Genomic DNA, 49166 nt, shown 5'->3' with positions numbered 1-49166 from the left:
TTCCCCACCGGCCTGCTGCCCATGATCATCCTCATGCAAGGGGTCCTGTTCGCCTACGCCTCCATCGAACTCGTCGGCACCGCCGCCGGCGAAACCGAAAACCCCGAAAAAATCATGCCCAAAGCCATCAACTCCGTGGTCTTCCGCATCGCCGTGTTCTACGTCGGCTCCGTGATCCTCCTCGCCCTCCTGCTCCCCTACACCACCTACCAAAAAGGCGTCAGCCCCTTCGTGACGTTCTTCGGCTCCATCGGCGTCCAAGGCGTAGACGTCATCATGAACCTCGTCGTCCTCACCGCCGCCCTGTCCTCCCTGAACGCCGGACTCTACTCCACCGGCCGGATCCTGCGCTCCATGTCCGTCAACGGCTCCGCCCCCCGCTTCGCCTCCCGCATGAACAAAGCAGGCGTCCCCTACGGCGGCATCGCCATCACCGCCACCGTCTCCCTCCTCGGCGTCCCCCTGAACTACCTCGTCCCCGCCGACGCCTTCGAAATCGTCCTCAACATCGCCTCCGTCGGCATCATCATGACCTGGGCCACCATCGTCCTATGCCAAATCCAACTCAAACGCTGGGCCGACAAAGGCTGGGTCCAACGCCCCACCTTCCGCATGTTCGGCGCCCCCTACACCGGCTACCTCTCCCTCCTCTTCCTCATCGGCGTCCTCATCATGGTCTTCATCGACTCACCCCTGACCATGCTCGTCACCGCCATCGCCTCCATCCTCATGGTCATCGGCTGGTACGCCTGCCGCACCCGCATCCGCCACATCGCCGAAACCCGCGACGGCTACACCGGCACCTCCCCCGTCATCGCCAACCGGACACCCATCACCTGACCCGGACCTTCCGCCACCCTTCGAACCAAAGAAAGAACATGACTCCAGAGCCGCAGCCCTCCCTGACCGCATCCCGTTCCCAGCCCGCCGCCGTCGTCGAAGACCGGCAGGACCTCCGCCCACACGTGCCGGAGAACGCGCAGCCAACCCTGAAGTCCGCCGGGCACGTCATTGTCGATTCCCTGGTGGCGCATGGCGTGGAGCGCACCTACGTTGTTCCCGGCGAGAGCTTCCTTGATGTGCTCGATGGCCTGCACGGGTCCGCCATCGAAACCATCGTCTGCCGCCATGAGGGCGGCGCCGCCTACATGGCCGAGGCCGACGGCAAGATGAACCAGCGTCCGGGGGTGGCGATGGTGACCCGCGGGCCGGGCGCGGCCAACGCCCATGTGGGACTGCACACCGCCTGGCAGGATTCCACCCCCATGCTGCTCTTCGTGGGGCTCATCCCGTTCGCCCACCGGGACCGCGAGGCGTTCCAGGAGTTCGACATCAAGTCCTGGTTCGATACCGGAGCCAAAAGGGTCATGGTCCTTGACCACCCGGAGCGGGCCTCCGAAATCGTGGCCGAAGCGATGTTCGCGGCCATGAGCGGACGGCCCGGCCCCGTGGTGGTCGGCCTGCCGGAGGACGTGATCCGGCGGCAGGTCAGCCCGGCCCTGCATCCGGCGATTCCCGTGGCAGCCGGCGGCATGGGCAGCACGGATTCCGCAGCCCTTGAAGCCGCCCTGGCCAGGTCCAGCAAGCCGCTGTTCGTCACTGGCGGCAACGACTGGACCCAGGAAGCCGCCCTCCAGCTCACCGGGTGGCTGGAACGGCACCACATCCCGGCTGCTGCCGAGTGGCGGACCCAGGGAACAGTTTCCTTCGATTCGCCGTCCTACGTCGGCCCTATCGGGTACGGCCGCCCCCGGCCCACCTACGACCTGTTGGAGGAAACCGACCTGCTGGTCTTTGTGGGCACGGTCCCAGGCGATGTCATTACGGATGGCTTCGTCTGCCGGCAGGACTGGACCAAGGAGAACTTCCTGGTCACGGTGGACCCGTCGCTGCGCGGACGGTCCGGCCCGGTGTCCCGGCAAATCCTGGCCAAACCGGAGGCCTTCGTGCGCGACCTCCAGGGCGTCGCGCTGCCGGTCAAGGACGAGTGGCGTGACTGGACGGCCCGGATGAGGGCGGAACAGGAACGCTTTGCCGCGCTGCCGCCCGCTGCCCCGGGGGCCGGGCAGGCCAGGATGGACACCCTGATGGCCAACCTGGTGCCCCGGCTTTCCGAGGACGCCGTGGTGACCTTCGGGGCCGGCGAACACACCAACTGGGCGCACCGGTACTTCCCCACCCGCCGCTATGCGTCCATGCTCAGTGCCCGCAACGGCTCCATGGGGTACTCCATCCCGTCCGCCATTGCCGCATCGCTGGCCGAGCCGCACCGGCGCGTCGTGACCATCGCGGGGGACGGCGAATTCCTCATGAACGGCCAGGAATTGGCGACCGCCGCCCAGTATGGCGCCACACCCTTGGTGGTGGTCATGGACAACCAGGAGTACGGCACCATCCGCACGCACCAGGAACGGCATTACCCGCAGCGGGTCTCCGGCACCCAACTCAAGAACCCGGACTTCGGGTTGATGGCCACGGCGTTCGGTGGCTTTGGCATCACGGTCAGGGATGACCGCGACGTGCCGGCGGCCCTGGACGCCGCCTTGGCGGCCATCGACCGGGACCGCACGTTCGCGCTGGTCCACCTCGTGGTGGACCAGCGCGTCAAGGCGTACTAGGCCGCACTGCGGGGTGCTGCCCGGGTGGGCGGACGACGACGGGCCGCACCCGGCGTCGTCCGCTTGGCTTTAAAGTGCCTGCCGGCAGCGGTGCTGCCCGCTACAGTGCCGACCAGCCGCCGTCGGAAGCGAGCACGGCGCCGTTGACGTTCGTGCCGTCGTCGCTGAGCAGGAAGGTGATGGACGCGGCGAGCTGCGCGGCGGTGGCGGGTGTCGGGATGTTCGCCTGCATCAGCGGACCCAGCCGCCCCGCCGCCAGCTCCGAGCCCCAGTTCGCCTCGATATTGGTGATGGTGGCGCCCGGCGCCACGGTGTTGAAGCGCAGCCCCAACGGGCCGTACATGACGGCAGAGTTCCTGGTAAGGCCCACCACTGCATGCTTGGAGGCCGTGTAGGCCGCACCCGCGGCGGAACCCCGCAGCCCGGCCTCCGAGGAGACATTGACCACGGAGCCGGTGCCCGCCTGCAGCATCAGCGGCACCACCGCACGGGTGAGTCGCATCAGCGCGGTGACGTTGATCCGGAAGACCCGCTCCCAGACTTGGTCGTCCACCTCGTGGATGGGGGCGAAGTTGTCCATGATGCCGGCAACGTTGGCCAGCGCATCCACCCTGCCGCCGGCGGCCGCCACCACTGCCGCCACGGCCTCTTCGGTGGAGATGTCACCGGCAACGGCAACCAAATCCAGGCCGGGGTTCCCGGCCACAAGGTCATCCAGCCGTTCCTTGCTGATGTCCGCCGCGATCACGCGGCCGCCTTCCTTGGCGACGCGCAGCGCGGTTGCCAGCCCGATGCCCGAGCCTGCACCGGTGACAATGACGGTCCTGCCGGCGAACCGGCCCGCGGTTGTGGTTTCCTGCCATGCAGCTTCGTTGCCCATGATGTTCCTTCCAACAGAGATGTGGTGCACTGGCGTCCCAAGCACTGATGGCCGGCATCGAAAACGATGCCGGCCATCAGCCAGGTTTCCGGGGCTACAGCCGGTCGGTCCGGTCTTCGCCGCCCTTGTGGCCGGTCCCGCGGAGGTTCTCCTGGACCTTGCCGAACAAATCCTTGATGGTGGATTCGGCGTTGGTGATGACGTCCACGGGAACGAAGACCTCGTGGGCAGCCGGCAGGTCGTACTCATCCTTCAGGTGCGTGCCGTTCCCCACCCCTGTCAGGGAGATGTAAACCATGGCTTCCGTCCGCGCGATTCCTGCGAGCTTGCCGAAGACCACCGTGAATTCATTCGGCTGGAAGCTGATTGTCTGCCCGATGTGGCTGCGGCCCAGTTCACCGGCTGTGACTGCCTTTTCCGACTGGCTTCCGGTGTAGTCCATGAACTTCTCCTTCGATCGCCGACGCTTACGCAGGCAGTCTAACCCCGCCCTTCCCCGTGGCACACGGGCCTTCCGGACCCCTGCACCAGCCTGCTGGAGGCCTGCACAAAGAAGGAGCGTGGAGCGTGGTCACTCCTCCATTGAGTTGGGCGGCAGCGTCCCTGTTTGATGGCTTCATTGGGCGGCAGCTGCCGCCGCAACCACGCCGTGCAAAGGAATGCCCGTGACTTCAATGACGAGCCGCGTAAAAAGCCCTGTCCGCTGGGACCCGGTCGAGACCGGCGACCTGGTGGAACTCCGCAGGAACGGCCGGGTGGCCTTCAGCGGCGTGGTGGATGACAGGACGGACGACGGCGGCATCGTGTGGGTGACCGCGCCCGCGGGGGGCCGCCGGCTGTTCCACCTCGCAGACGGCCTGGACCTGGCGGTGGTGCCGGCATGACGGAGTGCCCCGAGGACTGCCCGTACTGCACGGGACCCGAGACGGACTGAGGATGGCCGCTCCCGGCCGGGGTGCGCCGCCGCATGCCATCCCGCGGAAGCCTTCCAGTGGCCGGATCATCACGATCCGGGCATCAAATTGCCGCCAAGGCAGGTGGCATCGTTGACGCGGGCAACCGGTACGGCGAAGGTGGTGCCATGAGGTCTCAGATAATTTCCCAGGCGATTGCCCTGACGACGGCGGCCGCAACGGCAACGCTGTTGCTCACCGCGTGCGCTCCAAGCCAGCCGCAGTCCCAAACGACGACGACGCCCGCCACCGGGCAGGCCAGCCAGTCGCCCACGTCGTCGGCATCCTCGGCCCCGCCGTCGTCCTCCGCACCTGCCACGACGCCGGACTCCCCCGCCCCCGGCACCACCGCCGCCGGAGCGCCTGCCCTGTGCAAGGCGGCCGGACTCACGGCCGCCACCGATGCCTCCGGCGGCGGCGCGGCGGGCAGCGTCTACATGAAGCTCAACCTCACCAACAAGGGAACCGAACCCTGCATCCTCAAGGGATTCGCCGGCGTCTCCCTGGTTGCGGACGCCGCAGGCGCCCCGATCGGAGCCCCGGCCGCGCGCGACGACTCCACGGGAGTGGTTGACGTCCTGCTGGCCCCCGGCCAGACCGGCACCGCGGTACTGCGCTACACGCAGGCCGGCAACTACATGGACTGCTCGCCGGTGGATGCCGCCGGCTACCGGGTCTACCCGCCCGAGGACACCGACTCCCTGTTCCTCCCGCAGCCCACCAAGGCCTGCGGCAACGCGCAAATCACCTTGCTCTCCATCGGGGCGTTCCAACCGGCCTGACCGCGCACGGCCCGGCGGACCTGGCCGCGACCCGGCACCCACGCCGGGTCGCGGCGGCCGTCGAAACCCAGTGTCGGTGCCTTGGGGCATGATGGAGGCATGAACCAGGAACAGCGTCCTGCCGGCAGCGCTCCCGGCTCCGCTGCGCCCATGGCCCAATTCAGCCGCGCCACCAGGGACTGGTTCCTTGGCGCCTTTTCCGAACCAACACCGGCCCAGGCCGGGGCCTGGACTGCCATCTCGTCAGGTTCGCACGCACTGGTGGTGGCGCCCACCGGGTCCGGCAAGACCCTCGCCGCCTTCCTGTGGGCCCTGGACCGCCTCCTCGGCACGGCCCCGCCGCCCCCCGATCCCGCAGCGGAAACCCCGGCCAAAGGCAAGCGGTCCCGGGCACCCAAACGCAAAACCCGCGTCCTCTACATTTCGCCCCTCAAGGCGTTGGGCGTCGACGTCGAACGCAACCTCCGCTCGCCGCTGATCGGCATCACGCAAACAGCCAAGCGGCTGGGGCTCCCGGCACCGCTGATCACCGTGGGCGTCCGGTCCGGGGACACCCCCACAGCGGACCGCCGGGCCCTGCTCAGCAACCCGCCGGACATCCTCATCACCACCCCCGAGTCGCTGTTCCTCATGCTCACCTCCAGGGCCCGCGAAACCCTCACCGAGGTGGACACCATCATCATCGACGAGGTCCATGCCGTGGCCGGAACCAAGCGCGGCGCCCACCTTGCGGTGTCCCTGGAGCGGCTCGATGCGCTGCTGCCCAAACCTGCGCAACGCATCGGGCTTTCCGCAACCGTGGAGCCGCGGGAACTCGTGGCACAGTTCCTGGCCGGTTCCGCCCCCGTGGAAATCGTCGCGCCGCCGGCCAGCAAGAACTGGGACCTTACGGTGTCGGTGCCGGTGGAGGATATGTCGGACCTGCAGGGCGCTGCGGGCGCGTTCGACTCCGGGCCCGCTTCCGGCCTCCAGCCGCAGGCATCCATTTGGCCCCATGTGGAGGAAAAGATCGTTGACCTGGTGCTGGCCAACCAGTCCACCATCGTCTTCGCGAACTCCCGGCGCCTCGCCGAACGCCTCACCGCCCGGCTCAACGAAATCTACGCCGAACGCCAGCTGGTGGCCGTGGGCGGCGGCTGGGACGACGCCGCCCCGGAAGGGCTCGACGCCGGGCCGGGCAGCCCGGGGGGACCGTCGTCGGGCCTTCCCGCGTCAACGGCCACACCCGCGCACATGATGGCGCAAGCGGGCAGTTCCGCCGGCGCAGATCCGGTACTGGCGCGGGCGCACCACGGTTCCGTTTCCAAGGACCAGCGGGCATTGATCGAGGACGACCTCAAATCCGGGCGGCTGCGGTGCGTGGTGGCCACGTCATCGCTGGAACTTGGCATCGATATGGGTGCCGTGGACCTGGTGGTCCAGGTCGAATCGCCCCCGTCGGTGGCCAGCGGCCTGCAGCGGGTGGGCCGTGCAGGCCACCAGGTGGGCGAGGTCTCCCAAGGCGTCCTGTTCCCCAAGCACCGGGCGGACCTGGTCCACACGGCCATCACCGTGGAACGGATGCTGGATGGCAAGATCGAGCGGCTGGCCATCCCGGCCAACCCGCTGGACATCCTGGCCCAGCAGACGGTGGCGGCAACGGCCCTTGGGAGCATCGACGTGGAGGAATGGTTCAGCACCGTGCGCCGTTCCGCTCCCTTCGCGTCCCTCCCCCGCTCCGCGTTCGAGGCCACCCTCGACCTGCTGGCGGGACGGTACCCGTCCGACGAATTCGCCGAACTCCGCCCCAGGATCATCTGGGACCGGAATGCCGGCACCATCGAGGGCCGTCCCGGCGCCCAACGGCTGGCCGTCACGTCCGGCGGCACCATCCCGGACCGCGGACTGTTCGGCGTCTACATCATCGGCACGGAGGCGGAAGGCTCGGCGTCCCCGGCCGAGGACGGAAAACCGGCGCGTGCGCCCAAGGGTGGGCGGCGTGTGGGCGAACTCGACGAGGAAATGGTCTACGAGTCGCGGGTGGGCGATGTCTTTGCCCTCGGCGCCACCAGCTGGAAGATCGAGGACATCACCCACGACCGCGTCCTGGTCTCCCCCGCGTTCGGCCAGCCCGGCAAGCTGCCGTTCTGGAAGGGCGACTCCCTGGGCCGCCCGGTGGACCTTGGCCGCGCCCTGGGCGCGTTCGTCCGCGAACTGTCCGCGTCCGATCCCGGCCCGGCCACCGAACGGTGCAAAGCCAGCGGCCTGGACGACTTCGCTGCCAACAACCTCATCCAGTACCTCAGCGAGCAGAAGCAGGCCACCGAGGTGGTCCCCAGCGACACCACGCTCGTGGTGGAGCGGTTCCACGACGAACTGGGCGACTGGCGCGTGATCCTGCACAGCCCGTTCGGCATGCCCGTCCACGCGCCGTGGGCCCTCGCGGTGGGCCAGCGGCTTCACCAGCGGTACGGGCTGGACGGCTCGGCCATGGCGGCCGACGACGGCATCGTCCTGCGGGTGCCCATGATGGAAGACGAGCCCCCGGGCGCCGAACTGTTCCTCCTCGACCCGGAGGAACTGGAGCAGATCGTCACCGCCGAGGTGGGCGGCAGCGCCCTCTTCGCCTCGCGTTTCCGCGAGTGTGCGGCCCGCGCGCTGCTGCTGCCCCGGCAGACCCCCGGCAAGCGCCAGCCGCTCTGGCAGCAGCGCCAGCGGTCGGCCCAGCTGCTGGACGTGGCCAGGAAGTACCCCACGTTCCCCATCGTGCTCGAAACGGTCCGGGAATGCCTGCAGGACGTCTACGATCTGCCGGCCTTGAAGGACATCGCCGCCTCCGTGGAAAGGCGCGAGCTGCGGATTGTGGAGACCACCACCCAGCAGCCCTCGCCATTCGCCAAGTCCCTGCTCTTCGGTTACGTCGCCCAGTTCCTCTACGAAGGCGACTCCCCGCTCGCGGAACGCCGAGCCGCGGCCCTGGCCCTGGACTCCACGCTGCTCAACGAACTGCTGGGCCGGGTGGAACTGCGCGAACTCCTGGACGCCAAGGTCATTGAGGCCACCGAACGCGAACTGCAGCGGCTGACCCCGGACCGGCGTGCGCGGGGCATGGAGGGAGTGGCCGACCTCCTGCGGCTGCTGGGCCCGCTCGCGCCGGAAGAGGCAGCCGCGCGGTTGCAGGGCACGGCGCCGCCGGTTGAGGCTGCCGAGACCTCTCCGGCCGTGGAACCTGCCGAAACCTCTCCTGCGGTTGAGGCCGCCGATACCGGGCAGTCCGACACCCCCGCCGCCGTCGCCGACGCGGCCGCCCACCTTGCCGCGCTCCAGCGGGCCAATCGCGCCATCAAGGTCAACATCGGCGGGTTTGAGCGGTTCGCCGCCGTCGAGGATGCCGCCCGCCTCCGCGATGCCATCGGCGTGCCGCTGCCCATGGGTGTGCCATTGGCCTTCATCGAACCCGTTGCCGATCCGCTGGGCGATCTCGTGTCCCGGTATGCCCGGACACACGGTCCCTTCACGGCAGCCGAAGCCGCCACCCGGCTGGGCCTGGGCGTTGCCGTGGTGGGCACGGCACTGAAACGGCTGGCAGCGGACGGACGCGTCGTGGAAGGAGAGTTCCGGCCCCACGCCACCCCGCCCGAGGCCCCACCGCTGGAGCCGGGCGGGCAGGAATCGGGGCCGGGGGATCAAAGCCGTCCGGCCGACCAGCCGGCACCATCGGGCAGCTCCTCACCTGTCGGCCAGCAGGCGGTCGCCAGCGAATGGTGCGACGCCGAGGTGCTGCGCAAGCTCCGCCGCCGCTCCCTGGCCGCGCTGCGCGCCGAAGTGGAACCGGTGGACGCCGCAGCCTATGGGCGCTTCCTGCCGGCCTGGCAGCATGTCAGAACCCCCGGCGGCGGGCGCGGCCAACCCTCCCTGCGCGGCCTGGACGGCATCATCACCGCCATCGACCAGCTCTCCGGGGTCCCCGTTCCCGCCTCGGCCTGGGAGCCGCTGGTCCTGGCAAGCCGGGTATCCAACTACCAGCCCGCCATGCTGGATGAACTCATGGCGGCAGGTGAGGTCTTGTGGTCGGGCGCCGGATCCTTGCCGGGAAACGACGGCTGGATCAGCCTCCACCTCGCTGACTCCGCGGAGTTGACGCTCAATCCTGCCCCTGACTTCGAGCCCGGAGATGCCGGCCGGCGCCTCCTGGGCCACCTGCGGAACAACGGTGGCGGGTACTTCTTCCGGCAGCTCACCGAAGTGGCCGGCGGCATGGACGCCGTCCTCAGCGACCAGGAGGTGGTCACCGCGCTGTGGGGACTCGCATGGGCCGGCAGGATTACCGGCGACACATTCGCCCCGGTCCGGTCCCTGATCGCCGGCGGGCATACAGCGCACCGGCAAGTGGCCCGTGCCCCGCGCGCCCGGGCACCGCGGTTGAGCCGGCTGGGCCGCTCCCACGGCACCGGCCTGTTGGGCTCCCCCGGGCTGGCCGGCGGCCGGTACGGAGCGCAGGGAGCTTCAACGCCTGCTACGGCAGCCGGCCGCTGGTCCGCCCTTCCCGAGCCCGAACTCGATGCCACCATCCACGCCCGCGCCACTGCTGAACTCCTGCTGGACCGGTATGGCGTGGTCACCAGGGGCTCGGTCATGGCCGAACAAATCCTCGGCGGCTTCGGGCTCATGTACAAGGTACTGGCGCGGCTGGAGGAAGCGGGCCGGTGCCGGCGCGGCTACTTCATCGAACACCTCGGCGCGGCCCAGTTCGCCGTTCCCGCCACCGTGGACCGGCTCCGTTCCTACTCGGAGGACACGCAACTGGCCAAGGCGGAACCGGTGGCCCTGGCCCTTGCCGCCACCGATCCCGCCAACCCGTTCGGCGCGGCCCTCCCCTGGCCCGCACTGAGGGACGACGCCGGTACCGGCCACCGCCCCGGCCGGAAGGCGGGTGCCCTGGTAGTGCTGGTGGATGGCGCGCTGGTGCTGTACGTGGAACGCGGTGGCAAGACTCTTTTGGCGTTCAGCGATGACGCCGCCGTCCTGGCGGCTGCCGGGGCTGCCCTGGTCGGGGTGGTCACCCGGGGAGCCGTGGACAAACTGATCATGGAGAAGGTGAACGGGCAGGGAATCCTGGACACCCCCGTTGCCGCAGCCCTCAGCGCCGCCGGCGCCTACTCCACGCCAAAGGGATTGAGGATCCGTGCCTGAGGGGGATTCCGTCTGGCGGGCCGCCCGTCAACTGCACCAGGCCCTGGCGGGGCAGGCGCTGCTTGCCTCGGATTTCCGTGTGCCGCGGTTTGCCACGCTGAACCTTGCAGGGTGGACCGTCGAGGAAGTGGTCCCGCGCGGCAAGCACCTGCTGATGCGGGTGGTGGGCCCGGAGGACAAACGGCTGACCATCCACTCGCACCTGAAAATGGAAGGGGCCTGGCAGGTCTACCCGCCGGGCGGACGGTGGCGGAAGCCCGGATTCACCGCCCGGTGCGTACTGCGGACGGCCGCTGCGGACGCCGTCGGCTTCTCCCTGGGAATCCTGGAAGTGGTGGCCACGGCCAATGAGGACTCCGTCGTGGGATTCCTGGGTCCGGACCTCCTGGGCCCGGACTGGGACCTGGATGAAGCCGAACGCCGTGTCCGGTCCCGCCCGGAGGTACCGATCGGCGTGGCATTGCTGGACCAACGGAATCTCGCGGGCATCGGCAACATCTACCGCTGCGAGGCGTGCTTCCTGTCGGGAGTGCATCCCGCCACGCCCGTGGCCGACGTCGTGGACGTCCGGACCATGATGACCGACGCCAAACAATTGCTGGAGGCCAACCTCGGCCCCGGCCGCCGCGTTACTGTCCTCAATGCCCGCGGCCTCCCTGTAGGCAGGATGGCCGGCAGGCCCGGCTATTGGGTGTACGGCGGGGAACGACGACCGTGCCTCAAGTGTGGGACTCCCATCCAGCGAGGCCTCCTGGGCAAGCCCAACGGCGAGGAGGAACGGGACATTTACTTCTGCCCCACGTGCCAGCCGGTGCCGGACTGACAGCAGCAGGCCTGGCGGGGACTCAGCAGTTGGCGGGAGCCGGCTTGCTTGCCGCTTTCGGCGTCGCCGCAGGGACCATGAAGCGCGGCAGCAGGACATGGACCAAGGGGCCGATGGCCAAGGCATAAACCACGGTGCCCACGCCCACGGAGCCGCCGAGCAGCCACCCGATGGCCAGCACGGTCACTTCAATGAGGGTGCGGGACAGCCGGACCGACCAGCCGGTCCGGCGGGCCAGGCCGGTCATCAGCCCATCCCGTGCGCCCGGCCCGAAGCGTGCCCCGATGTAGCAGGCGGAAGCGATGCCGTTCAGCACGATGGCCCCGCCGAGGAGGCCGATCTGGCCGGCCAGGAGGGAAACCGGCGGGATCACTGCCAGTCCGATGTCCGCGAACACTCCCACCAGTACCGCATTGCACAGGGTGCCGAACCCTGGCCACTGCCGCAACGGAATCCACAGGAGCAGCACCAGGAAACTCACCGCGATAACCACCACCCCGATGCTCAAACCGGTCCGGTTGGCAACGCCCTGGTGGAACACATCCCAGGGGTCCAGGCCCAGGCCGGCACGGATGAACATGGCCAGCGAGATGCCGTACATGGCCAGGCCGGTGAAGAGTTGGAGGAGTCTGCGGGTCATCATGAGAACAACCATTCCACGCAACTGGCATTGGAATACATAGCCAGTTTGAGATACTGGCTCTATGGCTGTCCTCACTCCCCAGGCTTTGTCCCGCCTCCTCGGCCCGTGGAACAGCGGCACCGGGCCGGCCTACCGCGAGCTGGCGGACGTGGTACGGCTCCTGATCCTGGACGGCCGGATTGCCCTGGATACCGCCCTGCCCAGCGAGCGCTCGCTCGGCTCCGTCCTCGGGGTCAGCCGGACAACCGTTACGGCGGCGTATGCCACCCTCCGGGACCAGGGCTTCCTGAGCACCGGCCAAGGCAGCCGGGGCAAGACCCGCATCCCGGAACTGACCCCGTTCGGGCCGGCACTTTTCGGCCCGCAACCCCAATCCGCTTCCCCGCTGGCGGCGCCGGGCCTGACCGCCCCTGAAGGGCTGATCGATCTGGCCTATTCAGCATTGCCCGCCAGCGGCGAAGTGGTGCACCGGGCCTTTGCCGCGGCGCTGACGGAGCTGCCTGCCCTGCTGCCGGGTTTTGGCTATGACGCCTTGGGGCTGCTGCCGTTGCGCCAGGCAGTTGCGGACCGGTACACGGCTGCCGGTGTACCCACCCAGCCGGGGCAGGTCATGGTCACGTCCGGAGCGCAGCACGCCTTGACCATCATCATCCGGACCCTGGCCGACCGGCAGGACAGGATCCTGGTGGAGCACCCCAGCTATCCCCACGCACTGGATGCCATCCGTTCCGCCCGCTGCCGCCCCGTCCCGGTGGCTTTCGCCGAGTCCGGCTGGGACCTGCCGGCCCTCGAATCGGCCCTGGTCCAGCAGCGGCCCAAGCTCGCCTACCTGGTGCCGGACTTCCACAACCCCACTGGGATGATCATGCCCGACGAACAACGGCGCCTGCTGGCCCGCGCGGCGGCCGCATCCGGAACAGTGCTGGTGGCGGATGAAACGCTGCGCGACCTCAACCTCGACGGCATCGCCACCACTCCGCTGGCCGGCTTCGGCAGCGGAATCGTATCGATCGGCTCGTTGAGCAAGTCGCATTGGGGCGGCCTGCGCACCGGGTGGATCCGCGCCTCCGAACCGATGATCCAGCGCTTCGCCGCCGCGCGCACCACGCTGGACCTGGGCGGCCCCGTCATGGAGCAGCTGGCTGCAGCCCACCTGGTGCGGGCACTTGAGGAGCCGCTGCCCGCACTGTTGCACACGCTGCGGGGCAACCGCTCAACCCTGCTCGGCCTGCTCGCGGAACACCTGCCCACCTGGCAGACGACTCCTCCCGCCGGGGGCCTCTCCGTCTGGTGCAGGCTTCCCGCCCCCATCAGCACGGCCCTCACGGTCTTGGCGCCGGAATTCGGCATCAGGCTCGCGGCCGGCCCCAGGTTCGGGATCGGCGGCGCCTTTGAACGCAACCTGCGCCTGCCCTTCACGCTCGCACCGGACAAACTGGAGGCGGCGGTGCTGGGACTCCGCGCCGCCCAGGACCGGCTGGACGCCGCTCCCCAGCTGCGCCGGTCACTGATCCATGCCCCCGCCGTCGCCATCGCCTGATCCGGCCACCGGCTGACCCGGGCCACCGAAATCGCCGGAGATGTGCGTAACCGCCGGAGCGGAACGGCGATCCCGCACCGCTCCGGCGATTTCGCGCGCCAAACGGGAGGCGTGGCTACGCATACACGTGCTCCAGGAACCCGGCCCATGCCTTGGCCGTGGTCTCGGAGTCGCCGGCGCCGCCGAAATCGTGAACCGTCATGCCCACCGGGGCGCCGAAGGCGTTGCGGCCGAAGAACCGGTACAAGGCGTTTTGGGTACGCAGGCCCAGGAAGTGCTCGTTCGAGAAGTCCACCTCGCCCGCCAGCCGCCCCACGCCGTCGAGCTCCACGTCAAAACTGTCCCCCTGCCCGGCGGTTCCCAGGCCCAGCGCTTCCCGCAGCTTGGCGAACCCGTCCGGTGCCTGCGAAGCCGGGGGAGCCTGAATGTCGGTGAACACCACGGGACGGCCGTCGAAGTACTGCAGGTATTGGCCCAGCGTGTGCAGGTAGAACTCGGTGTGGCGGCTGGCGCCGTCGTACTGTTCATCCCAGTTGTCGGCGAAAATGCCGCTGTGGACGTAGTGCAGGCGTGCTCGGCCGCCGTCCAGCGGCTCCAGGACGTGTTCCAGTTGGTTGAACCAGCCGTCCGGGCCCTCCATCCTGGATACCAGGTGGCTGGGGTACTCTTCCACGGTCCTGACGGCGGGCCACTGGTCCGTGGGGAACATCCAGGCCGGGGTTCCGGCGGTGACGGCTTCCCACACCCGCTCGGGCGTGCCGGGAAGCTCAGAGTCGTGGACGATTTCAAAGGAGCGCTTGTTGTTCATTAGTCCTGTTCCTTGCCTGGAGTGGATTCGGTGGTCGCCTTGGGGGCATTGGTTTCTTTGAGGACCGGGTGCAGGGCCACGACCAGCCGGTGCCGCCGCCCGTGTGGGGACCCGTCGTCGTGGTACTTGTCAACCAGCCGGGTGACCTCCACGCCGAGCTCCTCCGCGAAGGCTGCCCGGTCGGCGGCGGTGCGGAAAGTAATCTCGCCGTCGATGGCGAACGTTGCCAGCTTCTGCCGGGCAGCGGCCGCACCGGCTATCAGTTTTCCCACTTCCCGGACCATCCGGCCGGCGAGCGCCAGCAGCCAGAATGCGGAGAAACGGTCTGAGAAACGGTGCGGATCCGGCGAGATCGAGGCCAGCGCGGACGGCGAGATCAGATAGGAAGCTGCGGTGGCTTGGAGCACGCGCTCGGTGACGTTCCCTTTGCGGCGCTCCTCCACCAGCTCCACCAAGCCATGCCGCTCCAGCGCCTTGAGGTGGTAGTTGACCTTTTGCCTGGGCAGGCCCACCCGAACCGCCAGCTGCGTTGCGGAACCGGGCCGGGCCAGCTCCCGCAGGATGCTGGTGCGGATGGGGTCCAGCGACGCTTCGGCCGCGGCCGGGTCCTCGATGACTGCAATTTCCTGCATGCCACCATTCTCATTACCGACAACTTTTATTGTCAAGAACTTTTTTGTCGTCGGTGGTCCGCGGGATCCTGGCCCCGCTGGCCGCCCAAGGGCACCGGTAGAATAGGGCGGTGATGCAATCCCCCCTCCCCGTGCGCGACGGCGTCAACGCCACCCGCCTCCGCCTCCCGGACAAGGGCCCCTGGGACACCGCGATGGACTACATGATGCACCGCTGGGGGCACATCGATCCGCAGGGCATCGAGGACCGGTTCGACGCCGGCGAGATCGTGGGCGAGGGCGGCATCCCCCTGGACCGCAGCACCCCGCTCCAGGACCACACGTTCATCTGGTACTACCGCACGCTGCCGCCTGAGACCCGGCTGCCCGTCGAGCTGTCCGTCCTGCACCAGGACGAGCACCTGCTGGTGGTGGACAAGCCGCACTTCCTCCCCACCACCCCGGGCGGGACCTACATCCAGGAGTCCGCCCTGGTCCGGCTGCGGAACCAGCTGGACCTGCCGGACCTGATTCCCATGCACCGGCTGGACCGCATGACGGCCGGGGTCCTGCTCTTCTCCACCAACCCGCAGACCCGCGGCAAGTACCAGGTGCTGTTCGAGAAGCGGCAGGTGCAGAAGGAGTACGAGTGCGTCGCCGCCGCGGAGCCCGCTCCGGGACATCCCGCCGTCGAATTTCCCGTGGTGGTCCGCAACCGGATGACCAAGTCCCGAAGCTACCTGCTGGCGGAAGTCATTGACGGCGAGCCGAACGCGGAAACCAGGATAGAGCAGCTGGAAACGTTCGACGACGGTGGCCCGGAGGGTGCCGCGGGTACCGGTGGCAGCGGCACCGGCAGGCGCCGCCTTGCCAGGTACCGGCTGGAACCACACACCGGCAAGACCCACCAGCTGCGGGTGCACATGGCCTCGCTGGGACTTGGGATCGTCAACGACGCCTTCTACCCTGACCTGCTGGACAAAGCCCCGGACGACTACGCGAAACCGCTGCAGCTGCTGGCCCGCGGCATCCGCTTCGTCGACCCGATCTCAGGCCGGCCAGTAGAGTACCGCAGCGCCCTGGACCTTAGCGAAGCTGTCCGAACACGTCCCTGAACACCTCTTCAACCCCGGACGTGTGGAGCACGAACTCCACCACCTCCAGGTCGCTGGCCGGGTGCAGCGCCTGGAATCCGGCCAGGGCGTCCAGGGCCGCCTGTGCGACGGCATCCGCCGCCCAGCCGTAAGCGCCCGCACCCACCGCCGGGAACGCCAGTCCGCGGGCGCCCAGGGAGTCCGCCAGCCGCAGGCTTTCGCTGAAGCAGGACACCAGGAGGGCCCTGTTGGTCTGCCCGGCATGCCGGTTCGGGCCGACGGTGTGGATAACCCAGCGGGCCGGCAGCCGGAATCCGGCCGTTGCCACGGCGGCGCCGGTCTGCAGTCCGTGCGGGAGGTCCGTTGCCCGCAACTGACGGCACGCAGCCAACAGTTCCGGACCGGCTGCCCGGTGCAGCGCCCCGTCCACTCCCCCGCCGCCGAGCAGCGACGAATTCGCGGCATTGACCACCGCATCCACCCGCCGCTGCGTTATGTCGCCCTGCAAAACCGTGATCCGCATGCCGCCAGTTTCCCACTCCACCGTGCGTTCCGGGCACGCACGGCCTCGGCGGTATCCCTCCCCGGGTGGGTGCCCGTCACGGGCACCGCCGGGCCGGCAAAAGTGCGGTACCTTGTGGCAATGGACTTCGGCAGCGCTGACAGCTGGGGAGCGGCCCTCTATTTCTGGGTCATCCCGCTGGTGGTTGGCGACGCCATTTTCCCGCCCATCCCCTCGGAGATGGTGGTGATTACCGGCGGCGCATTGTCCGCGGACGGCCGGGCCAACGTCTTCCTCGTCCTGGTGCTCGCCGCCCTGGCGTCCTGGATTGGCGACATGGTGGTGTTCCACCTGTTCCGCCGCCGGCTCAGCCACGTACTGGATCGCTGGAAATGGGGGCGCCGGGTGCACGCCGGCATCCATGCAGCCCTGGCCAAGGCCGGGCGGTCGTCCACCTATGGCACCATCATCGGCGCACGGTTCATCCCCGGCGGCCGGCTGGCCACCTCGGCAGCGTCAGGGGTCGCAAATGTCTCGGTGCGCGGCTTCGGACTCTGCGCCGGGCTGGGGGCGGTCCTCTGGGCCTGCTGGCTCGTCGGGCTGGGGTACTTTACGGGGTCAACCACCAGGCTGCCGTTCTGGGCCAGTTCCCTGATCGGGGTGGCCGTGGGCCTGGTGATCGGCGCCGTCGTGGGGCTGATCGTCACCCGCCGGCGCGGCGACAGGTCCCCCGTGGAGGACGAGCCCATTCCGGACGCAGGCTAGACGGGCAGCCACTTGCCGCGGCTGCGCCGCAGCACTCTGAGCGCACCTGTCAGCGCAACGCGTTCGACGGCGTCGCGCATCATGCTTGCCGACTCCAGCGCCTGCTGGTTCTCACCGGAGTACTCGGTGGCTTCCACAAGGAATCGAAGGTTGAGTTGCGGCACCCCGCCGGCAATCTGCAACTGGTGCGCCTCCACGTGGTGGCGGGTGCCCAGCGCCTCCACGGCGGCGTCCATGACGGACTCCGGCGGATTCCCCGGCCGCAGCCCGGTGATCTTGAGGCGGGTCTGGAAGGAAGGCATGCCCTCCACCCTATCCAAACCCCCGCTCACATCCTGTCCCCAAAACCCCAACCCCCGCTCACATCCTGCCGCCAAAAACCCAACCCCCGCTCACTCTCTTCAAGAGAGTGAGCGGGGGTTTGGGTTGGAATGGTAAAAAGTGAGCGGGGGTTTGGGTTGGAACCGCAAAACGTGAGCGCGCGTTGGGATGCCAACGGCAATAAGTGAGCCCGCGTCGGAAGAAAAGCCGCCGGAAGTGAGCGGGGGTTCCTAGCCGGTGTTGCGCAGGCCTGCGGCAACTCCATTCACGGTGATAAGCATGGCCCGCTGGAGGCGCTCGTCGATCTCGGCCTCGCTGATTTCCGCCTCGGTCCGGATACGGCGCATCAGTTCGACCTGAAGGTAGCTGATGGGATCCAGGTACTGGTCGCGGATCTCCAGGGAACGCTTCAGCGTGGGCTGGGCGTCCAGGAGGATGTCCTCGCCGGTGAGCTTGCGGACCTCGACCACTGTGAGTTCGTATTCCTCCCGGATGGTGCGGAACAGGTGGTGCAGTTCTTCCGGGACCAGGGTGGCCACGTAGTAGCCGGCGATGTCCATGTCCGTCTTGGCCAGGGTCATCTCCACGTTGGACAGCACGGACCGGAAGAAGTTCCAGTGGTCCATCATCTCCACCAGCTGGGCGGAGTGACCGGCTTCCCGGGCAGCCTTCAACCCCGACCCCACGCCGAACCAGCCCGGCACGATCTGCCGCGACTGCGTCCAGCCGAACACCCATGGAATGGCGCGCAGGCCGCCGAGGCCCGCGCCCGAATCCGGACGCTTGGACGGCCGGGAGCCGATGTTGAGCGACCCGAGCTGTTCCACCGGCGTGGACGCCATGAAGTAGGCAGGCAGGTCCGGGTGGTCGATCAGCTTGCGGTAGCGGTCGAAGGCGGCATCCGAGATGGATTCCATGACGTGTCCGTATCGCTCCCGCTGGTCCTCGGAGGTCCGGGGGGTGCGGTGCAGGGCCGAACCCTGCAGCACCGCAGCGAGTGAGAGTTCCAGGTTCTCCCGGGCCAGTTCGGGCAGGGAGTACTTGTCCGAGATGACCTCACCCTGTTCCGTGAACTTGATTTCGCCTTCCAGGACACCGTTGGGCTGGGCCAGGATGGCGTCATACGTGGGTCCGCCGCCACGGCCCACGGAACCGCCGCGGCCGTGGAACAGGCGGACGCGGACGCCGTGCTTGGCCGCGATATCGCGCAGCTTGCGCTGGGTCTTGTGGATCTCCCACTGGCTGGTCATGACGCCGGATTCCTTGTTCGAGTCCGAGTAGCCCAGCATCACTTCCTGGACATCCCCGCGCAGCCGCACCAGTTCCCGGTAGGAGGGATCGGACAGCAGCTGGTCGACAATCTCGGCCGAGGCCCGCAGCTCCTCCACCGTTTCCAGCAGCGGGGCGAAGCCAAGCTTGGCGTAAGGCTTGTCGCCGAACAGGTTCACCAGGCCGGCTTCGCGGGCCAGGACGGCAGCGGCGAGGACGTCGTCTGCGCCGCGGGTCATGGAGATGATGTAGGTTTCGATGACGTCCGGCCCGTACATGCGCAGGGCCCGCCGGATCTCCCGGAAGACGTCGTAGGTGCCGTCGGCGGCGCCGTCGAGCTTGATCGGGTGGCCGGAGAGCGGGCGGCGGGACGCCAGTTCGGAGCCCAGAACCTCGAAGCGTTCCTCGCGGCTCAGCTCCGCGTAGCGCAGCCCGGGGCCACCAATCCGGTCCATCAACTGCCCGACGGCGTCGTGGTGGTGGTCGGCGTGTTCGCGGATGTCCAGCGTGGCCAGGTGCAGCCCGAACGAGGCGATGGCGCGGCGCACCCGTGCCAGCGAACCGTCTGCGGCCAGGGCTGCCGAGTGGTTGCGGAGCGAGAGTTCGAGCAGCTGCAGGTCGGCCATGAGTTCATCGGTGGCGTTGTAGTCGCGCCCGTGCTCGTGGTTCGAATTGACTCCCACCCGCTTGCCCGTGTTGATGAGCTTGGCCTTGATGCAGGTGAGCTTCAGCCGGTAGGGCTCCTGCGCATTCAGTTCCAGGACCCGCTTGTCCAGGCCCGGCAGGTTCTTCAGGTCCGTTTCGATTGATTCGAGCAGCGCGCGGTCGGCACCGGCAAGGGCCGTGGAGTTGGAGAGCACGGAGATCAGCTCATCGATCATGCCGATGCTGATGCGGATGGCGCTCTGGTTTTGGATCTGGAGGATTTCCCGGGTCACGGCCGCGGTGACGTTCGGGTTGCCGTCGCGGTCACCGCCGATCCAGGAACCGAACCGGATGGGTGCGTCCTTGGCGGCCAGGCTGACACCGTGCTCACCCAGGAGGTCGGCGAGTTCGGACAACATCTGCGGCATGGCGTCGGTGAGGATGCCGCCCAGGTAGTAGATGGCGTTCCGGGCCTCATCCACGGGCGTGGGCCGGACCTGGCGCAGTTCGTCGGTCTGCCACATCTGGTCGATGATCTCGGCCAACTGCCGGTCCTGCCTCCGCCGCGCCGTTGACCCCTCGGCCGTGGAGTGGGACAGGACGTCGGAGATCTTGCGGATCTTGTCCAGGACCGAGCGGCGGGACGCTTCGGTGGGGTGTGCGGTGAAGATTGGGCGGACGTCCAGGCCGTTGACCACTTCCTGGAGGACGTCCGGGCCCGCCTGCTCGGCGATGTCCGCCACGGTCTTGGCCAGCCAGCCGTCCTTTTCCGCCCGGTTTCGCAGGCCGCGGACCCGATGGACCTGCTCGGCGGCGTTGGCCAGGTGGAAGTAGAACGCGAAGGCGCGCACCAGGTCGGTTGCCTGCTCAATCGGCAGGGAGCCGAGCAGTTCGCGGACCTGGGCGACGACGTCGTGCGCGCTCCAGGGGCCGGTGGCGTCCGCGCCGCCGCGCGCCGCTTCCTTGGATTCCTTGGTCAGCAGCCGGACCTGTTCCACGAGGTCCAGGAGTTCGGGGCCATGCTGGCGGACCAGGGATTCGCCGAGGAGGGTGGAAACACGGCGGACGTCTGCCCTCAGTTCGGAGGCCAGGTCTGTTTCGGGATGTGCTGCAGTGTGAGCCATGGAAGCTATCTTTCGAGGGTTTCGGACTTGGCTCGTACACTGCGCTGGATACTGTGAGCCACGTTACTAGCTAAAGATGCTACCCCCGGTCCGGCGCCACAGTGGAATCTGTCTCAAAAGATGTCGCCACCGGCGGAATGAACAGGAAATACCCGTGGTTGTAGCGTGGGCACACGCAACCGGAAGGAACCATGTCCACCACCGCCGCAGCCAAGTTCGAGCGTTGGCAGCGCTTCCGCACCAACCGGGACAAGGCGCTGGCAGCCCCGCACGGCTGGCTCACCCTGACCTCTTTCCAGTGGCTCGAGGACTCACCTGCCGGCGTCGACCTCGCCCCGGGCCTCTGGTCCGTGGACGGCACGACGGCGGTACTCACCGCGGTCCCGGCGGACGGGCTCACGCTGGTGGAGACGGGCGGAAAGGTGGACGGCACCGTGTCCGCTGTCCTCGCGGACGAAGAGTCGCTGATGTGGGTCCGGTTCGGCGGCCCGGACGGCAACCAGGTGGTGGTGGAACTGGCGATGCGCGGCGGGAAATACGCGATCCGCACCCGGGATTCGGCCTCGCCGGTGTTCACCGAGTTCGACGGCGTCCCCACCTACCCGTACAACCCGGACTGGGAAGTCACCGGCCGGTTCGTGCCCTACCCTGAGCCGGTGGACGTACCGATCGGAACCGCCAACCCGCTGGTGGACGGTGTGCACCGCAGCGTGGGTGAGGTGGTCTTTGGCCTCCCCGGCAGCAGCCACGAGTTCCGGCTGCAGGCCGAGGAGGAGAAACTGGGCGCGCTGACCGTCACCTTCCACGACGAAACGAACGGCGACACCACGGACGACTGGCGGAAGCTTTCGCTGCCCCGGCCCCGCCCGGACGGCTCCGTGGTCCTGGACTTCAACCGTGCCATCAACTACCCCAGCGCCTTCACCCCCTACGGCACCTGCCCCATGCCCGTGAAGAACAACAGCCTGGACATCCGCGTGGAGGCAGGAGAGATGCAGCCGTACCCGGGCGCGTGACCGGTTTCGACAGGTTCAACCCCCGAACGCTGACACCCCTGTGATGGCCCGGCCCACGATCAGGGTGTTGACCTCGAACGAGCCCTCGTAGGTGTAGATGGCCTCGGCGTCGGCGAAGATCTTGGCCATCCGGTAGTCGGTGACAATGCCGTTGCCGCCAAGGATGGACCGGCCCAGCGCCACGGTTTCGCGCATCCGGGCGCTGAGGTACGACTTGGCCAGGGCCACCTGCGGCATGCCAGCGGCGCCCTGGTCCTGGAGCCTGGCGATCCCAGCCATCATTCCCATGCTGGCTACGGTGTTGCCCAGCATGGTCACCAGCTGTTGCTGGATCAGCTGGAAGTGCGCCAGCGGCCGGCCGAACTGCTGACGCTCCACGGCGTACTGCCGGGCGACGTCGAACGCCGCCAGCTGCTGGCCCACCGTCTGCCAGGCCACCATGATCCGCGAACTGCGCAGCAGCTCCTTGGTGTCCTCGAAGCTGCTGATGCCGCTGAAGCGGTCCGCCTCCGGCACCCGCACGTCGCTGAAGACGATGTCCGCGTTCTGGACGGTCCGCAGCGCGATCTTGTTCTCGATCCTGCTCCGGCTGACGCCAGGCAGGCCGGCGTCCACGATGAAGCCCCGGACGGAACCGTCGGCTTCGTCGCGCGCCCAGACCAGCATGTAGTCGCAGAACGTCCCGTTGCCGATCCAACGTTTGGCGCCGTTGAGCACCCACGTGTCGCCGGCGTCGTCCGCTTCTCCGGTGCCGGAGGAAATCCGCCGGGCACGTGTCTCCATGCCGCCGGCGACGTCGGAGCCGTGCAGGGGTTCGGTGAGGGCGAAGGCGCCGGTGATCCGCAGGTTCGAGGCGTCGGCCAGCAGCCGCCGTTTCTGGTCCGGCGAGCCGAAGGCGTGCAGGGATTCGACGAAGAGGTCGTGGTGGACCAGGAAGAACGTGGCCAGGGAGGTGTCCACGCGGGTCATCTCCGCGATGACCAGCCCGGCGAACAGGTTGCTGTAGCCCCGGTGCGCCGGCGTGCTCAGTTCCAGGGCGGCCAGCTTGGGCAGGATGTGGGCAGGGAACTCGGCTTTGTTCCACCAGTCGCCGGCGTAGGGTGCCACGTCGGCGGCAAGGAAGTCCCGCAGCTCCGCCAGCTTGTTGCGCTCGGCCTGTCCCAGCATGGATTCGACGGCGAAGAAGTCCGCCGCCGGCAGGTCCGGAATGTCCGGGGAACTCATCGCGGCCCCATCCGGATGGCGCCGTCCAAGCGGATGGTCTCCCCGTTCAGCATGGCGTTATCGGCGATGTGCGCCACCAGGTTGGCGTACTCCGCCGGCTTCCCCAGCCGGGACGGGTGCGGTACCTGGGCGCCCAGCGAGTCCTGGGCCTCCTGCGGCAGGCCTGCCATCATGGGCGTTTCGAAGATGCCCGGGGCGATGGTGACCACCCGGATCAGCGAGCGTGCCAGTTCCCGGGCGATGGGTAGCGTCATGGCGGCCACGGCCCCCTTGGAGGCTGAGTAGGCGGGCTGGCCGATCTGCCCGTCGAAAGCGGCCACGGATGCCGTGTTGATGATGACGCCGCGCTCCGGGCCGCCCAACCGGGTGGCGACGGGTTCGGTGGCCGCCATGGCCTCGGCCGCCAGCCGCAGCACGTTGAAGGTGCCGACCAGGTTGACCTGGACAACGCGGCTGAACGCTTCCAGCGGCAGGACGCCAGCACGGCCCAGCACCTTGCCGGGAGTGGCAATTCCTGCGCAGTTCACCACGATCCGCAGCGGGCCCAGCCCGGCGGCTGTTGCGACGGCGGCCCGCACCTCGGCTTCGCTGGTCACGTCCGCCGCGGCGAAGACGGCGGACTGCCCGGCTTGGGTGCGGCCGTTGAGGTCGTCCGCCACCGCCTGGCCGCCCGAGGAGGCGAGGTCCAGGAGCACCACCGAGGCGCCGTCGTCGAACAACCTGCGTGCGGTGGCCGCTCCCAGCCCGGAGGCCCCGCCTGTGACCAGGGCGACGCTGCCTTTGATGTCCATACATCCTCCTTGATGCGCGTGCCTCCGGCCGCGGCGCGGCCTCGGGCAACAGTTAATGAATGTTAACTGAAATACGGCGCCGCCGCACTCACCCCCGCGGAGCCGAGGACCCGGCACCGCCGCTAGGGTGGACGGCATGACCTTCAGCAGCACCGACTTGGCCACCTGGCAGGACCGTGCGGACCACGCGGCCCGCTCCGTGACCGGGCTGTTCGGCCGGAACCTCTTGCTCCTTCCCGGAACGCACCTCGCTGCCGTGGTGTGGCAGGGCAGGCACCCGGCCGGGAAGGACGCCCCCGAGGCGGGGCAAGAACCCGGCCGGCCGCGGGAGCGGTGGCTCGCCGCACTCCGCGGCGCAAGGCCTGCCGCGGGTCTGCTGTCCCCATGGCACTACTGGTGGCAGGCGCATTACGTGGACTGCCTGGTGGACACCGGCCTGCGAGAGCTGGCCGGCGGAGCCACGCCGGCTGCTCGGTTCAACGGGCCGGACCGTCCCAGCGCAGGGCATCTAGCCTCACGGCTGGTCACCGGTATGAGGCTCCGCAATGCCCTGACGCTCGTGAACAGCTACTACGACGACATGGCATGGCTGGCCCTGGCGAGCCTGCGGCTGGACAAGCTCGCAGAAGAAGCGCAGCGGCCCGGACGCCGGCGCAACGCCCGGGTGCGTTCCGCACTGGCCCTGCAGTTCGACTCCGCCTGCACCGACGATTTGGGCGGGGGGACGTTCTGGAGCAAGAAGCGCGATTTCAAGAACACCCCGGCCACGGCACCTGTGGCGTTGTTCTATGCCCGCACCGGCCGGCGCGGCATGGCACAGACGCTGCTGGACTGGCTGGACGCCACCCTCTTCGACCAGGATCAGGGACTCTACCTCGACGGTGCACGGCTGGGTCCTGCCGGGGTCGTGCTGGTGGAACGGTCGCTGTACACCTACAACCAAGGCCCGGTCCTGGGCGCCCTCCTGGAACTGGGCGGCGACGCCAACCTGGCCCGGGCCGCCGCACTGGTGGACTCCGTCCAGCGGCTGCTGACCGTTCCGGCAGGTGGCGGCAACGCCAACGCCGGCACGGTGCTGCGCTGCGAAGGAACGGGCGACGGCGGTCTCTTCACCGGGATCCTCTGCAGGTACCTCGCGCTTGCCGCGGCGGACCGGCGGCTACCCGGGCCTGCCCGCGCTGCGGCCGCTGCGTTGGTGCTGGACACCGCCGAGGCGTTCTGGGCCGGACGGCGGCCGGTGGGCGCCGGTGAAGCAAAGGCGCCCCTGGCCGGCAGGAGCATCTTCTCCGTTCACGCCTGCCAACCCGCGGACCGGACCTATCCGCCGGGAGTGCCGGTGGAGCTCGCCACCCAGCTGCAGGCCTGGATGACGCTGGAGGCAGCGGCCACGGTCATGTCCGCCGGCCGGGCCACTGAACAGCCCGGTCCGGCCGTATGACAGGCACAGCCGGCGAAACCGGCAGGGCCTGCGCTCAGCGGATACCGGACAGCGGCGTGACTGTTCCGGCTTTCAGCGTCAGGGGCACGTCAGCGGCCAACCGGACCTCTTTCGGGCCTGCCGGCGGGAACATGAGGGACGTCAGGGACTGTCCGTCCACGAAAACCTCCACGGAGGACCGGTCCACGTAGGCGGTCAGCTGCACGGTCCCGCCGGCGGTGCGCGCCTCCACCGAACGGGCCTGGCGGTACTCGCCACTGCCCTCGGAGGGTCCCTTCCCTTGGCCGCCGGCCGCGGCGTCCCCGTCCCGGGTGATGAAGGCCCGGCCGGCCGCGAAGTCGTAGCCGATGGTGGCGTAGGTGGTGCCACCGCTTTGCAGGAGCAGGGTGGCTTTCCCGGTGCCGTCGGCGGGTTTTTCCAGCTCGACGTCGGCCTTGAACGCTCCGGTGTCCGGGATGGGCAGGGTACGGGCATCCCGGATCGGGCCGGCGGGCACCTGGACAGGCGTCCCTTCCAAGGACTGGAGCGCAGGGGTGGGCGCCTGCACCAGGGCGGGGCGGCCGGCGCCGGACGCGAGCCGGATGTCGCGGACCACCGAAGCCGCCCCGAACCAACCGTCAGTGGGCAACTCCCGGGCATAGGCCCAGTTGTTCATCCAGCCGATGGCGTGCCGGGATGCCTTCCGCTGGCCATCGCTTTGGCGCGGATCATCCCAGGTGACGGCCGCGTAGAAGTCCGCCCCGCCGTCGAGCCACTGGTGGCCGCCGTCCGCCGTGAAGGCTTTGCCGTCGAACCCGCCGGTCCAGTAGGCCAGGCCGGTGGTGCGGCCTTCTTTGGAACCGTTGGCGCTCGCGGCCAGGACCCAGGTGCGTTTGGCGGGGTCGCCGTCGATGTCCATTTGGAAGAAGTCCGGGCACTCCAGGATTCCCAGCCCGTCCTGCTCGAACCCGGACACATAGGTCCACCGCTTAAGGTCGGGGGAGGTATAGAACCCGATCTTGTGGCCCTCAGCGAGGAGCATGAGCCACTGGTTGTTGGCGTCGTCGCGGACAATGCGCGGGTCCCGCCAGTGCTCCGCGCCGGGGTTTTCCATCACCGGGTTCTGTCCATAGCTTTGGAAGCTGTAGCCCTGGTCCGTGGAGTAGAAAAGGGACTGGCGCTGCACGCCGTCGAGCTGCTGGGTGAGCACCGCGATGACCGCCCCCTTGCCAAAGCCCGCGGTGCCTTCCGTGTCCACCACGGCGGAGCCGGTCTCGATGTCCCCCAGTCCGTTGCGGAACTTGGGGATGGCCACGCCCCGGTTCTCCCAGTGCACCAGATCGGTGCTGGTGGCGTGGAACCACTCGGTCCCGTTCCCCTCCGGATAGTCGGCGTTGTAGAGGTAGTAGTAATGCCAGAGACCATCCAGGAAGAAGGGCCGCTGGGGATCATTCATCCACCGCTGGTCCGGGGTGAGATGGTAGGCAGGCCGGTAGCCGGCTTGGCCAGCCGGTGGCGCCTGCGGCCCCGGGGGAGCCGTTGATGCTGGGGGCGCCGTGGGTGCCGCACCATCGTGCTGTCCGTCGACCGTCCGTGCGTTTCCGGTAATCACCATGGCCGCCGCCACCAGGAGCACGGCCACGGCTGCGGCCGTCCACAGAAGGGGGCGGCGCCGAAGGGCGGCATACGCCGGTCCAAAAATTTTGGGGAGCATGGGGTAATCGATCCGTCGCTGAACGCACAAGTGCCGTCCCCCGGGTCGGGGAACGGCACCAGCGCAAGTGAACCGTCAATTTTACCCGGCGGGCCGCCCGGAGCCGAATCCGGCGCGTCATGCGGCCGCAGCTAGTCACGGCCTGCGGGGCGCTTCTTCTGCGGATACGGCGTCTCGCCCCGTGCCAGCATCTCCACGAACGCGGCGATCCGGCGTTCCCGGGTGGCTGCCTGCTTGGCCGTGTTGGTCCGGAACACCAGGGCGAACAGGTTGGTCTTGGTCAGGACATCGAACATCTCCTGCGCGGCCGGGTTCGCGGCGATCGCTGCCGCAAGGTCCGGGGGGACCTCCACGTCGGCCTGGCCGCCGTAGGCTGCTTCCCAGCGGCCGTCCGCCTTGGCCGCGGCAACTGCCGCCCTGCCGGCGTCGGTCATTTTTCCCTCCGCTTCCAGCCGGGCGACATGTCCCACGTTCCGGGCGGACCAGATACTCCTGGGCCGCCGGGGTGTCATCCGCTGGAACGAGCTTTCATCATCGCGGCGCCGGAGCTGCCCGTCGATCCAGCCAAAGCACAGGGCCTCATCCAGGGCCGCCGGATAGTCGAGGCCGGTCACCGTGCCGCCCTTCTTATGCAGCACCAGCCAGACGCCGGGGCTGGTGCTGTGGTTCGCTTCCAGCCACGCGCGCCAGGCAGCGGCGTCGGGCACCAGCAGTTCCTCGAGGTCATCGGCCATGGCCCCATTCTGCCGGGAAAATGACCTGCCACAAGCCCCTGCGCACCGGCCGGCCACGTGGCATCATGGCCATACAGCCGCACGCCACCCAGCACCAAGGACAACGCCATGCTCCGAGTCCGCCCCGTCCACTTCACCTCGCGCACCGACACCTGGAAGCAGTTCCTTACCGTACTGGGGATGGCACAAACAGAGGACGACGGCGGCTGGCAGGTCTTCGATTCCGCGTCCGGCCGCCTGGCGCTCCATGGGGCGGAGGCCGGGTCCGGGCAGGACGGCCGCACCGTTTTTGCGGTGGAAGTGGGCGATGTCGCCGAATTCGCCCGCCGCACCAACGACTCGGCACAGGAAGAGGCAACCGCGCCCGCGGAACTGCTCACCGCCGACCACGGGGAAGCCTGCCGCATCAGCGCGCCGGACGGCTTCAGTTTCCTGGCCGACAAGGCCGTCCACGGCGCCCAGTGCGCCGACGCCGACCCCGCCCTGGCCGTGGTCGCCGTCTGGTACACCGCAGATCCGGAAGCTGCCGTCCGCACCATGCTGCATATCGGGGCGCGGCCGCGGCCCGTGCCCGACGACGACGAAACCGCCGACTTCACGGCCAAGAACGGCGGCGTCCTGCTGGTTCGGGCGGCGTCCGGGCCGTCCCGCTCCGGCCTGGGCTTCGAGTACGGCGGCCCCCTGGAACCGTTGCGGGAGCGCCTCGCGGCCGCCGGGATCGCCGCCGGCATCACCGAGGAGGCCTTCGGAAGCACCCTCCACGTTGCCAATCCGGACGCGGGCAGCCCCAGCGCGCCCGCCACCGTCTGGATCTCGGAGCGCCGCCCCATGGGGTAGAACTTAACCATGAACGTGCGCACACCTGACCCGAATCCCGGCTGGCTCTCCGAAGAAGACCTCTTTGAGGCGCGCGGGCGGCTGCCCATGGTCTACGTGGAGGCAGTTCCGGTCAGGCTGGACCCGCTGGGCTACGTCAACGAGGTGGGAACACTGCTGCAGGCCGATGCCGACGGGACCATGGTTCGTTCCCTGGTGTCCGGCCGGGTCATCTACCGCGAGACCATCCGCGCCGCCCTGCTGCGGCACATGGAAAAGGACCTGGGCCCCCTCGCCTTCCCCCAGCTTCCCCTCAGCCCGGTGCCGTTCACGGTGGCCGAATACTTTCCGGCACCGTCCCAGACAGGGTTCACCGACGAGCGGCAACACGCCGTGTCGCTGGCGTACATCATCCCGGTCACGGGCGAGTGCGAACCCCGCCAGGACGCCCTGGAACTGACGTGGATGACCCCGGAAGAAGTGCTCAGCCCGGGCGTCCAGATGGAGTTTTCCGGCGGCCGCGGCGGCCTCATCCGGCAGGCCCTGGCCTTCGCAGGCGTGGGCTTCTGACCACCCCGCCGGGACGTGGGGGTCCCCGGTTTTAGGTGCCCGGCTTTGTAGACTGTAGGGCGGACCGCAAGAGAACTTAAGGACTCCCATGACCGAAACACCAGCCGCCAGGCACCACCGTGAACAGCAGGCTGGATCTCTGACCACCGGCACCCACATCCTCCTTCCGGACGGCCAACGCACCGCCGAAATCGACCAGGTGGAGCTTGAGCGGGACGACTACGGCTCCCCGGCCCTGGTTCTGGCGAGCCTTTCCGGCGGCGGAACGCTGAGGGTTGCCGTGGGCGCCACGGTCACCGTTGTGGATGGAGCGCACGACGACGTCACGCAGCTTCCGCTGCCGGCGGACCTTCCAGAGGCCGCACCTTTGCCCGAGGCGGGAGCCGCGCCGGCCCAGCCGGCGGCCGGGACGGGCCCCATTGCGGTGGCGCCCGCCGTCGTCCTTCCCCCGCTGCCGCCCGCGCCGCCCGCGGCAACCGGGCCAAGCGAGGAGGAGCTCGCGCTCATCCCGGCGCCGGCCGGCACCCCTGAGTCCGTGGTGGAAGCCGCCGCCGAGGCCCACCCGGATGCGGAGGGTGTCCTGCTCCTGGCCGACCGGCTGTCCAAAGGGGTCAACTTCAAGTCCGGCAGCTGCCTGAAGGACCTCAGCGACCTCGCGCACGAACTGTTCGTCACGCTCAAGGACGCAGACGCCGCGCTGTCCGTCGCGGACCTCCTCACTGTGCTGCCCTACGACGGCAACCCGGGCCGGTGGACCTCCGTGGAAGCATCCCTGGCACTGGCCAGCTACATTTGCCGGCAGGACGGCCAGGATAAACGCGCCGAGGTCTACGAGAGACTGATCCGTACCCCGGAAAACCAGGAAACGGATCCGTTCAAGGCGCGCATGGCGGCCAAGGTTCGGCAGCGTTCACTCAACGAGCCCAACCTGTACGACAAGGAAATCTTCCGCTCGATCGACAACTCCAACCACGACGCAGAACGCGAATGGCGGCTCCTGCGGCTGGAGTCCCTGCTGTTCCTGCGTGCCCACGGCGGTTCGGAAACCATCGGCATGACCGAACTTGAACGGCGCATCAGCAACGAGCTGGAGGCAGTCCGAGCCTGAGCCCGGCGGCGACCCTCCGGCGGTAAAAATTCCCCCTACCCGGGGCGTAGCCGGAGTTGTACATTCGGGGCTATGACGAACAATCTCAGCGTAGTGATCAACGCCGACGCGCCGCAGGTCTGGACCATGCTGCGTGAACCGTCCAAGGTGGCCCAGTGGCACGGCTGGCAGGCCGAGGACCTGGAGTCCGAGATCAAGCAGATCTATTTCTCCGGCGACGAACAGGAATCCGCGGACCATACCAGCCTGACGGTGCACGGCGGGGACACTTTCGAACTCCACCCGGTGCCGGAAGGTACCAGGGTCAGCGTCACGCGCGGGGCGCTGGACCACGATTCCGAGTGGGCGGCCTGGGACGAGGACATCACCCAGGGGTGGCTGACGTTCCTGCAGCAGCTCCGCTTCGCCCTGGAACGCCATCCGCACGGCAAGCGGCACACCCTGTTCCTGCATCTGACGGACGGGAAGGGTTCGGCCATCGAAAAACTCGGGCTGAAGGACCTCCCGGCCCCGGGCGAGCCGTACCAGGTCACCTTGGATACCGGGGAGGAAATCAGCGGCAAGGTCTGGTACCGGACCAGCCACCAAGTGGGCCTCACCGTGCACAGTTACGCCGAGCACGGCGAAGGGCTGCTGGTGGTTGCGGACCACCCTGCCATCAAGGACGTCCGTGCGGAGGGCGACGGTTCGCTGGTGGTGGTTTCCACCTATGACCTTGGCGCCGGAGCCTTCGACGCCGTGCGTTCCGCCTGGGATTCTTGGCGGGAGGCCAACTACCCCGGGACGGACCCAGCCAGCTGACGCTCCGCCGCCGGCCTGCCCGGGGCCGGTTGCCGGCGTCGTAAGGTTTGCTGGCAGACTGGTGTGGTGCCTGCCAACCCTGCCTTCGCCCTGCCTGAAACCCAATCGCAGTTCTCTTTCACCGTAGGCACGCGGCTGGCGGACTCCTGCCCGCCGTCAGCGGCCCAAGAAAGGGAAAACGGCGGCGAGTTCCTGGGCCGCACCGGCACCATCACCACCCCGCACGGTGAGATCCAGACGCCGGCGTTCATCGCCGTCGGCACCAAAGCAACGGTCAAGGCGGTACTGCCGGAATCGATGGCGGACCTGGGCGCGCAGGCCCTGCTGGCCAATGCCTACCACCTGTACCTTCAGCCCGGCCCGGACATCCTGGACGAGGCCGGCGGCCTGGGCGCCTTCATGAACTGGTCCGGTCCCACGTTCACGGACTCCGGCGGTTTCCAGGTGATGAGCCTGGGGTCCGGGTTCAAGAAGGTCATCGACATGAAGACTGTTGCTGCCGCGGGCGCACCCGGCCCGGATGACGCCGTGGCCCCCGGCAAGGAGCGCCTGGCGCACATCGATGACGACGGTGTCTGGTTCAAATCCCACCTCAATGGCGACCGCCACCGCTTCTCCCCGGAAATTTCCATGCAGGTCCAGCACCAGATCGGCGCGGACATCATGTTCGCGTTCGACGAGCTCACCACCTTGCAGAATTCCCGCCGCTACCAGGAAGAGTCCCTGGAGCGCACCCGGCTGTGGGCGGTGCGGTGCATTGAGGAGCACTTCCGCCTGACGGAGGACCGCGCGGGCAAGCCGTACCAAGCCCTGTTCGGCGTGATCCAGGGGGCACAGTACGAGGACCTCCGCCGGAAGGCGTGCCGGGACCTTGGTGCCATGCCGTTCGACGGTTTCGGTATTGGCGGGGCCTTGGAGAAGGAGAACCTGGGCACGATCGTCCGCTGGTGCAACGAGGAACTGCCGAAGGACAAGCCGCGCCACCTGCTGGGGATTTCCGAGCCGGACGACATCTTTACGGCCATCGAAAACGGCGCCGATACTTTCGACTGCGTCTCCCCCACCCGCGTGGCCCGGAACTCGGCCTTCTACACGCCCTACGGCCGGTTCAACCTTTCCGGTGCCAAATACAAGCGCGATTTCGGGCCCCTGCAGGAAGGCTGCGACTGCTACACGTGTGCCAACTACTCCCGGGCATACATCCACCACCTGTTCAAGGCCAAGGAAATGGTGTCCGCCACCCTCATCTCCATCCACAACGAGCGGTTCGTGGTGAAGATGGTGGACGACGCCCGGCTGGCCATCGAGTCCGGCACGTTCTTCGACTTCAAGGCGGAAACCCTGGGCCGGTACTACTCCTGAGCGTTGCTCCCGGCAGCCTCCGCTATCCTGACCAGATGCTCATTGAGATCCAGGCCGCAGCAGGCCCTGCCGAAGCCCTTGTCGCCCGTCCGTCCAGCGGAACCGGCCCGTTCCCCGGCGTGATCCTTTACATGGACGCCTTTGGCCTGCGCCCCCGCATCGAGGAGATGGCGCAGCGCATCGCGGACTGGGGCTACGTGGTGCTGGCCCCCAACGTCTTCTACCGGGACGGAACCGTGGAGCAGCTGGCCCCGGCCGTTGACATGTCCACCCAGGAAGGCCGGGAAGCGGCCGGCAAGGCGGCGTTCCCGCGGGTCGGGCACCTGACGTCGGACAAGGCGCTGCCGGACATCGATGCGTGGGTTGCCGCGCTGGCCGGGCTCGACGGCGTTGCCCCCGGCCCCATCGGAACCACCGGCTACTGCATGGGCGCCCGACTTGCCGTCCGGACCGCCACTGCGCACCCCGAGGTAGTGGCAGCCTGCGGTGGCTTCCACGGCGGCGGCCTGGCCACGGACGAGCCGGACAGCCCGCACCGTGGGCTGGGGAACGCACGGGCCCGCTTCGTGTTCGGCCACGCCGACAACGACAAGAGCATGGCCCCGGACGCCGTGGCCCGCTTGGGCGACGCGCTGCGGGACGCGGGCTTGGAGGCGTCCAACGTCATCTACACCGGGGCTCCCCACGGGTACACGATGGCGGACACGTCGGCCTTCCACCCTGAAGCCACGGAACGCCATTTCCGTGAGCTGCGTGCCCTCCTGGACGGGACGCTGAAGGCCTGACCCGGCCGGCCGCCGTCGAACTCGCCGGAGAGCTGCCGGATCGCCGGAACGTTGCGGCGATCCGGACGGCTTCCGGCGATCCGGACGGCTTGCGGCGAGCCCGGGAGGCAGGGCGGCCCTGGCAGGTTTTCCACATGACGACGGCGGCGCCTTCCTGAGTTGCCGCAGCGGCAGGATCCTGTCCGGATGACACTCCAGCCGCCTTTCCGTCTCCCCTCCCTTCCGAGCACCGGCAACCTATGGCGGACGGCGCAGTTGCACGAGAGCGGCCTCAATTCCCGGGCCATCAAGGCATTGGTCCTCCACGGGAAGCTGGTACGGCTTCGCCACGGCTGCTACATCCGCGCCGAGCTGTGGGAGAAGCAGACAAGTCCCGTCCGCAGCAAGCAGTTGATTCGCGCGCACGCGCACGGGACGCTGACCACCTCATCGGGCGGCTATGTGTACAGCCATACCTCTGCGGCCCGGATGCACGCTCTGCACCTGTGGGCAGTCGATGACACGATCCACCTTCTGCTGCCGCGGAATCCTTCCAGCGAGCGGCTCGGCAAGGATGTCCAAGGCCATACCCGGCCGTGGACAGCGTCGGAGGTGGTCACCCTCGGCGGCCTCAGGGTGACCTCGCTGGAGCGGACGGTAGTTGATTGCGCCATGATGCTGGGTTACCGCCAGGCACTGGTACTGACCGATCATGCCCTCCGGCTTGGGGCCGACAAAACCCTCCTCGAAAGCATGGCCGAGGGGCTGGAGGGGCGCCGCGGGATCCGGACCCTCCGGCGCGCCCTTAACCATGCAGATCCACGTTCGGAGTCAGCCGGCGAAACACTGACCCGGGAACTCCTGATGCGGCTGAAACTTCCCCTGCCGGAGCCCCAGGTGTTGGTAGCAACTCGTGTCGGCCGGTACCGGCTGGATTTCGCCTGGAAGGACAAGAAGGTGGCACTCGAATTCGACGGGAAAGCGAAGTACTTCGACTACCGGCCAACGGCTGAGGTGCTATTTCAGGAGCGGCAGCGCGAGAAGGACCTCACCGAGAATGGCTGGACCTTCCTTCGCCTGACCTGGGCCGACCTCTTCCGTGAACATGAGTTCAAAGCCCGTGTCCTGGCCGCACTTGGGCGGTAGCCAAACCGCCGGGTGGAGCGCCAGATCGCCGGAACGGGACCAGATCGCCCGTTCTTTCCGGCGACCTGGCATCTTTCCGGCGATCTGACACCCACGCGGCGTGAAGCGCCACACCCGGGGCGTTGCCGGACCACAGCGGATATCGGATCCCAACCAGTCTTTGAACACGTTCAGTTTTGTGTCACACTCATTTTTGAACACGTTCAAGAATGGGGAGACGCGGTGGTTGCCAAGAGTGAACAGACCCGGCAGCGGGTGGCGGACACTGCGCTGCGCATGTTCCGTGATATCGGCTTCGAGAAGACCACCATGCGCGCCATCGCTGCCGAGGCAGGCGTTTCCGTAGGCAACGCCTACTACTACTTCGCGTCCAAGGACGATCTTGTCCACGAGTTGTACATCCAGGTACAGGCCGAGCACGCTGCCCTGGCCTCCGAAGCGCTGGAGCGGACCGCCGTATTCGCTGAGCGGCTGAAGGCCACATTGCATGCCGGCCTTGACGTCATGGCCCCGTACCACCGCTTCGGAGCGGACTTCGTGGCCACCGCCATCCGGCCAACATCGCCGGTGAACCCGTTCTCCGGGGGCTCAACCCTCGCTCGGGAAGCATCCCTGGATATCTTCAGGAACACGGTGGACGGGACCCGCCCTGCCGTACCGAAAAAGGTGCGGGACGACCTGCCGGAACTGCTCTGGCTCTGCTACATGGGCATCACCCTGTTCTGGGTCTACGACACCTCCGAGGGCCAGCGGCGGACCAGGAAACTGGTGGACGGAGCGGCTCCACTGGTGGCCCGCGGACTGGCACTTGCCCGCATCCCGGGAGTCGGCAAGGTGCTGGACGACGTCCTCGACCTGAGCCGCAGCATCCGCGGTTAAGAAAGACAACAACCATTGGGGGGAAAAGGTGGACAGCACACGGACAGTTGTACTGGCAGGCGCTTCGGGCTTCATTGGCACCTACCTGCGCCGGCGTTTCCAGGAGGACGGCTGGATGGTGCGGACCATAGGACGAAAGGGAACCGGCAGTGACGGGGCAGCATGGGCCGACGACGCCGGCATGGCACGGGTGCTCAACGGCGCCGAACTGGTGGTGAACCTCGCCGGACGCTCCGTCTCGTGCCGTTACAGCGAGCGGAACAAGGGGGTGATCATGGACTCGAGGGTGTCCACCACCAAGGCACTCGGCCGGGCCATCGCGCGGTGCCAGGAGCCGCCGTCGACCTGGCTGAATGCCAGCACCGGAACCATCTACCGCGACGCCCGCGATCGTCCCCAGTCCGAGTTCGACGGCGAGCTGGGCACCGGCTTCTCGGTGGACGTGGCCAAAGCTTGGGAAGCCGCCCTTGAGTCGGCGGTCACACCGGGAACCCGGAAGATCCCCCTGCGGATCGCTATCGTGCTGGGCCGCGGCGGCGGTGCACTGGCTCCGTTCGCCAACCTCGCACGGCTGGGGCTGGGCGGCCACATGGGTGATGGCTGGCAGAAGTTCAGCTGGGTCCATGTGGAGGACCTGTACCGCAGCATCCGCTTCCTGCACGCGCGGACCGGCATCGCCGGGCCCGTTAATGTGGCTTCACCGGAAGTGGTGAGCAACCGGGAGATGATGCGCTTGGTGCGCCGGGCCTACGGCGCGCGCTTCGGCATACCTACCCCGGGATGGCTCCTTCGGGCAGGCGCCATCCTGATCCGCACGGAGACCGAACTCGTTCTGAAGAGCAGGTGGGTACAGCCGCAGAAACTGCTCGACGCGGGCTTCGTTTACAGCCAGCCGGAGCTGGGGCAGGCCTTGCTTCAGATCGCCCGGTCCCGGCCGTGAACCGCCTGCTCCACGTCCCCTTTGGACCAGGGGCATTCCTGCCCGGCGCCGCACTGGCAGGCTCTGAACCGCTGGATTCCTGACCATATGACGTCCCGATGCCCTGTACGTCACCACATGGAAAGCGCCCGACGCCGGGTGGCAGGATGGGGGCATGACTTCCGCTACCCCTGATGCAACGCTGTCCGTCAACGGTCCCGCCGTCGTCCTCACCATCGCAGGTTCCGAGGCAACCGGCGGTGCCGGCGCCCAGGCCGACCTGAAGACATTCCAGGAGCTGGGCGTCTTCGGCATCGCGAACCTGACCTGCATCGTCTCCTTCGACCCGAAGGACAGCTGGAACCACCGCTTCGTGCCGGTGGACCAGCAGGTGATCGCTGACCAGCTGGAGGCGACGACGGCGGCGTATGGTCCGGCGTCCGGCGCACCGTCCGCGCTGGAAACGGTGAAGATCGGCATGCTGGGCAGCCCGGCAACGATCAGCACGGTGGCCTCCGCGCTGCAGGAAAACAGCTTCGCCAACGTGGTCCTGGATCCGGTGCTGATCTGCAAAGGCCAGGAACCGGGCCACGCGCTGGACACGGATCAGGCCCTGAAAGCCCAGATCCTGCCGCTGGCAACCTTCGTGACGCCGAACCACTTCGAGGCGGAGTCCTTGTCCGGGCTGGAGATCACCGACGTCGAGTCCCTGAAGGCCGCCGCCGTCCGCATCCACGAACTCAGCGGTGCAGCAGTCCTGGCCAAGGGCGGGGTGCGGCTGGAAGGCCCGGACGCCGTCGACGTCTTCTACGACGGTGAGACCCTGGAAGTCCTCACAGCCCCGAAGGTGGGCGAAGTTGCCGTCTCCGGTGCCGGCTGCTCGCTCGCCGCAGCCGTGACCGCGGAGCTGGCCAAGGGCGCCACGCCATTGGATGCAGCCCGGACCGCCAAGGACTTCGTCACCGCCGGTATCCGCAACCGCGTAGCCTCGGGCGCCCCGTTCGATGCGCTCTGGCAGGGCGGAGCCCGGTAGAACCTCTTCTCCCCGCGCCGGGTTCGCCGGAAACCCTCGAGCTCGCCGGGAGTTTCCGGCGAACTCGACGTGTTCCTAGCGCCGCGGGATGTTGCGCAGGTTGCTGCGGGCCATGCTCACGGCCTCGCCCGCTCCCCGGTTCAGGACCACCTTGGACATGGCGGTGGCGAACCCCAGCACCTGTGACCCGGAGATCTTGGGCGGGATGGACAGCGCTTTGGGATCGGTGATCAGCTCCACCAGGGAGGGACCGGGGTGTGCAAAGGCCTCCCGGTACGCCGTCTCGATCTGTGCCGGATCCGTCACGCGCACGGCGTGGAACCCCAGGGCCTTGGCCACGGCGGCGTAGTCGGCGTCCGGCACGTCCACGCCGAAATCGGGCAGGCCATCCACCAGCATCTCCAGCTTCACCATGCCCAAGGTGGAATTGTTGAAGACCACCACGTTGACCGGCAACCGGTGCGCCGCCACCGTAATCAGCTCCCCCAGCAGCATGGACAGGCCGCCGTCGCCCGAGACCGAGACCACCTGCCGGCCGGGACAGGCCAACTGTGCGCCGATGGCATGCGGCAGGGCGTTGGCCATGGACCCGTGCAGGAAGGACCCGATCAGCCGCCGGGTGCCCAGCGGGTTGATGTAGCGGGCGGTCCAGACGTTGCACATGCCCGTGTCCGCGGTGAAAATGGCGTTCTCTGCCGCCACCTGGTCCAGGAGCGAGGCCGCGTACTCCGGGTGGATGGGCTGCTTTTTCTCCACCTTGCGGGTGTAGGCGCCCACGGCCTTGTTCATCAGCCGGTCGTGCTTCTTGAGCATCTGGTCCAGGAACCGGCGGCTCTTCTTGGCCTTCACCAGCGGCAGCAGGGCCCGCAGGGTGGGGAGGACGTCGCCGTGGACGGCAATGTCGACGTCGGTCCGCCGGCCCAGCCGCTGCGCCGCCCGGTCCACCTGCGCGGTCCTGGTGTCGGGCAGGAACTGGTCGTACGGGAAGTCCGTGCCGAGGAGGATCAGAAGGTCGGCGTCTTCGATGCCCTCGGCGGCGGCGCCGTAGCCGAGCAGGCCGGTCATGCCGATGTCGAAGGGGTTGTCGTACTGGACGAAGTCCTTGCCGCGGAGCGAGTGCCCCACCGGCGCCTTGGCCAGCTCAGCGAGCGCCATCAGCTCTGCGTGTGCCCCCTCCACGCCGGCGCCGGCGAAAATTGCCACCTTGCCGGCGTCGTTGATGGCGTCCGCGAGCGCTTGGACGCTGGCCGGATCCGGGACCAGGCTGGCGGGACGGAAGGCGGCCGGCAGCGGGGTGGGTGCCGTTGCCTCGAGCCCGGCAATGTCGCCGGGAAGGGTCACGACGGCGACTCCCCCGAGGCCCACGGCGTGCTGGATGGCGCTGTGCATGACCCGCGGCGCCTGCTCGGCGGTGCTGACCAGTTCGGAGTACACCGAACATTCGTTGAAGAGCCGGTCCGGGTGGGTTTCCTGGAAGAAGCTGCTGCCGATCTGCTTGCTGGGGATGTGGGAGGCAATGGCCAGCACGGGCGCCCCGGACCGGTTGGCGTCGTACAGGCCGTTGATCAGGTGCAGGTTGCCGGGGCCGCAGGATCCTGCGCAGACCGCGAGCTTGCCGGTGAGCTGGGCTTCGGCGGCTGCGGCAAAGGCGGCGGCTTCCTCATGGCGGACGTGGATCCAGTCGATCCCACCCTTGGCGGCCCCGCCTGTTTGCCGGACGGCGTCCACGATCGGGTTGAGGCTGTCACCCACAATCCCGTAGATCCGCTGCACGCCGGCAGCGTGGAGTTGTTCGATGAGCTGGGTGGCAAGTTCCTTGGCCATGAGTGCAGACTCCCGCGTTTGTGGTGCTGTGCTGACATGGCCCAATATAGTCCGCCCGCGCCCGGCGGACCGCCCGCCGCCAGCGGCCGAGGTGGTGCAGCTAGCCGGGCGCGTTTGCCAACGCTGCCTGCGCCTCCGCGAGGAGCGCGCCGGCGAGCAGGGTGGCGGTCCGCACAATGAACGCACGACGCCGGGCGGTGCGGTCAGGGCCGCTGCCCGCCAGGAGGGTGTCGATCTGGGGCAGGACGGGCCAGCCGTCGCAGAGGGTGATGACGGTGATCAACAGGTCCGCGGCGTCCGTGCGGTCGATCCCGGGCAGGACGTCAAGCACCTGGCCCACCTTGATGGCGCAGTGGTCGGACCGGGTGGCACGGCTGACGGTTTCCTTGCCGCGTTCAAGGCCTTCCCAGAACAGGAGCCGGGGCAGGACGCCGTCGGTGGTGTGCCGGTCAAAGAGGCGGCCGGCGTATTCTCCAAACGCTTCCGGCCCGCTGCCGCTAATGGGTACCTCGGTCATGACCCGGACCATTTCGGCGGCCAGGACGGCGTCGAAGAGCTCATCCTTCTTGCCGAAGTACTGGTAGATGCGTTCCTTGTTCACGCCCGCGGCAGTTGCGATCCGGTCCACCCGGGCTCCCGCCAGGCCCTTGGCACTGAACTCCTCCGTGGCAGCAGCGAGCAACAGTTCCTTGGTCCGCTCCGTGTTCCACGCCATGACACAAGTCTACGCAATTCCAACCAGGTAGTTGCAATTGTTGCGGGCCGAGGTTTATTGTCGTTGCAAACAAAAAGCAACTAACTAGTTGGAGTTCCCATGGACACGGTGACACAGCCCGCCTCCCCCGCCATTGCCAATTCGACAACCCCCACGCCACCGGAGCCCGCGGCGCTGCCCATTCCGCCGTCCATCCACGTCCGCGCCGCCATCACCTGGCTGGCCATCTTCCCGCTGGTGGCTGTTGGAATGATGGCTTCCGCCCCGTTGATGGAAAGCTGGCATCCCATCTTCCGGGCGATGGTCCTGACCATGGTGGTGGTGCCGACTGCGGTGTACGTGGTACTGCCCCGCCTGTTCGCCGCCCACGGCTTCCTGGCGCGGCGGCGGACTGCCCGGCGCTAAGGACCCCCAGCGCATAAAGGAGGCGTACGACGACGGCCTGGCAGCCGTCGTCGTACGCCTCCTTGGGAACCAGGCACCCTGGGGCCTCCCGGACTAGACGCCGAGCGGATCCTTGTCCTTGCCGCCACCCACCGGCGTTTGTTCCCAAGCGTGGCCCTGCTCGTCATCGAGGTGGGTGGCCTTCTTGTTCTTCAGGGCGAAGATGTAGACCAGCAGCGAGATGCCGATAGCCACGGTGACGTAGGTGAAGAGGAGCTCAACCTGTCCGGCCTTCTGCAGCGCGGCACCGATCAGCGGCACCGTCCCGCCGAAGAGGGAGTTCGCGATCGCGTAGCCCAGGCCGACGCCGAGGGCGCGGATGGAAGCCGGGAACAGTTCGGCCTTCACCAGTGCGTTGATGGAGGTGTAGCCGCCCACGATCAGCAGGCCGCCCATCATCAGCATGAAGGCCACGAAGGGATCCTTCGTCCCGGCGAGCGCGGACATCAGCGGCCAGGTGAACAGCACGCCGGTGATGCCGAACCAGAGCAGCAGGGGCTTGCGGCCCACCTTGTCCGAAATGATGCCGTAGACGGGCTGGAGCAGCATGAAGATGAACAGCGCCCAGAAGTTGATGACCGAGGTCGTTTCCTTGGCGATGCCGCTGGTGGTGTTCATGAAGCTGAGGATGAAGTTGGTGTAGGTGTAGAACGCCACCGTTCCGCCCAGGGTGACGCCGATGCAGATCAGCAGCGCCTTCCAGTGCTTGGTGAAGAGCAGCCTGAGCGTTCCGGGCTGGGCTTCCCCGGATGCCTTGGCGTTTGCTGCGGCCTCGACCTGGCTGGCGGAGACGGTTTCCTCCATGGAACGCCGCAGCCACAGCACGACCAGTGCGGCCACGCCGCCGATGGCGAACGGGATGCGCCAGCCCCACCCGGCCAGGGCCTCCTTGTCCAGGACGTTCTGAAGGACCACCAGCACCAGCAGTGCCAGCATCTGGCCGCCGATCAGCGTGACGTACTGGAAGCTGGAGAAGAACCCGCGGCGTTTGGCGGTGGCCGCCTCCGACATGTAGGTGGCGCTGGTGCCGTATTCGCCACCCACCGAGAAGCCCTGGACCAGGCGCGCCAGCACCAGCAGGACCAGCGCCCAGACGCCGATCACGTCCTTGGTGGGCAGGATGGCGATGAAGAATGAGCCCGCGGACATCATGGTCACGCTCAGCGTCAGGGCCGCCTTCCTGCCCTTGCGGTCGGCGAACCTGCCGAAGAACCAGCTGCCGATGGGCCGCATCAGGAACGTGACGGCAAAGACCGCCATGCCTTCCAGTGCGCCCTGCAGCGGATCCTTGGAGTTGAAGAAGTGTGGCTGGAAGTACGCCAGGAACGCCGTGTAGATGTAGACGTCGTACCATTCCACGAGGTTGCCCGCGGAGCCCTTCAGGATGTTGCCCACCGCCCGGCGGGTCTGGGCTGCCTCCGACTGGGGCGCGGCTTGTTGGGTGCTCATCGGTGAGTTCCTCCTGTAGTAACCTCGGCCTCCTGCGGCGGAGGGCCTCATCCACGGTATGGGTGATCCACCGCACAACCAACGAGGAACGCACTTTCCTAACACTTCCTTAGGTTTCGCGGCGCCCCGCTTTCCCCCTGCCCGACCTCCCGCCGGCGGGCAAATTTTGCCGCCACGCGGTAGTCTCACGGGGGCGGGAATGAACCGGCAACTGGACCTGGAACCACTGGAAACACGGCAAGGAAGATGGCCATGGACGTGCTGATCGTCGAGGACGACGACGCCATGGCCGGCGCGCTCACGGCCGCCGTCGAAAGCGCCGGGCACCGCCCGCGGCGGTTGTCCCGGGGCGCTGACGCGCTGCTCTCCCACCGGAATTTCCAGGTGATCCTGCTGGACCTGGGGCTTCCGGACATGGACGGCCTGGAGGTGCTGCGCAAGCTCCGGCAGGTCACCGATGTGCCCATCCTGATTTTGACGGCGCGCGACGACGAACGCAGCGTGGTGCTCGGGCTCCGCTCCGGCGCGGACGACTACCTGGTCAAACCGGTGAAGCTGGTGGAACTGCTGGCCCGGATAGAAGCTGTAACGCGCCGGGCCGGGCGCAGCAGGGGGACGCCGCAGGAGGTGATCGTGCTTGGCGATGTGGAGATCGACCTGGCCAAGCGCACCGCGTCCAGGGCAGGCGAACCGGTGCCGCTGACCGCCACGGAATTCGAACTCCTCGCCTTGCTGGCCAGCCATGCAGGCTCGGTGGTCACCAGGGAACAGATCCTGGACGCCCTCTGGGGTGACGCCTTCCTGGCCTCGTCCCGGTCCCTGGACGTGCACCTCACCGGGCTGCGGGCAAAACTCGGCAAGCCGGGATTCATCATCAATGTCCGCGGCGTGGGCTACCGCGTCGAGGCGGCTGCCGGATGAGGCTGCGGGTGCTCGGGGTCCTCAGCGTGCTGTGCCTGGTGGTGGTCTTCCTGATCTCGGGCACCATCCTGACCTCCGCCTCCCGGGAGCTGACCCAGGAACTGCAGATCAATCGGGCGGCCTCCTTGAACCGGCTGGCACAAGTGGCCTTTGACGCCGCGAACGACGGCGACACCGTGCGCCTGCAGCGGGAAATGGACACCTATTCCGGGCTGTATGGCGAAGGGATGGTGGTCCGCGTCCAGCAGGCCACGCTGCGTTCGGGGGACCTGGACGCGGGCCGGCCCGATGTGCAGGACGCGCTGTCGATGGCCCGGCTGAACGTGAGCAACACGTCCCTGGAACCGCTGGAGCCCTTCGGCGCGGGGTCGCACGTCATTTTCCGGCCCTTTGGCAGCGCCAGCCAGGTGCTCGGTGCCGTGGTCCTGGACGTCCACGCGGAGACGGCCCGGCAGAAGCTCCAGCAGCGCTGGCTCGGTGTGGGCGTTGCCGCCCTGGCGCTGGCAGCAGTGCTCCTGCTGGGGGCGGCCAGGGTCACCGGCTGGGTGCTGCGGCCCGTCCTCCGGCTTGATTCGGCGGTCCACGAGCTGGAACGGACCGGGCGCACCGAGCGGCTTCCGGAGGAAGGTCCCCCGGAGCTGCGGGAACTGAGCCGGTCGTTCACGGCGATGGCCAGGACCGTGAGCGCCAGCATGGAAGCGCAACGGCAGCTGATCGCGGACACGTCCCACCAGCTGCGCAACCCCGTGGGCGCACTCCGGCTGCGGCTGGACCTGCTCCAGCTTGAGCTGAAGTCCGCCCGCGAACACGACGCAGCGGACCGGGCCGTGGCAGAGCTTGAGCGGGTGGAGGACATCCTTGACGGGGTTTTGAAACTTGCCGCCGCAGAGCACCGGGCCTCGGAAGGGTACCTGCGGGCATCTGGCTCTCCCGCAGACCATGCGGCCGCCCCGCCCGTCGACCCGTTCCCCGTCCTTCAGGGGGAAATCGAAAGGGCGGCACCCCTGGCGGACCAGGCCGGGTGCCGCCTGGTGCTCGTGCCGGCATCCCATCCTGCGGCCCTGATTGCGTGCCGGGCCGCCGAGCTGGCCCAGATGCTGGACGAACTCCTCGGCAACGCCTTCAAGTACGCGCCCGGGGCCACCGTCACCGCTGCCGTGCGGACGGAGATGGACGCGGTTGTGGTGGAAATTTCCGACGACGGCCCGGGGCTTTCGGCGTCCGAACGCGCCTCGGCTGCCACCAGGTTTTGGCGGTCCCCCCGGCACTCCTCGGTTCCGGGTACCGGGCTGGGTATGACCATCGTGGGTGAGCTTGCCGCCGCGAACGGGGCCCGGCTGGTGCTGGCCGAAGCAGTCCCCCACGGATTGACGGCCCGGATCGAGTTCCACGCCTACTCGAATGCCGCCCCGGATGCGATGCCCGGCGGTGGTACCCGTGCCTAGCGTTTCCATCCCCGCACCGGACCCGTCCCGCCGGTCCGTCCTGGCGTGGGCCACCACCGTCGGACTTGCAACCGTGCTGCCGCCCGCCCTCAGTGCCTGCACCGGCGGGGACCGGCCGGAGAGCCTCATTGTGGCGGGCGGCGAACCGGGCGGCTTTTACCTCGAGTTCTCGACGCTCCTGGCGGCGGCCCTGGAGCGTCACGGCGTGGCCACCCATGCGCGCGCCGTAGCCACCGGCGGGAGCCTGGACAACATTGCCGAACTCCGAGCCGGGCGCGCCGCGTTTGCCGTGGCCCTCGCGGACGCTGCCGGGGACAAATCCAGCGGGAATGCGCCAGAGATCGCTGCGATCGGGAAGGTCTACGAAAACTACGTCCACTGCGTGGTGCGCAAGGACAGTGGGATCCGGGATGTCTCCGGGCTTGCCGGGCGCCGGGTTGCCGTGGGACAGCCGGGGTCCGGTACTTCCCTCACCACCCCCCGGCTCCTTGAAGCGGCCGGCCTGGGTGCCTCGGCAACTGCCGCAGCGCCCACAGCCGGGACCGCCGCCGTCGAAAATCTTGGCCTGAACGACGGTATTGCCGCCCTGAAGGCGGGTGCCGTGGATGCGTTGTTCTGGTCCGGTGGCGTGCCGACGGCCGCCATCGCCGCAGCCCAGCAGGAGGTGGCGCTGCGGCTGCTGGACCTCTCCGGCCTGCTGCCCGAGCTGCGACGGCGGTACGGCGGCATCTATGACCGTGTCCTCATCCCCGAAGGCAGCTACCCCGGCATCCCGGCCGTGTGGACGGTGGGCGCACCCAATTTGCTCCTGTGCCGCCGGGACCTGGACAACGCCACGGTGGAGCGGACGGTGCAACTGCTGGTGCATAACGCCGGCGAACTCATTCCACAGTCCAGCCTGGGGGTGCAGTTCCTTAGCGCCGAAAGCCTCATCAATACCGCCGGCGTCCCCCTGCATCCCGCCGCGGCCGATGCCTACCGGACCCTGCACGGCTGACCCAACGCCCGCTCACTTTCGACCGGAAAACCCCAAACGCCCGCTCACTTCCGACCGGAAAACCCCCAACGCCCGCTCACTTCTTTGGCAAGATGTGAGCGGGCGTGCGGGGGATAGCCGCAAGACGTGCGCGGGCGTGCGTGTCAACTCCCGGAGTGGGCCTGCAGGAAGCTGTACACCTCGGTTTCGTCCACGCCCGGGAAGGCGCCGGGCGGCATGGCGGCCAAGAGGTGTGAGTGGGCCCGCGCCGACGGCCAGGCATTGCCGGCCCACTGGTTGGTCAGTTCGGCAGGCGGACGCTTGCAGCAGGTCGGATCCGGGCAGTTGGAGGTGGCCCGGGCCGTGGTCTCGCGCCCGCGGAACCACTTCACGTGCTGGTAGGGCACCCCAATGCTCAGGGAGAACTCCCCGGCGGCGGAGCGCTCCGTGCGGGCCGTGCACCAATACGTGCCCGACGGCGTGTCGGTGTACTGGCTGTACGCGCTGAACTTGTCCGGCACGTCGAACACCGCCCGCGATGTCCACGCCTTGCACGACGGTTGCCCCTCGATGGCGCCGGTGTGGTCCTGGGGGAAGTTCACGCCGTCGTTCTCGTAGGCCTTGTAGATGATCCCGCTCTGGTGTGTCTTCTGGAAATGCGTGGTGATGCCCAGGTGCTTGGTGGCCAAGTTGGTGAACCGGTGCGCGGCGGTCTCGTAGGACACAGCGAACGCATCCCGAATGTCCTCCACCGCGATTTCCTTGGCAGCTTTGGCTTTCTGCAGAAATTCCACCGTGGCCTGTTCGGGCAGGAGCAGAGCGGCCGCGAAGTAGTTGGTGGCCACCCGCTGGGCCAGGAAGTCGCCGTAGTTCTTGGGCGTTTCATGGCCCAGGACGTAGTGGCCCAGCGCCTGCAGCAGCACCGAGCGGGGGTCGTGGTCCTGCCGCTGGCTCTGGGTCAGGTAAATTCTGCGGTTCTTCAAATCCGTCACGGACCGGGTGGAATGCGGCAGATCACCTACATGGTGCAGGGTGAAACCGAGGTGCGCGGCGATGTCTGCGATGACGTGCTGGCTCAGCGGACCGGCGGTATAGCCAACCTCCTTGAGGACCTTTTGGGCCTCGGCCTCATACTCCGGAAAGTAGTTCCCGCGTTCCCGCATCATGGCCCGCAATTCACCGTTGGCGCGGCGGGCTTCCTCGGGGGTGGCCACCTGCTCGTTCATCTTCCGTTCGAGCTCGTGCAGCAGCCCCACCTGCGCCTCCAGGACATCCAGCGGGAGCCGCGAACTGATGCGGATTTTGGGCAGATCCAGCGACTCGTACAGCGGTCCGCGCTGGTACCGTTCCAGCTCAATTTCCAGCGCGGCGCGGCGGCTGGGCGGCTCGGCCCCGAGCAGTTGGTCAATGCTGACATTGAGCGCCCCCGCGAGGTGTTGAAGCAGCGTCAGCTTGGGCTCACGCTTGCCGTTTTCAATCAGGCTCAACTGGCTGGGAGCGGTGCCGACGGCGGCGCTCAGGTCATCGAGCGTCAGGCCGGCTTGTTTGCGCAGGTGGCGGACGCGGCGTCCCAGGGCGATGACGTCCAGTTCCGGGGCGGCGGTGGAGGGCGTCTGGGAAACGTCCCTGTTCCAGCTTGAAGGCGACATTTCTGAAGAATACGGGAAGAAGTGCATTTCTTTCCACAGTTTTCATCTAGAAAGGGGGTTGAAAGTGCTGAAAAGTAGTTTTCACGGAAAGAAACACCGCACCGGATAAGCCGGTGGGAGCCTCAACGGCGAGGTTCCCACCTACTCCATCCGGAGCTCAATCAAGGAGATCAACGATGACTGCAGCATTTGAGCCCACCCAGCAGCCGTCCGGCCAGGACACAACTCAGCAGGCCGCCGCCCTGGAGCTCGAGTGGGCCGCCAACCCCCGCTGGGAAGGTGTGACCCGGGACTACTCAGCCTCCGACGTCGTCCGTCTCCGGGGACGTGTCTCCGAGGAGCACACCCTGGCCCGCCGCGGCTCCGAAAAGCTGTGGAAGCAGCTCACCGAGGAGCACAAGACCGGCGGCTACACGAACGCCTTGGGCGCCCTGACGGGCAACCAGGCCGTGCAGCAGGTCAAGGCAGGCCTGCGCGCCATCTACCTCTCCGGCTGGCAGGTGGCCGCGGACGCCAACAACTCCGGCCACACCTACCCGGACCAGTCCCTCTACCCGGCCAACTCCGTTCCCACGGTGGTCCGCCGCATCAATAACGCCCTGCTCCGCGCCGACCAGATCGAATTCTCCGAGGGCATCCAAACCGTCGAGGACTGGCTGGTCCCGATCGTCGCGGACGCCGAAGCCGGCTTCGGCGGCCCGCTGAACGCCTACGAACTCATGAAATCCATGATCCAGGCCGGCGCGGCCGGCGTTCACTGGGAGGACCAGCTCGCCTCGGAGAAGAAGTGCGGCCACCTCGGCGGCAAGGTGCTGATCCCCACCCAGCAGCACGTCCGCACCCTGAACGCGGCCCGCCTGGCAGCCGACGTCGCCGGCACCCCCACGGTCGTCATTGCCCGCACCGACGCCGAGGCAGCCACCCTGATCACCTCCGACGTGGACGAGCGGGACCAGGAGTTCATCACCGGCGAGCGCACCGCCGAGGGCTTCTACAAGGTCCGCAACGGCATCGAACCCTGCATCGCCCGCGCCAAGGCCTACGCCCCGTACTCCGACCTCATCTGGATGGAGACCGGCACCCCGGACCTGGAGCTGGCCCGCAAGTTCGCCGAATCCGTCAAGGCCGAGTTCCCGGACCAGATGCTCTCCTACAACTGCTCGCCGTCGTTCAACTGGCGCAAGCACCTGGATGACGCCACCATCGCCAAGTTCCAGCGCGAACTCGGCGCCATGGGCTTCACGTTCCAGTTCATCACCCTGGCCGGCTTCCACGCCCTGAACTACTCGATGTTCGACCTCGCCCACGGCTACGCCCGTGAAGGCATGAGCGCCTACGTCGAACTCCAGGAGAAGGAATTCGCCTCCGAATCCCGCGGCTACACCGCAACCAAGCACCAGCGCGAAGTCGGCACCGGCTACTTCGACACCATCTCCACGGCGCTCAACCCCAACGCCTCCACCCTCGCCCTGGTCGGATCGACCGAAGAGGGCCAGTTCCACTAACGCTTACGACGGCGGCGCTTCCGTCCGGCCTTCGGACCGGCATCGTCTCTGCCTGCTATTCCCCACGTCCGGCCTTGGGCTCGTAGAACTCGCCGAGGCCGGACGCAGGGCCCCTTTTACGCAGGCTGCCGCGACACCGGCTCCTCGGCCTCGTGCCTCAGTCGCCACCCTGCTGCTACCCGCCGTCGAACTTCCCTTTCGTCTTTAAGGAGACTGAAATGAACAGCTTCACTGACAGCTTCACGATCAATGGCATTACCTTGACCGCCCAGCCCATTTGCCGGCAGGACGAGGTGCTGACGCCGGATGCCCTCTCCTTCATTGCCAAGCTGCACCGGGCCACCGCTGAGCGGCGCCAGGAGCTGCTGCAGGCACGGCGCGCGCGTCGGGCCGACATTGCCGCCGGAACGGACCCGCGCTTCCTGCGGGAGACCGAGCACATCCGTAATGATCCGTCCTGGCGGGTGGCTCCCCCGGCACCCGGCCTGGAGGACCGCCGCGTCGAGATCACGGGCCCGGTGGACAAGAAGATGACCATCAACGCCCTGAACTCGGGAGCGAAGGTGTGGCTCGCCGACATGGAGGACTCTTCGACCCCCACCTGGCGGAACGTCATCAAGGGCCAGCTGAACCTGACCGATGCGCTGGAGCGCCGGATCGACTTCACCACCGAAGAAGGCAAGGACTACAAGCTGAAGGCGGACGGCGACCTGCCCACCATCGTGGTCCGCCCCCGCGGCTGGCACCTGCCGGAAAAGCACATGCTGATCGACGGCCAGCCCATCGCCGGCGGCATCGTGGACTTTGGCCTGTTCTTCTTCCACAACGCCCGCCGCCTGCTCGCCCAGGGCAAGGGCCCCTACTTCTACCTGCCCAAGATCGAGAACCACCTGGAAGCCCGGCTGTGGAACGACATCTTCATCCTGGCCCAGGACCTGCTCGGCATCCCGCAGGGCACCATCCGAGCCACCGTGCTGATCGAAACCATCACGGCAGCGTTCGAGATGGAGGAGATCCTCTACGAACTCCGCGACCACGCCTCGGGCCTGAACGCCGGCCGCTGGGACTACATCTTCTCCCTGATCAAGAACTTCCGTACCCGCGGCCCGCGCTTCGTCCTCCCGGACCGCGGCCAGGTGACCATGACCCAGCCGTTCATGCGTGCCTACACCGAACAGCTGGTCCGGGCCTGCCACAAGCGTGGTGCCATGGCCATCGGCGGCATGGCCGCAGCCGTTCCCAACCGCAAGGACCCGGAAGCCAACGCCAACGCCCTCGAGAAGGTACGTGCGGACAAGACCCGCGAGGCCAACGACGGGTTCGACGGTTCCTGGGTGGCCCACCCCGACCTGGTGCCCGTCTGCCGCGAAGTGTTCGACGGCGTCCTCGGCAGC

General features: G+C 67.9%; 42 protein-coding genes and 1 pseudogene. 27 read left to right on the top strand and 16 right to left on the bottom strand.

Going from position 1 to position 49166, the window contains the following annotated elements; genetic code table 11:
- Both C563_RS0119705 and C563_RS0119700 read left to right on the top strand, forming a co-directional pair.
- Positions 1–840: pseudogene (locus tag C563_RS0119705) on the top strand (amino acid permease); the annotation flags it as partial.
- A gap of 38 nt (positions 841–878) precedes the next feature.
- Positions 879–2618, top strand: coding sequence for a thiamine pyrophosphate-dependent enzyme (locus C563_RS0119700; RefSeq protein ID WP_018763798.1), 1740 nt, complete (start codon positions 879–881; stop codon positions 2616–2618).
- Positions 2619–2718: 100 nt separating this feature from the next.
- Here the strand turns inward: C563_RS0119700 and C563_RS0119695 are convergent, their stop codons facing one another.
- Together C563_RS0119695 and C563_RS0119690 are read right to left on the bottom strand one after the other, a co-directional pair.
- Positions 2719–3498 carry an SDR family NAD(P)-dependent oxidoreductase gene (locus C563_RS0119695; protein WP_018763797.1) on the bottom strand — a complete coding sequence of 260 codons (780 nt, stop codon included), beginning with the start codon at positions 3496–3498 and terminating at the stop codon, positions 2719–2721.
- Positions 3499–3592: 94 nt separating this feature from the next.
- Positions 3593–3940 carry a hypothetical protein gene (locus tag C563_RS0119690; RefSeq protein ID WP_018763796.1) on the bottom strand — a complete coding sequence of 116 codons (348 nt, stop codon included), beginning with the start codon at positions 3938–3940 and terminating at the stop codon, positions 3593–3595.
- Positions 3941–4172: 232 nt separating this feature from the next.
- Between C563_RS0119690 and C563_RS0119685 the strand changes: the two genes are divergently transcribed.
- The 4 genes from C563_RS0119685 to C563_RS0119670 all read left to right on the top strand — a co-directional run bounded on the left by C563_RS0119685 (position 4173) and on the right by C563_RS0119670 (position 11228).
- Positions 4173–4382: a hypothetical protein gene (locus C563_RS0119685; protein ID WP_018763795.1), complete on the top strand. Its 210-nt coding sequence runs from the start codon at positions 4173–4175 to the stop codon at positions 4380–4382.
- Between the two features lie 197 nt (positions 4383–4579).
- The gene (locus tag C563_RS22685; RefSeq protein ID WP_026265151.1) at positions 4580–5233 is read left to right on the top strand and encodes a DUF4232 domain-containing protein; all 654 of its coding nucleotides are present in this window, start codon (positions 4580–4582) and stop codon (positions 5231–5233) included.
- A 99-nt stretch (positions 5234–5332) separates the two neighbouring features.
- Positions 5333–10405, top strand: coding sequence for a DNA glycosylase AlkZ-like family protein (locus C563_RS0119675; RefSeq protein ID WP_018763792.1), 5073 nt, complete (start codon positions 5333–5335; stop codon positions 10403–10405).
- The gene (locus C563_RS0119670; protein WP_018763791.1) at positions 10398–11228 is read left to right on the top strand and encodes an Fpg/Nei family DNA glycosylase; all 831 of its coding nucleotides are present in this window, start codon (positions 10398–10400) and stop codon (positions 11226–11228) included. Before C563_RS0119675 ends, C563_RS0119670 begins: the two co-directional genes overlap by 8 nt.
- 22 nt (positions 11229–11250) lie before the next feature.
- Here C563_RS0119670 and yczE read toward each other — a convergent pair whose 3' ends face one another.
- Positions 11251–11871 carry a membrane protein YczE gene (gene yczE / locus C563_RS0119665; RefSeq protein WP_018763790.1) on the bottom strand — a complete coding sequence of 207 codons (621 nt, stop codon included), beginning with the start codon at positions 11869–11871 and terminating at the stop codon, positions 11251–11253.
- Between the two features lie 61 nt (positions 11872–11932).
- Here yczE and yczR point away from each other — a divergent pair, with 61 nt between their 5' ends.
- A complete protein-coding gene (gene yczR / locus C563_RS0119660) occupies positions 11933–13411 on the top strand; it encodes a MocR-like transcription factor YczR (protein ID WP_018763789.1) in 1479 nt (492 codons plus the stop codon).
- 115 nt (positions 13412–13526) lie between these two features.
- On the opposite strand, the gene C563_RS0119655 is transcribed toward yczR, so the two are convergent.
- Both C563_RS0119655 and C563_RS0119650 read right to left on the bottom strand, forming a co-directional pair.
- Positions 13527–14219, bottom strand: a complete 693-nt coding sequence (locus tag C563_RS0119655) for an ATPase (RefSeq protein WP_018763788.1) — start codon at positions 14217–14219, stop codon at positions 13527–13529.
- Positions 14219–14851 (bottom strand): winged helix-turn-helix domain-containing protein, encoded by a 633-nt coding sequence (locus tag C563_RS0119650; protein WP_018763787.1) that lies wholly within the window; start codon positions 14849–14851, stop codon positions 14219–14221. Before C563_RS0119650 ends, C563_RS0119655 begins: the two co-directional genes overlap by 1 nt.
- 113 nt (positions 14852–14964) lie before the next feature.
- Between C563_RS0119650 and C563_RS0119645 the strand changes: the two genes are divergently transcribed.
- Complete coding sequence (locus C563_RS0119645) at positions 14965–15945, top strand: RluA family pseudouridine synthase (RefSeq protein WP_018763786.1); 981 nt, start codon at positions 14965–14967, stop codon at positions 15943–15945.
- On the opposite strand, the gene C563_RS0119640 is transcribed toward C563_RS0119645, so the two are convergent.
- Complete coding sequence (locus tag C563_RS0119640; RefSeq protein ID WP_043424489.1) at positions 15917–16447, bottom strand: O-acetyl-ADP-ribose deacetylase; 531 nt, start codon at positions 16445–16447, stop codon at positions 15917–15919. The two genes, C563_RS0119645 and C563_RS0119640, sit on opposite strands and share 29 nt — an antisense overlap.
- Positions 16448–16567: 120 nt before the next feature.
- On the opposite strand from C563_RS0119640, the gene C563_RS0119635 reads away from it, so the two are divergent.
- Entirely contained in the window at positions 16568–17191 is a 624-nt protein-coding gene (locus C563_RS0119635) for a DedA family protein (protein WP_043424487.1), read from the top strand.
- Here the strand turns inward: C563_RS0119635 and C563_RS0119630 are convergent.
- The gene (locus C563_RS0119630; RefSeq protein WP_018763783.1) at positions 17188–17493 is read right to left on the bottom strand and encodes a hypothetical protein; all 306 of its coding nucleotides are present in this window, start codon (positions 17491–17493) and stop codon (positions 17188–17190) included. The genes C563_RS0119635 and C563_RS0119630 overlap by 4 nt on opposite strands.
- A 249-nt stretch (positions 17494–17742) precedes the next feature.
- On the bottom strand, positions 17743–20550 hold the full coding sequence (gene ppc / locus C563_RS0119625; RefSeq protein WP_018763782.1) for a phosphoenolpyruvate carboxylase: 2808 nt from the start codon (positions 20548–20550) through the stop codon (positions 17743–17745).
- 191 nt (positions 20551–20741) lie between these two features.
- Here ppc and C563_RS0119620 point away from each other — a divergent pair, with 191 nt between their 5' ends.
- Positions 20742–21566: a DUF1684 domain-containing protein gene (locus C563_RS0119620; protein WP_018763781.1), complete on the top strand. Its 825-nt coding sequence runs from the start codon at positions 20742–20744 to the stop codon at positions 21564–21566.
- A 15-nt stretch (positions 21567–21581) separates the two neighbouring features.
- Here the strand turns inward: C563_RS0119620 and C563_RS0119615 are convergent, their stop codons facing one another.
- Positions 21582–22790, bottom strand: a complete 1209-nt coding sequence (locus C563_RS0119615) for an acyl-CoA dehydrogenase family protein (RefSeq protein ID WP_018763780.1) — start codon at positions 22788–22790, stop codon at positions 21582–21584.
- Positions 22787–23581, bottom strand: a complete 795-nt coding sequence (locus C563_RS0119610) for an SDR family NAD(P)-dependent oxidoreductase (RefSeq protein WP_018763779.1) — start codon at positions 23579–23581, stop codon at positions 22787–22789. Before C563_RS0119610 ends, C563_RS0119615 begins: the two co-directional genes overlap by 4 nt.
- A 136-nt stretch (positions 23582–23717) precedes the next feature.
- On the opposite strand from C563_RS0119610, the gene C563_RS0119605 reads away from it, so the two are divergent.
- On the top strand, positions 23718–25019 hold the full coding sequence (locus C563_RS0119605; protein WP_043424486.1) for a glycoside hydrolase family 76 protein: 1302 nt from the start codon (positions 23718–23720) through the stop codon (positions 25017–25019).
- Between the two features lie 34 nt (positions 25020–25053).
- Here C563_RS0119605 and C563_RS0119600 read toward each other — a convergent pair whose 3' ends face one another.
- Positions 25054–26712 carry a glycoside hydrolase family 32 protein gene (locus C563_RS0119600; protein WP_018763777.1) on the bottom strand — a complete coding sequence of 553 codons (1659 nt, stop codon included), beginning with the start codon at positions 26710–26712 and terminating at the stop codon, positions 25054–25056.
- A 131-nt stretch (positions 26713–26843) separates the two neighbouring features.
- The gene (locus tag C563_RS0119595) at positions 26844–27446 is read right to left on the bottom strand and encodes a YdeI/OmpD-associated family protein (protein WP_018763776.1); all 603 of its coding nucleotides are present in this window, start codon (positions 27444–27446) and stop codon (positions 26844–26846) included.
- Between the two features lie 108 nt (positions 27447–27554).
- On the opposite strand from C563_RS0119595, the gene C563_RS0119590 reads away from it, so the two are divergent.
- From C563_RS0119590 to C563_RS0119545, 10 genes are all read left to right on the top strand, one after another.
- Entirely contained in the window at positions 27555–28283 is a 729-nt protein-coding gene (locus tag C563_RS0119590) for a hypothetical protein (protein ID WP_018763775.1), read from the top strand.
- Between the two features lie 9 nt (positions 28284–28292).
- Complete coding sequence (locus C563_RS0119585) at positions 28293–28832, top strand: NUDIX hydrolase family protein (RefSeq protein ID WP_018763774.1); 540 nt, start codon at positions 28293–28295, stop codon at positions 28830–28832.
- A gap of 88 nt (positions 28833–28920) precedes the next feature.
- Positions 28921–29940 (top strand): DUF6707 family protein, encoded by a 1020-nt coding sequence (locus C563_RS0119580; RefSeq protein WP_018763773.1) that lies wholly within the window; start codon positions 28921–28923, stop codon positions 29938–29940.
- 72 nt (positions 29941–30012) lie between these two features.
- Positions 30013–30741: a hypothetical protein gene (locus C563_RS0119575; RefSeq protein ID WP_018763772.1), complete on the top strand. Its 729-nt coding sequence runs from the start codon at positions 30013–30015 to the stop codon at positions 30739–30741.
- A gap of 66 nt (positions 30742–30807) precedes the next feature.
- Positions 30808–32103 carry a tRNA guanosine(34) transglycosylase Tgt gene (tgt, locus tag C563_RS0119570; RefSeq protein ID WP_026265147.1) on the top strand — a complete coding sequence of 432 codons (1296 nt, stop codon included), beginning with the start codon at positions 30808–30810 and terminating at the stop codon, positions 32101–32103.
- A gap of 35 nt (positions 32104–32138) precedes the next feature.
- Positions 32139–32888: a dienelactone hydrolase family protein gene (locus tag C563_RS0119565; RefSeq protein WP_018763770.1), complete on the top strand. Its 750-nt coding sequence runs from the start codon at positions 32139–32141 to the stop codon at positions 32886–32888.
- Between the two features lie 186 nt (positions 32889–33074).
- On the top strand, positions 33075–34013 hold the full coding sequence (locus C563_RS0119560) for a type IV toxin-antitoxin system AbiEi family antitoxin domain-containing protein (RefSeq protein WP_018763769.1): 939 nt from the start codon (positions 33075–33077) through the stop codon (positions 34011–34013).
- 222 nt (positions 34014–34235) lie between these two features.
- Positions 34236–34892 (top strand): TetR/AcrR family transcriptional regulator, encoded by a 657-nt coding sequence (locus C563_RS0119555; protein ID WP_018763768.1) that lies wholly within the window; start codon positions 34236–34238, stop codon positions 34890–34892.
- Positions 34893–34920: 28 nt separating this feature from the next.
- A complete protein-coding gene (locus C563_RS0119550) occupies positions 34921–35832 on the top strand; it encodes a TIGR01777 family oxidoreductase (protein WP_018763767.1) in 912 nt (303 codons plus the stop codon).
- Positions 35833–35986: 154 nt separating this feature from the next.
- The gene (locus tag C563_RS0119545) at positions 35987–36844 is read left to right on the top strand and encodes a hydroxymethylpyrimidine/phosphomethylpyrimidine kinase (RefSeq protein WP_018763766.1); all 858 of its coding nucleotides are present in this window, start codon (positions 35987–35989) and stop codon (positions 36842–36844) included.
- A gap of 75 nt (positions 36845–36919) precedes the next feature.
- Here the strand turns inward: C563_RS0119545 and C563_RS0119540 are convergent, their stop codons facing one another.
- Both C563_RS0119540 and C563_RS0119535 read right to left on the bottom strand, forming a co-directional pair.
- Positions 36920–38668 (bottom strand): pyruvate dehydrogenase, encoded by a 1749-nt coding sequence (locus tag C563_RS0119540; RefSeq protein WP_018763765.1) that lies wholly within the window; start codon positions 38666–38668, stop codon positions 36920–36922.
- A 100-nt stretch (positions 38669–38768) separates the two neighbouring features.
- A complete protein-coding gene (locus C563_RS0119535; RefSeq protein WP_018763764.1) occupies positions 38769–39383 on the bottom strand; it encodes a TetR/AcrR family transcriptional regulator in 615 nt (204 codons plus the stop codon).
- A 99-nt stretch (positions 39384–39482) separates the two neighbouring features.
- Between C563_RS0119535 and C563_RS0119530 the strand changes: the two genes are divergently transcribed.
- A complete protein-coding gene (locus tag C563_RS0119530; protein ID WP_018763763.1) occupies positions 39483–39788 on the top strand; it encodes a hypothetical protein in 306 nt (101 codons plus the stop codon).
- A gap of 93 nt (positions 39789–39881) precedes the next feature.
- Here C563_RS0119530 and C563_RS0119525 read toward each other — a convergent pair whose 3' ends face one another.
- The gene (locus tag C563_RS0119525) at positions 39882–41276 is read right to left on the bottom strand and encodes an MFS transporter (RefSeq protein WP_018763762.1); all 1395 of its coding nucleotides are present in this window, start codon (positions 41274–41276) and stop codon (positions 39882–39884) included.
- Between the two features lie 252 nt (positions 41277–41528).
- Between C563_RS0119525 and C563_RS0119520 the strand changes: the two genes are divergently transcribed.
- The 3 genes from C563_RS0119520 to C563_RS0119510 are packed head-to-tail and all read left to right on the top strand — an operon-like array spanning position 41529 to position 44639.
- Positions 41529–42197, top strand: a complete 669-nt coding sequence (locus tag C563_RS0119520) for a response regulator transcription factor (protein ID WP_026265144.1) — start codon at positions 41529–41531, stop codon at positions 42195–42197.
- A complete protein-coding gene (locus tag C563_RS0119515) occupies positions 42194–43642 on the top strand; it encodes a sensor histidine kinase (protein ID WP_018763760.1) in 1449 nt (482 codons plus the stop codon). Before C563_RS0119520 ends, C563_RS0119515 begins: the two co-directional genes overlap by 4 nt.
- On the top strand, positions 43635–44639 hold the full coding sequence (locus C563_RS0119510; RefSeq protein WP_018763759.1) for a TAXI family TRAP transporter solute-binding subunit: 1005 nt from the start codon (positions 43635–43637) through the stop codon (positions 44637–44639). Before C563_RS0119515 ends, C563_RS0119510 begins: the two co-directional genes overlap by 8 nt.
- A gap of 143 nt (positions 44640–44782) precedes the next feature.
- Here C563_RS0119510 and C563_RS0119505 read toward each other — a convergent pair whose 3' ends face one another.
- Positions 44783–46294 carry a helix-turn-helix transcriptional regulator gene (locus tag C563_RS0119505; protein ID WP_018763758.1) on the bottom strand — a complete coding sequence of 504 codons (1512 nt, stop codon included), beginning with the start codon at positions 46292–46294 and terminating at the stop codon, positions 44783–44785.
- Between the two features lie 149 nt (positions 46295–46443).
- Between C563_RS0119505 and aceA the strand changes: the two genes are divergently transcribed.
- Together aceA and aceB are read left to right on the top strand one after the other, a co-directional pair.
- On the top strand, positions 46444–47772 hold the full coding sequence (gene aceA, locus C563_RS0119500; protein WP_018763757.1) for an isocitrate lyase: 1329 nt from the start codon (positions 46444–46446) through the stop codon (positions 47770–47772).
- Positions 47773–47990: 218 nt separating this feature from the next.
- A partial coding sequence (gene aceB, locus C563_RS0119495; protein WP_018763756.1) for a malate synthase A occupies positions 47991–49166 on the top strand: 1176 nt, incomplete at its 3' end.

Source organism: Arthrobacter sp. 135MFCol5.1, from assembly GCF_000374865.1.
Lineage (GTDB): Bacteria > Actinomycetota > Actinomycetes > Actinomycetales > Micrococcaceae > Arthrobacter.
The sequence above is the reverse complement of the archived record's forward strand: the minus strand, read 5'-3'. Positions and strand labels throughout refer to the sequence as shown.

What these genes read in the sequence shown, in the direction of transcription:
- yczE (WP_018763790.1), bottom strand. Translation starts at nt 11,871, where the DNA reads ATGATGACCCGCAGACTCCTCCAACTCTTCACCGGCCTGGCCATGTAC.
- C563_RS22685 (WP_026265151.1), top strand. Translation starts at nt 4,580, where the DNA reads ATGAGGTCTCAGATAATTTCCCAGGCGATTGCCCTGACGACGGCGGCC.
- C563_RS0119595 (WP_018763776.1), bottom strand. Translation starts at nt 27,446, where the DNA reads ATGGCCGATGACCTCGAGGAACTGCTGGTGCCCGACGCCGCTGCCTGG.
- C563_RS0119645 (WP_018763786.1), top strand. Translation starts at nt 14,965, where the DNA reads ATGCAATCCCCCCTCCCCGTGCGCGACGGCGTCAACGCCACCCGCCTC.
- C563_RS0119655 (WP_018763788.1), bottom strand. Translation starts at nt 14,219, where the DNA reads ATGAACAACAAGCGCTCCTTTGAAATCGTCCACGACTCTGAGCTTCCC.
- C563_RS0119580 (WP_018763773.1), top strand. Translation starts at nt 28,921, where the DNA reads ATGACCGAAACACCAGCCGCCAGGCACCACCGTGAACAGCAGGCTGGA.
- C563_RS0119540 (WP_018763765.1), bottom strand. Translation starts at nt 38,668, where the DNA reads ATGGCCAAGGAACTTGCCACCCAGCTCATCGAACAACTCCACGCTGCC.
- C563_RS0119505 (WP_018763758.1), bottom strand. Translation starts at nt 46,294, where the DNA reads ATGCACTTCTTCCCGTATTCTTCAGAAATGTCGCCTTCAAGCTGGAAC.
- C563_RS0119585 (WP_018763774.1), top strand. Translation starts at nt 28,293, where the DNA reads ATGAACGTGCGCACACCTGACCCGAATCCCGGCTGGCTCTCCGAAGAA.
- C563_RS0119700 (WP_018763798.1), top strand. Translation starts at nt 879, where the DNA reads ATGACTCCAGAGCCGCAGCCCTCCCTGACCGCATCCCGTTCCCAGCCC.
- C563_RS0119690 (WP_018763796.1), bottom strand. Translation starts at nt 3,940, where the DNA reads ATGGACTACACCGGAAGCCAGTCGGAAAAGGCAGTCACAGCCGGTGAA.
- C563_RS0119520 (WP_026265144.1), top strand. Translation starts at nt 41,529, where the DNA reads ATGGACGTGCTGATCGTCGAGGACGACGACGCCATGGCCGGCGCGCTC.
- C563_RS0119685 (WP_018763795.1), top strand. Translation starts at nt 4,173, where the DNA reads ATGACGAGCCGCGTAAAAAGCCCTGTCCGCTGGGACCCGGTCGAGACC.
- aceA (WP_018763757.1), top strand. Translation starts at nt 46,444, where the DNA reads ATGACTGCAGCATTTGAGCCCACCCAGCAGCCGTCCGGCCAGGACACA.
- C563_RS0119620 (WP_018763781.1), top strand. Translation starts at nt 20,742, where the DNA reads ATGTCCACCACCGCCGCAGCCAAGTTCGAGCGTTGGCAGCGCTTCCGC.
- C563_RS0119610 (WP_018763779.1), bottom strand. Translation starts at nt 23,581, where the DNA reads ATGGACATCAAAGGCAGCGTCGCCCTGGTCACAGGCGGGGCCTCCGGG.
- C563_RS0119640 (WP_043424489.1), bottom strand. Translation starts at nt 16,447, where the DNA reads ATGCGGATCACGGTTTTGCAGGGCGACATAACGCAGCGGCGGGTGGAT.
- C563_RS0119525 (WP_018763762.1), bottom strand. Translation starts at nt 41,276, where the DNA reads ATGAGCACCCAACAAGCCGCGCCCCAGTCGGAGGCAGCCCAGACCCGC.
- yczR (WP_018763789.1), top strand. Translation starts at nt 11,933, where the DNA reads ATGGCTGTCCTCACTCCCCAGGCTTTGTCCCGCCTCCTCGGCCCGTGG.
- C563_RS0119535 (WP_018763764.1), bottom strand. Translation starts at nt 39,383, where the DNA reads ATGGCGTGGAACACGGAGCGGACCAAGGAACTGTTGCTCGCTGCTGCC.
- C563_RS0119545 (WP_018763766.1), top strand. Translation starts at nt 35,987, where the DNA reads ATGACTTCCGCTACCCCTGATGCAACGCTGTCCGTCAACGGTCCCGCC.
- C563_RS0119615 (WP_018763780.1), bottom strand. Translation starts at nt 22,790, where the DNA reads ATGAGTTCCCCGGACATTCCGGACCTGCCGGCGGCGGACTTCTTCGCC.
- C563_RS0119600 (WP_018763777.1), bottom strand. Translation starts at nt 26,712, where the DNA reads ATGCTCCCCAAAATTTTTGGACCGGCGTATGCCGCCCTTCGGCGCCGC.
- C563_RS0119695 (WP_018763797.1), bottom strand. Translation starts at nt 3,498, where the DNA reads ATGGGCAACGAAGCTGCATGGCAGGAAACCACAACCGCGGGCCGGTTC.
- C563_RS0119650 (WP_018763787.1), bottom strand. Translation starts at nt 14,851, where the DNA reads ATGCAGGAAATTGCAGTCATCGAGGACCCGGCCGCGGCCGAAGCGTCG.
- C563_RS0119530 (WP_018763763.1), top strand. Translation starts at nt 39,483, where the DNA reads ATGGACACGGTGACACAGCCCGCCTCCCCCGCCATTGCCAATTCGACA.
- C563_RS0119675 (WP_018763792.1), top strand. Translation starts at nt 5,333, where the DNA reads ATGAACCAGGAACAGCGTCCTGCCGGCAGCGCTCCCGGCTCCGCTGCG.
- C563_RS0119575 (WP_018763772.1), top strand. Translation starts at nt 30,013, where the DNA reads ATGACGAACAATCTCAGCGTAGTGATCAACGCCGACGCGCCGCAGGTC.
- C563_RS0119635 (WP_043424487.1), top strand. Translation starts at nt 16,568, where the DNA reads ATGGACTTCGGCAGCGCTGACAGCTGGGGAGCGGCCCTCTATTTCTGG.
- C563_RS0119605 (WP_043424486.1), top strand. Translation starts at nt 23,718, where the DNA reads ATGACCTTCAGCAGCACCGACTTGGCCACCTGGCAGGACCGTGCGGAC.
- C563_RS0119560 (WP_018763769.1), top strand. Translation starts at nt 33,075, where the DNA reads ATGACACTCCAGCCGCCTTTCCGTCTCCCCTCCCTTCCGAGCACCGGC.
- ppc (WP_018763782.1), bottom strand. Translation starts at nt 20,550, where the DNA reads ATGGCTCACACTGCAGCACATCCCGAAACAGACCTGGCCTCCGAACTG.
- C563_RS0119630 (WP_018763783.1), bottom strand. Translation starts at nt 17,493, where the DNA reads ATGCCTTCCTTCCAGACCCGCCTCAAGATCACCGGGCTGCGGCCGGGG.
- C563_RS0119565 (WP_018763770.1), top strand. Translation starts at nt 32,139, where the DNA reads ATGCTCATTGAGATCCAGGCCGCAGCAGGCCCTGCCGAAGCCCTTGTC.
- C563_RS0119590 (WP_018763775.1), top strand. Translation starts at nt 27,555, where the DNA reads ATGCTCCGAGTCCGCCCCGTCCACTTCACCTCGCGCACCGACACCTGG.
- C563_RS0119515 (WP_018763760.1), top strand. Translation starts at nt 42,194, where the DNA reads ATGAGGCTGCGGGTGCTCGGGGTCCTCAGCGTGCTGTGCCTGGTGGTG.